The following is a 54897-nucleotide window of genomic DNA, read 5'->3' on the forward strand; positions in this document are numbered from 1 at the left end:
ATCGCCACCCGCTACGACAAGACCCCTGAGAGCTACATCGCCGGCCTCCACCTTCGTGGCGCGATGATTTGGATCAAAGACCTCACACGACCCACCCCTTGATCACAACCCAATACACGCCCTAGGCCGGACCGTGCCGTCCCTGTCCCGGATCGCGACCAGGATCGAGCGTGGGCCCCGAGCCCGTGGGACGCCTGCTCATGGATCTCGCCATCACCTTCTCCGAGTGGGGCGGCGACCGGCCGATCCTCCCGCCGCCCGGCGACAGGGTCGAGGGCTGAGGTCCGGCAGTTCACCCGTACGGCCCGCCGAGGAAAAACCTCCTCGCGAGCGGGCGGCGGCCCCGGCTAGATTCAAACATGTGCCAGACCCCCTCGACATCGCGTGCGACGAGTCCGGCGCGGAGGGCGAGAAGCTCGTCGGCGGCAACAGCGACGTCTTCGCGCACGCCAGCGTGCTGATGGACGCCGGAGCCGCCGCCGCCTGCGTCGGGGAGCTGCGGCTGCGGGCGCCCACGCCCGCCACGGAGTACCGCGCGGGGCACGTGCTGCGCGACAAGCACCGCGCGGCGCTGCTGTGGCTGCTCGGCCCCGAGGGCCCCGTGCTCGGCAACGTGCGCGTGTTCCTCACCGACAAGATCTTCTATGTGGCCGGCAAGGTCGCCGGCCTGCTCCAGGAGGACCACGCGCCGCGCCTCGGCCTCGACCCGCGGGCCTGGGCCACGGCCGCCGCGCTGTACCGGGAGGGGCGGCGGGCGTTCGGGGCGGAGCGGTGGACGGCCCTGCTCGACTCGTTCAACTACCTGCTGCGCGCCAAGAACGGCCAGGGCGTCACCACCTCGGTCGAGGAGACGTTCGATCTGGTGGACGCGTTGCGCGGAGCGGGCGGGCCGGCGGGCGAGATCATGGAGGAGCTGTGGCGGGCCAGGCCGCGCGTGGCGGCCTTCCGCGAGCGGCTGCTGGACGACCCGTACGTCTTCCCCGCCCTCGACCCGCTCATCCCCGCCATCGTCCGGGCCGTCATGTTCTGGGGCGCGGGCGGGCCGGTGACCGTGGTGCACGACAGGCAGACCACGCTGACCGACGAGCGGATCGCGCAGATGCGGGAGATCCTCGGCGGCCGGATGGCCGGGCTGTGGCTGGTCGACTCCGAGCTGGACGAGCGGGTGCAGGTCGCCGACGTGATGGCGGGCGTGGCCCGCAGGATCGCGCTGGACGAGCTCGCCGGGAGGGGCGATCCCGCGCTGACCGCGCTGATCCGGCCGTACGTCGACCCCGCGTCGCTCTGGGGCGACGAACGCAGCCGCGACCTGCTGATTCCCGGCGAAGTCATTTCCCGGTAAATACCCCAGCCCCGCACACTATCGCCACAAAGCGTGACGTTAGAGTGACGTACTGTGAACGATACTAAGCATGTGGAAATCACCTGGCCCGGCATCGGCATCACCGTGGCCGCCGAACTCGACCAGCGCAACCCCTCCCTGGCCCAGGCCCTGTGGGACGGGCTGCCCTACCAGAGCCTCCAGGGACACGCCCTCGTGGCCGGATACCACCTGTACCACGTCGCTCCGGTGCACTCGTTGCTGCACACCCCGGCCGAGTACAAGGTGGACCGGCGCACGGTGCCCGACGGCACCCTGTTCTGCTCCCGGCTGCAGCACCTGGGCATCAAGTACGGCGAGCTGACCGAGCCCATGCAGGCCACCCCGATCGGCAAGGTCGTCGACTCCGACCTCGACGCCCTCGTCCAGGCCGGCCGCGAGGTGTGGCGCTCGGTCTACGAGACCAAGCAGCCCGTCATCGCCGAGGTGCGGCGAGCCGGCGAGCGGGGCGGCCACGTGCTGCCCCGCCTGCCCATCGGCGACCCGGAGCTCAACCGGCTCGCCACCGAGGTGCACGCCGAGACCGAGCGCATCTGGCTGGACCCGCCGCAGGAGCTGCTCGACCTGCACCAGGGCCGCATCCCGTCGGGCGCGGGCAGCTACGAGACGGTCCTGACCACGCTGTTGTTCGTCAACGGCGAGACCCGCCCGCTCGGCTACAGCTGCTACGGCGGCCTCGTGCGCGCCGCCCTGGACGGCATGCCGATGCCGTGGCTGCGCCAGATGACCAGGCAACTCGCCCACACGCCCGCCGAGTTCCTCGGCTACTGCGGCCTCGACCGCCTGTGGGACTTCACGCAGCGGCTGCTGTCGGGGCTGGAGCGGCTCGACGACCACGAGGACTTCGTCGCGATCATGGCCCACATGGCGCTCTACTGCAACTGCCTCGGCGGCTGGAACCTGCACCTGTTCCCGTGGCAGGCGGGCGCCCACCTGCGCAGAACGGTGGCGGCCACATGAGCGCGGGCTCGCGGGTGGTGGTGATCGGCGGCGGCGTCATCGGGCTGTCGATCGCCTTCCACCTGGCCGAGGCGGGGGTCGACGTGACGCTCCTGGAGCGTGGCACGCTCGGCTCCGGCGCCTCCCGCGCCACCGCCGACGTGGTCCGCTCGTACTTCGCCGGCAACCCGGTCAGCTCGTCGCTGGCCGTCCGCAGCCTGGAGGCGTACCGGGCCTTTCCCACCAGGCCGGGCACCGAGCTGCCGCTGCGGCAGGTCGGCTACCTGGTGCTGTTCACCGAGCCCGACCAGCTCGCCGCGTTCAACGCCGACCTGGCGGCCCAGCGCGCCGCCGGCGTGGACGTCGAGCTGATCAGCGCCGAGGAGGCCAGGGAGCGCAACCCGCTCATCGGCGACCTGCCGCTGCTGGGCGCCGCGTACTCGCCCGACGCCTACATCTCCGACACCGCCGCCATCGTCACCGCCTACGCGCGGGCCGCCGAGCAGGCGGGGGCGGCGCTGCGTACCGGCTGCCCCGTCACCGCCATCGACCCGGAGGCCGGGCGCGTGCAGACCGCCGACGGGGAGCTGTCCGCCGACGCGATCGTGTGCGCGGCCGGCGCCTGGTCGGCCTCGCTGGTGCGGTGCGCGGGCGTGGACATGCCGCTCACCGAGCCGATCGAGCAGGAACTGCTCACCACCGACCCGCTGCCGCCCGGCACGCCGGAGGTCCCGGTCACGCTGCACGCCGCCAGCGGCCTGCTGATCCGCAATCGCGGCGACCGGCTGCTCATCGGCATGGGCTATCCGGGCCCCGACCGGGAGTCGTGGCGCCGGGACGTGGCCGCGCGGCTCGCCGAGACGTACCCGAGCCTGGCCGGGCTCGGCCTGCACACCGCCGTCACCGGCCTTCGCGACGCCAGCCCCGACAAGACCGCGTTCATCGGCCACCAGCCGGGACCGCCGGCGTTCCTGTACGCCACCGGCTTCTCCGGCCACGGCCTGTGCAACGCGCCGGCCGCCGGCGAGCTGGTCCGCGACCTCTACCTCGACCGGGACCCGGGCATGGACGTGACCGCGCTGGCGGTCGGCCCCACGCGGACGGGGCTGACGCGATGACCGACCAACGCGCAGACCAGCGCTCAGACCAGCCGCGCCACCCGGACGGCGCCATCGGCGCCACCGGCCCCGACGGCGCCGGCCACGTCGAGCAGGGGGATCGTTTCGTGCTCGACCCGGCCACCGCCGACATGCACGCCGACAACGACCGGCTGCGGCAGGCGGGCCCGCTCGTGCCCGTCACCGCCGAGGGCGTGCCCGCCTGGGCCGCCACCCAGTACGCCACGCTGCTGACCGTCCTGACCCACCCGGACCTGTCCAGGGAGCTGCACCACTGGACCGCGCGGCACGCCATGCCGCCCGGCACGGCCATCGACCGCATCGTCACCGACACCTCCCTGCTCAACGCCGAAGGAGAGCGCCACCGCCGGCTGCGCATGCCGCTGACCACCGCGTTCTCCCAGCGTCGGCTGAACGGGCTGCGCCCGCGCATCGAGGAGCTCACCGCCCGCCTGATCGACCGGCTCGCCACCATGCCGCCCGACCAGCCGGTGGACCTGCGGCTGGAGTTCGCCTACCCGCTGCCGCGCGAGGTCATCTCCGAGCTGATCGGCATCCCGGCCGCGCACCAGGACGAGCTGCACCGGCTCACCGACGCCGTCGCCCAGGTCGGCGGCCTGGAGGACTCGCCGGGGCTGCGCAAGGAGCTGCGCGAGCTGCTCGACCAGATCATCGACGAGCGCCGCGACACGCCCGGCGAGGACCTCATCAGCGACCTGTTCGCGCTGCACGAGAAGGACGGCGGGCGGCTGTCGGAGGACGAGCTGTTCGCCACCATCGAGCTGCTGTTCATCGCCGGCCACGTCACCACCGTCAACCTGATCACCAACGCCATCGGCGCGCTGCTCACCGAGCGGGGGCAGCTCGACCTGCTGCGCTCCGGGCAGTGCCCCTACAGCGCCGCGGTGGAGGAGACGCTGCGCTGGGACTCGCCGATCGCCTACTTCCCGATGCGGTACGCCGTGCGCGACACCGAGATCGACGGGGTGCGCCTGCGCACCGGCGAGCCCGTGCTGGCCTGCTTCGCCTCCGCCGGGCGGGACCCGCAGCAGTACGGCGACGACGCCCACGTCTTCGACATCACCCGGCCGCAGTTCACGCACCTGGCCTTCGGGCACGGGCCGCACTTCTGCCTGGGCGCGCCGCTGGCCAGGCTGGAGGGCGAGATCGCGATCAAGGCGCTGTTCGAGGCGTTCCCCGACATGGCGCTGGCCCGGCCGGTGGAGGAGCTGCCGCCGCTGGACACGCTGCTGGGCAACAGCACGCGGACGATGCCGGTCGTGCTCGGCCCGCGCGCCCGCTGAGCCATCGGTCCCGGCCCGTGCGCGCGCCCGCTGAGCCGCCGGTCTCAGCCCGCCCGCGCGGCGGTCCTGTCGTAGTGACGCAGGAACAGCTCCTCCAGCGTCGGCGGCCGGCTCACGAGGCCGCGCACGCCCGCGGCCGTGAGCCGGCGCAGCACCGGGTCCAGCTCCGCCGTGTCCACGGTGAACCGGACCCGGCTGCCCGCGGTGCTCAGGTCGTGCACGCCCGGCAGGCCCGCCAGCCCGTCGGCCGGCCCCGCCAGGTCGGCCTCGATCGAGGTGCGGGTCAGGTGGCGCAGCCCGGCCAGCGTGCCGGTCTCCACCGTGCGGCCGTCGCGGACGATCGTCACCCGGTCGCACAGCGCCTCGACCTCGGCCAGGATGTGGCTCGACAGCAGCACCGTACGGTCGCCGCGGCGCTGCTCCTGCCTGACGCAGTCCCGGAACACCTCCTCCATCAGCGGGTCGAGACCGGAGGTGGGCTCGTCCAGGATCAGCAGCTCCGCGTCGCAGGCCAGCGCCGCCACCAGCGCCACCTTCTGCCGGTTGCCCTTGGAGTAGGTGCGCGCCTTCTTGCGCGGGTCGAGGTCGAAGCGCTCCAGCAGCTCGGCCCTGCGCCGCCGGTCCAGCCCGCCGCGCAGCCGGCCGAGCAGGTCGATGGTCTCGCCGCCGGTCAGGCCCGGCCACAGCGTCACGTCGCCGGGCACGTACGCCAGGCGCCGGTGCAGCTCGGCCGCCTCCCTCCACGGGTCGCCGCCGAGCAGCCTGGCGGTGCCGCCGTCGGCGCGCATCATGCCGAGCAGGATCCGGATCGTGGTGCTCTTGCCCGCGCCATTCGGCCCCAGGAAGCCGTGCACCTCGCCCGCCCGCACGGTGAGGTCGAGCCCGTCGAGCGCGCTGGTGCGCCCGAACCGCTTGCGCAGCCCGGAGACGGTGATGGCGTCGGTCATGAGGTGCTCCGTTCGCGTCGATCGAGGGCGGCGCGGGCCTCCGCGGCCTCTTCGGGGGTGAGCAGCGGGTGGGAGTAGACGTACAGCAGGGCCCGCAGCAGCTCGTGCTGTCCTTGTGTGCTCTCCAGCGACACGCCCAGGCCGCGCTCGACGTGCTTCGTCAGCACGCTGAACGACAGCGCCATCGCGGCGATCACCGTCGCGCGCGCCCGCGGGCCGACGCCGGGCGGATCCGGCAGGCGCCGGTCGGCCTCTTCGAGCCACTGCACGCCGATGCGCACCATCTCGTCGAAGAACGGCGCCGCCGACCCCTCGGTCAGCGCCCGCGCCAGGTAGTCGCGGTAGGGGCCCATGGCCGCGACGGGATTGAGCCCGCCCAGCGGCCGGCTCGCGGCCTCCTCGTGCAGCCGGTGCATGATCTTCATCAGGTGCTCGTCGCACGCCTCGCGCAGCGCCTGCTTGGAGCCGAAGTGGTGGCGCACCAGGCCCAGGGACACGCCCGCGGTCTCGGCGATGCCGCGGATCGTGGCCCGCTCGAAGCCGTGCTCGCCGAAGTGGCGCAGCGCCGCGTCCCTGATGCGGGCGCGGGCCGTGAGGTCCTCGGGATCCGGCGCGGTCGTCGTCACCCCGCCCCTCCTGTTCGCTCGTACAGTGAACTGTTCTGACGAAAAGCAAACTATACCCACGTATAGTCGCCCGTCCAGCACCCGGCCACACGCACGTCACCGCCACGCTCTACGCTCCACACGACGACGATTGGAGCCACCGCCGTGCCACACGCCACGCCCATGCGCCTGGCCACCACCATCCGCCCCTACGACTGGGGGTCGGTCACCGCCCTGCCCGAACTGTTCGGCACCGAGCCGACCGGCGAGCCGCAGGCCGAGCTCTGGATGGGTGCCCATCCCGGAGCCCCCTCCACCGCCGGCGGCGTCCCGCTGAACGAGCTCATCGCCCGCGACCCCGCCGCCACCCTCGGCGAGCGCTGCGCCGAGCGGTTCGGCCCCGTCCTGCCCTACCTGCTGAAGGTGCTGGCCATCGAGCGGCCGCTCTCCCTCCAGGTCCACCCCACGACCGCGCAGGCCGAGGCCGGGTACGCCGACGAGAACGCCCGCGGGATCCCGCTGGACGACTTCGCCCGCACCTACAAGGACGCCTCGCACAAGCCGGAGATGGTCTGCGCGCTCACCCCGTTCCACGGGTTGTGCGGCTTCCGCTCCCCCGAGGCCGCCGCCGGCCTGCTCGACCGGCTCGGCGTGCCCGGCCTCGACCCCTGGAGCGAGACCCTGCGCGCCGGGGAGCCGGCCCAGGCGCTGCGCGCCGTGTTCGCCGCGATGCTGAACGACGCCGCGCGACCGCTGCGCGCCGAGGCCGAGGCGGCCCTGCTGGAGTCGCCGGACCCCGGCCTGGCCGCCTACGCCGGCATCGCCCGCGCCTACCCCGGCGACCCCGGCATCGTGGCCGCGCTCCTCCTGCACCACGTCACGCTGCGGCCCGGCGAGGCGCTCTACCTGGGCGCCGGCGTGCCGCACGCCTACCTCGGCGGCATCGGGGTGGAGATCATGGCCAACTCCGACAACGTGCTGCGCTGCGGGCTCACCTCCAAGCACGTGGACGTGCCGGAGCTCATGCGCGTCGTGGACTTCACCCCGTCCGACCCGCACCGCGTCGAGCCGGTGGCCGACGGCTCGGGCGCCTACGGCTACCGTCCGCCCGCCCCCGAGTTCGCCCTCACCCGGTACGAGCTGACCGGGGCCGGCGCCCACATCCTGCCCGGCGGCGTGCCGGGGATCGTGCTCTGCGTCGAAGGCGAGGCCAGGCTCGGCGACGACCTGACGCTACGGCCGGGACAGTCCGCCTTCGTCCCGGCCGCCGCCCCTTCGACGCGGGTTTCCGGGAAGGGCACGGCCTATCTCGCCCAGCCCGGCGCCTTTACAAAGTAGATCACCGAGGGGCGGGAACGTTTCGACCGCCGGTTGAACGTCCCGTCCCTAGGCTGCGGCCGTGACTGACCCCGCGATCGACCACGTGACCATCGAGCCCAGCGTCCTGTACTTCGGCACCCCTGTCGCGCTGCTCTCGACCGAGAACCCGGACGGCTCCTTCAACCTCGCCCCCATGTCGTCGGCCTGGGCCCTGGACAAGGTGATCGTGCTCGGGCTGGGCGAGGAGGGGCAGAGCGCCCGCAACCTCGCCGAACGGCCCGAGCTGGTGATCAACCTGCCCGCCCCGCACCAGTGGGAGGCGGTGGAGCGCCTGGCTCCGCTGACCGGCCGCCACCCCGTACCGGCCACGAAGCACGCGGGGTGCCGCTTCGAGCCCGACAAGTTCGGCGCCGCCGGCCTGCGTCCCGAACCGTCCGACGGGGTGCGGCCGCCGCGGGTGGCCGAGTGCCCCCTGCAGTTCGAGGCGCGGGCGCAGCGCGTGCGCCAGGACGTCTCGGCCTCGTTCGTCATCGTCGAGGCCGTCGTCACCCGGGTGCACGCCGACCCCCGCCTCGTCGTGCCGGGGACCCAGCACGTGGACCCGGCCGCGTGGAGCCCGCTCATCTACAACTTCCGCCACTACTTCGGCCTCGGCCCCCAGCTCGGCCACTCCTACCGCAGCCAGACCCCTGCGCCGGCACCTGACACGGCACTCGGCACAGCGCTCAACGCCGCCGGATCATGAGCACGTTGTCCGTGCGGGTCGTCGGCCGGCCGTCGGGGCCGTTCTGGGTGCGCTCGAACTCCTCGCTGCGCAGCACCTCCCACTCCCCCTCCGCCGGCTCCAGGGAGTCGAACACCTCCTGCGGCGTGGGGAAGTGCACGTCCGGGTGGTCGTGCTGCTGCCAGGCCGGCCAGCCGGCGTGCCCGGCGACCAGCAGCACCCCGCCGGGCGCGACCGCGGCGGCGGCCCTGCGCAGGATCTGCTCGCGCGGCATGTCCTTGCTGGAGTGCAGGTAGCAGGCGGTGACGAGGTCGTAGGCGCCTTCGGGGAACGACTGCGCGAGGTCGTGCCGCTGCCAGTCGATCTGCTTGGCCACGCCCGCCTCCTCGGCGTGGCGGGCGGCACGGCGCAGGGCGACGCCGGAGATGTCGGCGGCGGTGACCCGCCAGCCCTTGCGGGCCAGCCAGATGGCGTCACCGCCCTCGCCGCTGCCCAGGTCGAGCGCGGTGCCCGGCGGCAGGTCGGAGACCTCGCGGACGAGCGCGGCGTTGGGCTCGCCGCTCCAGATCTTCTCGCTCTGGCGGTAGCGGCCGTCCCAGAACTCCTCGTCCGTCACCTCGCCGGGGATGTGCCCCGGCGGGGCCGCCGCGATCGCGGCGCGGCGGGCGGCCACGGCGGCGCGGGCCTCCTCGGCGACCAGGTCGGCGTTGATGGCCGCGCCGGCCCGCACGCCCGCCGCCGAGGCGCTGACGACCTGGTCGACCACGTTGTTCACGTTGCCCGCCACGTACACGCCCGGCACGCCGGTCTTGCCCATGGGGTCGGCCGGGATGTAGGTGCCGATGACGAACCCGTTCATCTCCTGGTCGGCCGTCTCCAGCCCGAGCCCTTCGAGCCCGTCCAGCCGGGCGTTCAGGCGGGTGCCGACGGCCAGCGCCTGCCGCGGCACCTCCCTGCCGCCGGCCAGCCGCACGCCCGCCAGGCGGTCACCGGTCACCACGACCCCGGTCACCTCGCCCTCGACCACGGTGACGCCCCTGGCGGCGAGCTGCTCGCGGGCCTCCTCCCCCGGCTCGGGGGCCGTGTGCAGGAAGAGGATCACGTCGTCGCTCCACTGCCGCCACAGCAGGGCCTGGTGCGTGGCCAGCGGGCTGGTGGCCACGACGCCGATGGCCTGGTCGCGGGCCTCCCAGCCGTGGCAGTACGGGCAGTGCAGCACCTCGCGGCCCCACCGCTCGGCCAGCCCCGGCACCGGCGGCAGCTCGTCCACCAGGCCGGTGGCCACCAGCAGCCGGTCCGCCTCGACCGTGGAGCCGTCCGCCAGGGACACGCGGAAGCGCCCGTCGCCGAGCCGCTCCGCGGCGGTGACGGTGCCCGTCACGATCTGCCCGCCGTACCCGGTCACCTCCGCGCGGCCGGTGGCCAGCAGCTCGCGGGGCGGCACGCCCTCGTGGCCCAGGAGCACGTGCACGCCCTGCGCCGGGGCGTTCCTGGGCTGTCCCGAGTCGATCACCAGCACCTTGCGGCGCGCCCGGGACAGCGCGAGGGCCCCGCTCAGCCCGGCGGCCCCGCCGCCGATCACCACCACGTCGTATGTCGCGTCCATGCGCGGCTCCTCTCGCTCGTTCACTGCAGCGCCACTGTGCGCCAGCCACGCCCCGGTTGACAAACTTCCTTGCTGAAATGGCAAAGTAGGGCGGGTGGAACTCGAGGTGGTGCTGCAGGCGGTCGGCCCGCGGCTGCGGGCGATGCGCCAGGAGCGGGGCACGACGCTGGCGGAGCTGTCGAAGAGCACCGGCATCTCGGTCAGCACCCTGTCGCGGCTGGAGTCCGGCGGGCGCAAGCCCACGCTGGAGCTGATGCTGCTGCTGGCCGACGCCTTCCAGGTGCAGCTCGACGAGCTGATCGACGCCCCGGTGACGGGTGACCCGCGGGTGCACATGCGGCCGCTCAAGCGGCACGGCATGACGTACGTCCCGCTGAGCCGGCGGCCCGGCGGGCTGCAGGCGTTCAAGCAGATCTACCCGCCGGGGTGGCCGGGCTACGAGCCGGAGCAGCAGGTCCACGAGGGTTACGAGTGGCTGTACGTGCTCTCAGGGCGGTTGCGCCTGCTGCTCGGCAAGCATCACGTGGTGCTGGGGGCGGGCGAGGTGGCCGAGTTCGACACCCGCACGCCGCACGCGTTCGTCAACGAGGCCGACGAGCCCACCGAGGTGCTGGCGCTGTTCGGCCCGCAGGGCGAGCGCATGCACGTGCGGGCCCGCCCCGCCGCCAAGTGACGCCCCGGCTCAGTCGCCGAGCACCGCCAGGTCGAGCTCGGCCAGCCGCTCCGGGTCGGCGAGGATGTCGATCTCGACGATGCGGCCGTCCGTGATCGTGAAGCTCATGACCGCCGACGGCCTGCCGTCCACGGTGTTGACCACCCCGGCCAGGCCGTTGACCAGCGCAGAGTGCGCGGTGGACGGCGAGTAGCGGCGGAACGTCAGCGCCTGGCCGGCCACGTTCGCCGCGCCGCGGACCTCCGCCAGGCCGCCGGTCAGCGCGCCGGCGTCGGCGCGCAGCACCACGTCGGGGTCGAGCACGGCCACCAGCGCCGCGAAGTCGCCGCGGTGCGCGGCCGCGATGAACGCCTCGACGATCTCCCGCTGCCTGGACAGGTCGGGGTCGGGCACCGGCGCGGCGCCGCGTACCCGACGCCTGCCCCTGCTGGCGAGCTGCCTGGCCGTGGCCGGGGAGCGCCCGACGAGCGGCGCGATCTCCTCGAACGGCACCGCGAACATGTCGTGCAGCACGAACGCCAGCCGCTCGGCCGGGGTGAGCGACTCCAGCACCACCAGCAGCGCCAGCCCGACGGAGTCGGCCAGCAGCGCCGCCTGCTCGGGGTCGGGCCCGGAGGCGGGGCTCACCACGGGGTCGGGCATGCGCGCCTCCAGCGACTCCTCGCGGCGCGAGGTGCGGGCGCGCAGCATGTCGAGGCACACCCGGCCGACGACCGTGGTCAGCCAGCCGCCCAGGTTCTCCACATCGCCGGGGCCGGTGCGGCTCAGCCGCAGCCACGCCTCCTGAACGGCGTCCTCGGCCTCGCTGAGCGAGCCCAGCATCCGGTACGCCACCGCCTTCAGGTGCCCCCGGTGCGCCTCGAACCGGCCTGCCAGGAATTCACGATCGTTCATCGGGCCTCGTCTCGCTGTCGTGCGTCCGTCACCACACTGACGTTCGCGGGCGGCCCGATGTGACGCGCTCACTCCAGCGCGGAGTGCCGCTTGCTGTAGGCGAAGTAGACGATCAGCCCGAGCAGGAACCAGGCGGCGAAGCGCAGCCACGTCACCGGCGCGAGGAAGGTGATCAGCCAGATCGAGAACAGCACCCCCACGGCCGGCACCACGGGCATCCACGGCGTGCGGAACGAGCGCGGCAGCTCCGGCTGCCGGTAGCGCAGCACGATCACCGCCACGCACACCACCACGAACGCCAGCAGGATGCCGATGTTCGTCAGCTCGGCCGCCTCCTGGATGGGCAGGAACCCGGCGATCAGCGCCGAGGCGACGCCCACGATCCAGGTGACCCGCGTGGGCACCCTGCGCACGGGGTGCAGCCTGGCGAACCAGGCCGGCAGCAGCCCGTCCCTGCTCATCGAGAACCAGACCCGGGTGACGCCGAGCATGAACGTGAACATGACGGTGAGGATGCCGACGATGGCGCCCACCGCGATGACCGTCGCCAGGCCCGACAGCCCGGCGGCGGCGAAGGCCGAGGAGAAGCCGCTCTCCGGGTCGATCTCCCGGTAGTTCTGCATGCCGGTCAGGACGAGGCAGGCCAGCACGTACAGGACCATGGAGATGAGCAGCGAGTAGATGATCGCCTTGGGCATGTGCCGCGTCGCGTCGCGCGACTCCTCGGCCGCGGTGCTCATCGCGTCGTAGCCGAACACCGCGAAGAACACGGTGGCGGCGCCGGTGATGGCGCCGCCGACCCCGAACGGGAAGAACGGCGTGTAGTTGGCGGTGTCGATGTAGAAGAAGCCGACCACGATGACCAGCAGCACGACCGCGACCTTGATCGCCACCACGAACGTCTCGAACCTGGCCGCCGCGCGGATCCCGAGGTTCAGCAGCGCCGCGATGAGCAGGCACAGCACCACCGCGAACAGGTCCACCACGTGCCCTGGCCCGGTGCCGGGCGCGCCGAGCGACCAGGCGGGCAGCGTGATGCCGAGGTGCTGGAGCAGGAAGCCGAAGTAGCCGGAGATGCCGATGGCCACGACCGCGACGATCGCGGTGTACTCCAGCAGCAGGTCCCAGCCGATGAACCAGCCGACGATCTCCCCCAGCACCGCGTACCCGTAGGTGTAGGCCGAGCCGGCCTTCGGGATCAGGCCGGCGAACTCGGCGTAGGAGAGCGCGGCGGCGGCGCTGGCGATGCCCGCGATGAGGAACGACACGAGCACGGCCGGGCCCGCGCTCTCGTGGGCGACCGCGCCGGCCAGGGCGAAGATGCCCGCGCCGATGATGCCGCCCACGCCGATGGCGGTGAGCTGCCACAGCCCGAGCGACCTGGACAGCTCCCCCTCGTGCTCCGTGGCGATCTGCGCCACCGGCTTGCGCCGGAAGACGCTGCGCGAAGTGACCATGACGCCCCCACTGCCGATGTCCGCTCCGTGGGTGCGACCTTCCCTTCTGGACGGCGGTTAACCTGCGGCGCGCTGCCCGAGGACGTTCTTTGGATCTTGCCGGTGAAGGTCTTGGGCAGCGCTCCGGAAGACGACCGCCTCAGCCGGAGTGGCGGGCGGTCGAGCGGGCGCGGAAGGCCGCCGCCTTCATCCGGCTCTGGCAGGAGCGGGAGCAGAACTGGCGCACCCCGTTGCGGGAGGCGTCCACGTACACGCGGTCGCACTGCCTGGCCTCGCAGACCCCGAGCCGCCCCCCGAGGTCGCTGCCGATGGCCAGCGTCAGCGCGGAGGCGATGCCCGCGCTCCACCCCACGGCGAGGCTGTCGTCGGCGCCGTGGAAGTGGACCTGCCACGGCTCGCCGGGAGCGCGGTCGAGCTGGGGCCGCGCGCCGGTGCTGATGACGAGCGCGTTGACGACGGCGGCGGCGTCGTCCTCCCGCCGGGCGTCCATGGCCTCGAACACGCGCCGGACCTTGAGCGTGGTCCCGGCCAGGTAGAGGGCCTCCTCCATGGACACCGTCACGTTGCCCGGCAGCACGGCGCGGATCATGTCCGGCAGCGAGTCGCCCTGGGGCGCGACGTAGGGCCTGCCGCGGTCGCCGCCGTCGGTCAGCACGTTCACGAGCGATACCGCGGTGTCGAGCAGGATCGCCACGTGACTATCGAACAACACTTGACTGGTCACTCCTTCCGCCCTAGTGTCCGTGACTGACGTTATCAGGTTCGTCGGTCACATGGGAGGTGAACGTGCCGATCACCAGGGGTGCGGGGCGCTTGCCGCGTACGGTGTGGTGGCTCGTCCTGGCACGGGCGATCAACCGGCTGGGAGCCTTCTCCATCGGGTTCCTCACCGTGCTGATCACCAGCGACTTCGGGGTGGGCGTGGTCGCCGCCGGGGCGGTCTCCGCCGCCTTCGGCCTGGCCACGATCCCCTCGCGGCTGCTGGGCGGCGTGCTGGCCGACCGGTTCGGCCGCCGCCGCACGATCGTCGCCGGGCTGGTGGGGTGCGCGCTGGCGCAGGCGGGCATCGCGGTCTCCGGCTCCGTGGCGATGGTCGCGGTGTTCGCCGTCCTGCTCGGGCTGGTCTTCGAGATCTACGAGCCGCCGTCGCAGGCGATGATCGCCGACGCCGTACGGCCCGCCCAGCAGGCACAGGCGTTCAGCCTGTTCAACACGGCTCTGGCGGTGGGCGGCATGGGCGCCGGCCTGATCGCCGCGGGCCTGGGCCGGTGGGACCTGCGCTGGCTGTTCGTCGCGGACGCCGTGAGCTGCCTGATCTGCGCGGCCGTGATCCGCCTCGTGCTGCCCGCCGATCCGCCTCCTGCCGCCCGCCCGGCCGGGGGGCAGGCGGCCGGCAGCGGGTCGGCCTGGCGCGACCGCAGGCTCCTCGTGCTCCTGCTCTCCGGCACGCTCTTCGCGGTGATCTTCATGCAGGTCGGGATGGCGATGCCACTGGCCCTGGTACGGCGCGGGCTGGAGGCGGCCGACGCCGGGCTGCTGTCGGCCGTCTCGGCCGTCGTGATGGTGCTCTGCCAGCCGCTGCTGCGGTGGACGGCCGGGCTGTCCCACCATGCGGCGATGACGTCCGGCTACCTGCTGCTCACCGCGGGGCTGGCCGGCTACGCCGCCGCGGACGGGCTGCCGGGCCACCTCGCCGCCACGGTGGTGTGGAGCGCCGGTGACGTGCTGATGTTCGGGCGCAGCTACGCCCTCGTCGTCGACATCGCGCCCCGGGACGCGCGGGGGCGTTACCTGTCGGTCTTCGGCACCTGCTGGGGTTTCGCCACCGTCCTGGCGCCTCTGTGCGGCACGCAACTACTGGAGCGCGCCGGACCGGAAGGCCTGTGGGGCGGGCTGGCTCTCGCGTGCCTGCTGCTGGCCGCGGCGCAGCTCACCGTGATCAGACCCTTGCTGCGCAGGCAGGGCAGCGCGCAGGACTCCTGCGCTATAGTGGGCGCAGGCCCACAATAGTGGGCACTCGCCCGTTCGTCAAGGCGGGCGGCGTCGTCCAGGGGCGGAAGAGGATCGACCATGCCGACAGGGGTGCACCTGCGCGACCCGCGGGACCAGCTCTTCGCCGCGGCCGAGCAGGTCCTGCGGCAGGGCGGCCCGGACGCGCTGACCAGCCGGGCGGTGACCGCGCAGGCCGGCTGCGCCAAGGGGGTCCTGCACCGGCACTTCGAGTCCTTCGACGCCTTCCTCGCCGAGTTCGTGCTCAACCGCATCGGCCTGATGCAGGCCCAGGGCGCCGTCCTGCGGGATTCCGCCGGGACGGGCACCGTGGTCGACAACCTCTCCGACGCCTTGATCAAGCTCTTCGACCCGGTCGCCGTGTCGATCGTCGCCCTGGTCACCTTCCACAACCAGGTGCGCGTCCGGCTGCGCGAGGCCAGACCGGTCGGGGGCGTCCCGGTCCTGACGGAGATGGGGATCATCCTGTCCGACTACCTCACCGCCGAGCAGGACCTCGGCCGCATCGCGGCCGGCGCCGAGGTCGACCGGCTCGCTCCCACGCTGGTGGGGGCCGCGCACCTGCTGTTCGCCGGCCTGGACGGCCTGCCGCTCTGGCCCGAGGACGTCCGCTCGGTCGTCGCCTCGGTGCTCGACGGTGCCGTGACGGCGCGCTGAGCGTCACGTGGCGGAGCGCCCGGCGCGGCGCTCCGTGTGGGCGGAGCGGGGAGCCGGTCGCTCCCGCGGCGGTGGCGGCTCCTGGGCCAGGCCGTTCAGCACGGCCCGGACGACCCGGTCCGCCTCCTGGTCCACGGCCTGAGGGCCGTCGAGGTGCACGAGCCCGTCGATGAGCAGGACGGCGAGCCCGTGCAGCGCCGCCCAGACAACGAACTCCGCGCCGGCGCGCGACGGGGCGGGCAGGGCGCCCGCCTCGACGAGCCGGTCCAGCTCCGCGTCGAGGACGTCGTGCGGGTGAGGCGTGATCGCGGGTGCGGGGCCGGTCGCGCCGGCCCCGAAGGCGAGGCGGGCGACCGCCGGATCCTCCACGGCCCAGCGCACGTAGCCGCACCCCAGGGCGACCAGGCGCCGCAGCGGATCGGAACCACGCCCGGCGGCGGCCGTGGCGGCGGCCATCCGCTCCCCCAGCCGGGTGAGGACGCGCTCCGACAGGGCGTGGACGAGCGCGTCGCGCGAGGAGAAGTGGTGGTAGGCGGCGCTCGGGCTGACGCCGACCCGCGCCGAGGCCTCCCGCAGCGACCAGCCGTCGGCTCCGCGCTCGCGTACCAGCGCCTCGGCGGCGTCCAGCAGCGCGCCGCGCAGCTCTCCGTGGTGGTACCGCCGCTTGCCCATGCCCGGATCTTAACAGTGCTCAGATCGATGTTAGGCTCGCGATGCAATCTGAACGCTGATCAGATCGGAGCCTGGGATGTGCCCCACCGAACACCCACCCGGCACGCCGAACACCGCGCCGGGCGCGCCCGGCCTGACCGGCGCGCCGCCACCGGTCGTGGCGGGCGAGCCGGTGCAGGTCGCCGACGGCGTCTTCGTGATCCCCGACCGGCGCGTGGAGCTGGTGCCGAACGTCGGCATCGTCGTCGGGGACGAGGCCGCGCTGGTCATCGACACCGGGCTGGGCCCGCGCAACGGCGCGTACGTCCTGGAGCAGGCCCGCCGCCTGGCCGGCGACCGCCGCCTGTACCTGACCGTCACCCACTTCCACCCCGAGCACGGCTTCGGCGCGCAGGCCTTCAAGGGCGCCGCGACCATCGTCTACAACCGGGGCCAGCGCGACGAGCTGCGCCGCAAGGGCCGCGCCTACCTGGACATGTTCCGGGGGCTGGGCGCGAGCGTGGCTGCCGAGCTCGAAGGCGTGGAACTCACCGGCCCCGACCTCGTCCACGACGGCGAGGCCGAGCTCGACCTCGGCGGCCGGCTGGCGCGGCTGCGTCCCGTCGGCCCGGCGCACACCGCCTCCGACCAGGTGGTGCTCGTCGATGACCGCGTCCTGTTCGGGGGCGACCTGTTCGAGACCCGGATCTTCCCGATCACCCCGTACTTCCCGCCGCACGACGCCGACGTGGACGGCGCCCGGTGGATCGGCGTGCTCGACCGGCTCTCCGGGCTCGGCCCCGAGATCGTCGTCCCGGGGCACGGGGAGGTGACCGGCGCCTCGCTGATCACGGAGGTCCGCGACTACCTGGCCTACGTACGCGACGAGGCCGGGCGCCTGCGCGCCGCCGGTCTCTCCGCCGGCGAGGCGGCGGCGCAGATCGACCGGGAGGCCCGTGACCGCTGGGACACTTGGGAGCGGCCCGAGTGGATCGCGCTCACCGCCAGGAGCTTCTACGAGGCCGCCGCCACGGCCTGAGCGCACCGCCCTACCGGGAGCCCCGGCGGACACGGGCTCCGTACTCACCCTTTGGAGACCAGATGACCAGCCCTGACGCGGTGATCACCGCACTTCGTACCGGACACGACTCCCTGGCCGCGACCGTGTCCTCGTTCGCCGACGACGACCTGGCCCGGCGCTCGGGTTCGGCCGAATGGGACGTCTCGGAGGTGCTCAGCCACCTCGGGAGCGGCGCCGAGATCACGCGTGCCACCCTCCGCGCCGCCCTCGACGGCGAGCCGGGTCCCGGCCGCGACTTCATGCAGCCGGTCTGGGACCGGTGGAACGCCATGACGCGCCGGCAGCGCGCCGACGGCTTCCTCCGGTCGAGCCAGGCCCTGACCGAGCTGTACGAGTCGCTCGACCAGGACACGCGGGCGAGCCTGCGCATCGACCTGGGCTTCCTGCCGGAGCCGGTCGACGTGGCCACGGCCGGGCGGATGCGGCTCAGCGAGCTGACCCTGCACGCGTGGGACGTGCAGGTCGCCTTCGACGAGCACGCCACCCTGGCGCCGGACGCCACCCGCGAGCTCCTGCACGGGGCGCCCGACCTCCTCGGCTGGGCCGCCAAGCCGGAACGGCTCGAAGGCCGGCGCGCGGTCGTGCACGTCACCACGACGGACCCGGCGTCGGACTTCGCGCTGCGGCTGGGCGAGCGCGTCAGCGTGGACTTCGACGTTCCCGGCACGGCCGACGGCACGCTGCTGCTGCCTGCGGAGTCGTGGCTGCGGCTCGTGGCGGGCCGCCTCGCGCCGCGCCACACGCCCGAGGGCGTCGCCACGACCGGCGCCGCCGACCTCGACCTGCTGCGCCGCGTCTTCCCCGGCTACTAGCCGAGCCGCGACCGCCCCGCCGGTCGCCGGGCCGCAGGCGTGACGCGGCGACGGCCCAGCCGATCCCGTCGCGACCGTCCAGCATGGCGGGCAACGTACCGGCCGGTCGCACTCGCTACTATCCGTCCTCGATCGACACGAAAGGCACGGAACATGAGCGAGCACCCCCTGTGGCCCACGACCGGCGAGGTCACCATCACCGCCTTCCCGGCGCCCGGCGGCGGCCCTGCGCCCGCGGTCGTGGTGTTGCCCGGCGGCGGCCCTGCGCCCGCGGTCGTGGTGTTGCCCGGCGGCGCCTACCACCACCTGGCCGACCACGAGGGCGCCCCGGTCGCGCGGTGGCTGAACTCGCTCGGTGTGGCGGCGTTCGTGCTGCGTTACCGGATCGCGCCGCACCGCCACCCGCTCCCCCTCCTCGACGCCGCCAGGGCGGTGCGCTGGGTGCGGCACCACGCGGAGGGCGCCGGCGTGGATCCGGCCAGGGTGGGGGTGCTGGGGTTCTCGGCGGGCGGCCACCTGGCCGGGCTGCTCGCCACCGGGACCGGCCCGATGCTGGCGGAGGGCCCGCACGACGCCGTGGACGAGGCCGATCCCCGGCCCGGGCTGGCGGTGCTGTGCTACCCCGTCACCACGCTGACCGGCCCGGCCGCGCACCGGGGGTCGGCCGAGAACCTGCTCGGCGCGGGCGCCCCCGAGTCCGTACGCGAGGAGCTCTCGCTGGCGAACCGGGTGACCGGGGACACGCCGCCCGTGTTCCTGTGGCACACCGCCGACGACGAGTCCGTGCCCGTCGAGAACACCCTGTCGCTCTCCCAGGCGCTGGCCCGGCACGGCGTCGCGCAGGAGGTGCACGTGTACCCCAGCGGCAGGCACGGCCTCGGGCTGGCGGAGGAGGACCCGGTCGTGGGCGACTGGACCGCGCGGTGCGCCGCCTTCCTGCGCGGCCGGGGCTGGTGAGCCAGGTTTCCTCTGCAGGCGGCCGGCAGATCCCGCCTGGATCGTGCCGGCCGCCTGGATCGTGCCGGCCGCCGGTACCGTGCCGGCCGCCGGATCATGTCGGCTGCCGGGCCCGTGCGGCTGTCAGGCCTGGGAGGCGGCGGCCCGCATGCGCTCGAAGTTGGCCACGTACTGCCGGTAGACGCTCCTGTCGTTGAGCCGCAGCAGCGTCTCGTCGTTGCGGCGCAGCGAGGTCTCGTTGTAGTTGTGGCTGCCGGTCAGGACCCAGCGCGCGTCGCGGTCGCCGTCGTAGGAGCCCTCGATGAGCAGGTACTTGGAGTGGATGCGGCCGGGCAGCGCGCTGCCGGAGCCGAGGGTGCTCAGCTCGATGCGCGGCTGCGCGGCCAGGACGGCCTTGACCTCGTCGGCGGCGATCCCGTACACGACCTGCACGCGGCACCCGTCGCCGGCCAGGTCGCGCAGCCGCTCGGCGATGGCGACGCGGTAGGCGTCCCACTCGGACATGCCGACCCTGATCGTGGTGCCGCGCCGGCAGGAGACCTTGCCGAGGTGGTCCACGATCGGGTCGCCGTCCGCCTTGGGGAAGAAGTGCGCGCGGGCGCTGCGCGTCTGCACGACGCGGTAGTAGTCGAGGTTCTTCCGCTCGGCGGCCAGGTCGGCGAAGTAGGCGTCGTACGCGGCGTACAGGCGCCTGTCGCCGGTGAGGACGAGGGCGTTGTTCCAGTACGTGGTGGAGTTCAGGTCGGTCAGGTTGGCCGAGGACTGCACCACCACGTCGGAGGCCCCGCCGGCCCGCGAGAACAGGTAGAACTTGTTGTGCTGCCCCTTGTCGCCGATGCAGGCGGCGGTGCCGCCCGACATCGGGCCGGTGCACACGTGCAGCCACGAGTCGCCCGTGAGGTCGGTGCCGAGCCCGGCCGCGAGCTGGGCGGCCACGGCCGCGCCCCGCTGGTCGCCGTCGAGCACGACGCGGACCTCGACGCCGCGCCGGTGGGCTTCGAGCAGCTCTGCGGCGAACTCGGCGCCGGCCGTGCCGGACATGACGAAGTGGGCGATCTGGATGCTCGCCCCCGCGGGCGTCTGCTTGACCAGGCCGCAGAGGGTCCGCACGATCGCGACCGGGTCCCCGCCGACAGGTTCGCTGAACACCGCGCCGGTCGTCACCGGTCCGGTGGGAGCGCCGGCGCAGGTGGACGACCCGGACGACTCGGCGGTGGCCGGCCCCGCTCCGGCGAGCGCGGCGGCGGCCACGGCGACTCCGGCGGCCAGGACGGACAGGGACGTGCTCGGCATGCGGGGCTCCTCCAGCGTTACGGCCAGCCTTGATCGGTGCTTTGGGACTGGTCCGAAACGAGGGTGGAACGCCCGGTTGCGATCACGGTGACGGGCCGCGGTCAGCGTGCCGAACGGTCGATGAACATCATCTACCCGGCGAGCCCCGCCGGGCCGTCCCAGGACCAGCGCGGCACCGGCAGCCCTGAGGGCACCCTCGTCCCGGGCGGCGTCGATCGCCGCGAGGAAGCACACCAGGAAACGCTCGCCCAGGTCCGGCTCTTGTCCATGCGGGCAGGCTAGAGCTTGCGCCACTCGCCGGAACCCAGGGCCGAGGCGCCCTGCGGGCCCATCAGCGTCATGCCGCCGTCCACGAACACCGTCGCGCCCGTGACGTACGAGGCGGCCGGCCCGGCCAGGAAGGCCACGACGGCCGCGACCTCGCGGGCGTCGCCCGGCCTGGGGATCGGGTTGCCCGGCCGGCTGCCCTCCTGCGGCGGCAGGTCCTCCTGCCCCGTCATGGGGGTGGCGATCTCGCCCGGCGCCACCGTGTTGACGGTGATGCCGTGGTCGGCCAGCTCCAGCGCCAGCACCCGGCTGAGCATGCGCAGCCCGCCCTTGGCCGCGCAGTACGGGCCCGAGCCCATCTTCGGGTACTCCTCGTGCACGCTGGTGACGTTGACGATCCGGCCGCCCCGCCCGGTGGCCACCATGCGCCTGGCCGCCCGCTGGGCGCACAGGAACGCGCCGTCGAGGTCCACGGCCAGGACCTCCCGCCAGCGCTCGTACGCCATCTCCAGCAGCGGCTCGTGGCTGCCGGTGCCCGCGTTGTTCACCAGCACGCCGAGCCCGCCCAGCTCGCCGGCCAGCTCGTCCACGACCGCGGCGGCCCGTACGGGGTCGGTCAGGTCGTGCTGCCGGATCGCGGGCGCCCGCCCGTGGTCGCGGACGAGGCGGGCGGTCTCCTCGGCACCGTCGCGGTCGGAGCGGTAGGTGATGCCGACGTCGAAGCCCTGCTCGGCCAGCGCCACCGCGGTGGCCTTGCCGATGCCGGAGTCGGCTCCCGTGACGATGGCCACGGTGTCGTACGCGTCGTTCATGTTCCCTCCGGTTGTCGCAGGTACTCACCTGCAAGCCATATCGGGCTCACCTGCCCGACAGCATTCCTATCGATCAAGAGACTCTACGCTGCGTGGCCATATAACTACTTTTAGTAGCGACTGCCTGCCCGACCCCCCGGAGGAAGAATGCCCACGGACCCGACGGAAACCCGGCTCAGCCTGGACACCCGGGCCGCGCGCAACCTGGCCACGACCACCAAGACCCGTCCGCAGATGCAGGCCGTCAGCTCCCGCTGGCTGCTGCGCATGCTGCCCTGGGTCGACGTGCGCGGCGGGACGTACCGGGTCAACCGGCGGCTGACGCACCGGCCGGGGCGCGGGCGCGTCGGCGTGGTGCCGGGCGGGGCCGGCGACGTGCGGATCGTGCCGGGGACGCTGACGGAGATCCCCGCGCTGCGCGGCTTCGGCGACGACGGCGTGCTGACGGCCATCGCCGGCGAGTTCGCGGTGCGCGAGCTGCGGCCCGGAGACGTCGTCGCCGAGGAGGGCGATCCCGTCACCGGCGCCTGGGTGATCGCGCACGGCCGGGTCGAGCGCCTGTCCACCGGCCGGTACGGCGCCACGCAGTTCCTCGGCGTCATCGCCGACGGCGACCAGTTCGGCGACGAGGTCCTCGTCGAGGACGAGGCCCGCTGGCCGTGCACGTTCAGGGCCGCCACGCCGTGCACCGTCCTGTTCGCCCCGCGCGACGGCCTGCGGCGCGTGGCGGATCGCTCGGCCGCGCTGCGCGAGCACCTCGCGGGATACCTCGACACGCTGCGCAGGCCGGTCAACCGCCGCGGCGAGGCGGCCGTGCGCCTGTCGGCCGGTCACACCGGCGAGCCGGTCATCGACGGCACGTTCGTGGACTACGACCTGCACCCCCGCGAGTACGAGCTGAGCGTCGCCCAGACCATCCTGCGGGTCCATACCCGGGTCGCCGACCTGTTCAACGACCCGATGAACCAGATCGAGCAGCAGCTCCGCCTGACCATCCACGAGCTGCGCGAGCGCCAGGAGTCGGAGCTGCTCAACAACCGCGAGTTCGGGCTGCTCCACAACACCGACTACGACCAGCGCATCTACACCTGGTCGGGCCCGCCCACCCCCGACGACCTCGACGAGCTGATCAGCATGCGGCGCAAGACCCGGCTGCTGCTGGCCCATCCCAAGGCGATCGCCGCGTTCTTCCGCGAGTGCAACAAGCGCGGGCTGGTCGTGGGCAGCACCGAGGTGAACGGGCACGAGGTGCCGGCGTGGCGGGGCATCCCGATCTTCCCCTGCGGCAAGATCCCGATCTCGCCGCATCGCACCACGTCGATCCTGGCCCTGCGGACGGGCGAGGACGACCAGGGCGTGGTCGGGCTCTACCAGACGGGCATCCCCGAGGAGTTCGAGCCGGGGCTGAACGTGCGCTTCATGGGCATCAACGCGCAGGCCGTGATGTCGTACCTGGTCAGCGCCTACTACTCGGTGGCGATCCTGGTGCCCGACGCGATCGGGATCCTCGAGGACGTCGACGTCGCCGCCCCGCGCTCGTGACCCGCCCGCCCCAGGAAGAGGCGCGTTATGTCTGACATCCCAGCCGGGCCGACGGGCCTGGGCTCGTACACGCTCAGCCTGCGCTCGGCGCTGCGGCCGTACCGGCACACGTTCGAGGAGGGGGACGGGCACCAGCCGCCCTCCTGCGGCGGCTCCGGCAGGCTCGGCGGCCACAGCCTGTCGCCGCTGCCCTACCGGGAGCGCGACTGGGGGGACGGCACGTACCCGCCGCTCTACTGTCCCGAGGCCGACCGCGTGGACGACGTGCTGGGCGCGGAGGTGGACCGGCGGCTGGTGGCGTGGGCGGAGCGGATCGGGCTGCACGAGGGGCGGATGGCGGAGTTCGCCTCGACGGGGTTCGGGCGGCTGGCCATGCTCACCCACACCGACACCGACGACCCGGACATGCTGCTGATCGCGGCGCAGATGAACAGCGCCTGGTGGGCGGCCGACGACTACTACGCCGACGAGACCGATCTGGGCGCCACGCCCACCGAGCTGCCGCCGAGGCTGGCGCTGGTCATGTCGGCCATGGACCCGCCGCCGGACGCCGGCGGCTACACCGAGCAGCTCGAGGAGGCCATCAGGAGCGACCCCGTGCTGGTCGCGCTGCGCTCGGCCACCAGCCACGCCGCCCGCCACGCCACGTCGGCGCAGATCATGCGGCTGTGCAACATCACCAGCCAGATGTACGTGAGCTGGGCGGCCTACGCCGCCTGGCGCTTCCTGGAGACGCCGCCGCCGGTGTGGCGTTACCTGGCGGCCCGCCAGCACGACAGCTTCTACACCTCCATGGTGCTCATCGACATCGTCGGCGGCTACGAGCTGTCGCCGCACCTGTTCGCGGAGCGGCGCTTCCACACCGCCCTCATGCAGGCGGGCACCGCCGCCGTGCTGGTCAACGACCTGCACTCGGCGGCCAAGGAGGCGGCCGACGAGCTGCCCGACTCCAACGTGGTGCTGCTCATGGCCGCCGAGGAGGGCTGCTCGACCCGCGAGGCCGTCGAGCGCACGGTCCACCTGCACAACGAGTTCGTCCGCGGGTTCGAGCAGAGCCAGCGGGAGCTGTCCGCCCTGCCCTCCCCCGAGCTGAAGCGTTTCCTGCGCGGCGCGCAGGCGTGGATGGCCGGGGGCATCGAGTGGCACGGCAGTACGAGCCGCTACCAGTCCTGACCCGACGACCCCGTTGATCACAACCAGGAAGGAGCCCGAGGTGACCGTCACCCCGAACGCTGTCCCCGTTCTGAGCAGCCTCTACCAGCAGTCCGTCGCCGACTACTGGAATGCCGAGGAGAATCCGGTCAACCTGCGCCTGGGGGAGGTGGACGGCCTGTACCACCACCACTACGGCATCGGTGAGGTGGACTGGTCGGTGCTCGACGGCCCCGCCGAGACCCGGGAGAGACGCGTCGTCAACGAGCTGCACCGGCTGGAGAGCGCGCAGGCGGAGACGCTCATCGCGCATCTCGGCCCGCTCCGCCCCGAGCACCGCGTCATGGACGCCGGGTCGGGCCGCGGCGGCTCCAGCTTCCTGGCCAACCTGCGCACCGGCTGCCAGGTGGACGGCGTGTCGATCTCCGAGTCCCAGGTCGCCTTCGCCAACCAGCAGGCCAAGGAGCGCGGCGTGGACGACAAGGTGCGCTTCCACTTTCGCAACATGCTCGACACCGGCTTCCCCACCGGCGACTTCCAGGCCATCTGGAACAACGAGAGCACGATGTACGTCGAGCTGTCGCTGCTGTTCGCCGAGCACTCCAGGCTGCTGCGCCGCGGCGGCCGCTACGTCTGCATCACCGGCTGCTACAACGACGCCTACGGCCTGCCCTCGCGCGCCATCAGCCAGATCAACGCCCACTACATCTGCGACATCCATTCGCGCAGCACCTACTTCAAGGAGCTGGCCGCACACCGCCTCGTGCCGGTGAGCGTGGTGGACCTCACGGCGGCGACCATCCCGTACTGGGAGCTGCGGGCCAGGACGCATCTGGCCACCGGGATCGAGGACGCCTTCCTGGAGGCGTACAAGAGCGGCAGCTTCCAGTACCTGCTGATCGCGGCCGACCGGGTCTGACGCCCGGCCTGCTCCCCTCCCCTGCCCTCCCCTTTCGCCCGGCAGCCCTCCACGCGGCGACGCGCCCCTGCCGGGCCATCGGCGACCGCACGACGGCTCGTAGTCTCCGGATGGAGGCCATGAGAGCGGCTTGCGGCGGGAGATCTTTCACCTCGGTGTCATGATCCGGCGGCGAGCGGTCTCCAGGCGAAGGCGTCCGCCCGGCGCTCGATCCGGCCCAGGCCGGGGAAGGGCAGGTGGTAGGCGTGCACCAGCAGGCTCTCGTCGGCGGCCCAGGCCAGCAGCCGGCGGCGGCTGCCGACCGAGCGGGCGGCGTCGTGGTCCCAGGGCGTGCGCCACGCGGGGTGGGCGAGCTGGAGCGGGTCGTAGAAGGTGTCGCCGAGGCAGAGCAGCCGTTCCCCGCGCGAGCGCAGCAGGACTGCCGTGTGTCCCGGGGTGTGGCCGGCGGCGTCGACGGTGTGCACGCCGGGCAGGAGCTCGATGCCGTACTCGACGGGGCGCAGCCGCTCGCCGAAGAGCCTGATCACCTCCTGCGCGGGCCGGCGCTGACGCACAGGCAGTTGTACCCGCAGGTCAGTGTGGTCCTGCCGAGCCCTTCCTCCGCTGTGGCGGCCCGCAGCTCGTGCTCCGGCACCCCCGTGGCGGGGGTGTAGAACTCGGCCAGCGGCGGCTCCCAGGGCGGCTCGGGCTGGCCGTCGCTGATGACGGCGCACGACAGGTCGCCGACCGTGAAGCGGTGGATCATCGTGTCTCCTGAAATCCGGTTGCCAAGGGGGCGCCCCGCCTTCCAGGATCATGCCGTGTGACGACTGCACATGAGAGCGACGTCCCCCGCCCGCTGGCGCTGGTGACCGGTGTCGGCCGCACGGTCGGCATCGGCGCGGGCATCGCCGAACGGCTCGCGGCGGACGGCTGGAACGTCGCCTTCACCTTCTGGACCCCGTACGACGAGCGCATGACCTGGGGCGTCGAGCCCGGCGCGACCGGCGCCATCACCGAAGCCCTGGCCACCCACGGCGCGGCCACCGCCGCCGTCGAGGCGGACCTGTCGGACCCGGACGCCCCGGCGTCCGTCTTCGACGAGGTCGAACGCCGCCTCGGCACGGTCACGGCCCTGGTGATGTGCCACTGCGAGTCGGTCGACTCCGGCCTGCTCGACACCACCGTGGAGAGCTTCGACCGGCACTTCGCGGTCAACGCGCGGGCCACGTGGCTGCTGATCCGCGAGTTCGGCCGCCGCTTCAGCGGCGCGCACGGCACCGGCCGGATCGTCGCGCTCACCAGCGACCACACGGTCGGCAACCTGCCCTACGGCGCCAGCAAGGGCGCCCTGGACCGCATCACGCTGGCCGCCGCGCACGAGCTCGCCCACCTGGGCGTCACCGCCAACGCCGTCAACCCGGGGCCGGTGGACACCGGCTGGATGTCGCAGGAGATCCGCGAGCAGATGCTGCGCCTCACCCCGCTCGGCCGCCTCGGCACGCCGCACGACACGGCGAACCTCGTGTCGTTCCTGTGCTCGCCGCAAGGCCAGTGGATCAACGGGCAGCTCCTGATGAGCAACGGCGGCCTCGGCTAACGGGGGCAGGGCCCGGGGCGGGGACCACGACGTCCGGTCCAGTGGCGGTCTGCACGGGCCCGGTCCCCGGCAGGCGGATCAGCGGGTCGCCGTCGCCTTCGCCGGAGGGGTGGTGGGCCAGGCGGGCAATCGGGTATCTGAGCTGTGCGAACCTTTGCCATGCCGTGGTCCGGGCCGAGGGTCGTTCGGCGGGCGTACGGGAAGGTTCGAGGTCGGATCGGCTCAAACCTCACCGGACCGGAGATGATCGTGCCCGCCAAACCCAGAAGCAGCACCAGAGCGACGACGAAGAAGCAGTCGAGCAGCCAGCCGTGGCTGCACGTGGACGGCACCGAGATCCAGGAGTTCGGCACCGTCAGGACGTGGCCGCTGGGCCTGTCGGACGAGGCCCGCGAGTACTCCTGCGAGCGGCTGAACCAGATCCTGGCCGACACGCAGATCCTCTACGCGCTCTACAAGAAGCACCACTGGCTGATGCGCGGCCCCACCTTCTACCAGCTCCACCTGCTGCTGGACAAGCACGCCGAGGAGCAGCTCAAGCTGGTCGACCTGATCGCCGAGCGGGTACAGACGCTGGGCGGCATCGCGGTGGGCGACCCGCGGCACGTCGCGGAGATCACCGTGGTGCCGCGCCCGCCGAACGGCGCCGAGGAGGTGCCGGCGATGTTGTCGCGGCTGATCGAGGCGCACGAGACGATCCTCATCGCCTCGCACGACGCCGCCACCCGTGCCCAGGAGCTGGGCGACGACGGCACCAACGACCTGCTGGTCTCCGACGTGATCAGGACCGGGGAACTGCAGACCTGGTTCCTGGTCGAGCACCTGGTGGACACGCCGCTCGTGGAGACGCCGCACAACGGGCATGGCCGCGCGCCGCGCCGCGCCGCCCGCTCCTCCAAGTAGCCTCAGCCCTCGCGGCGGCCTCCAGCCGGATGACGACCGCCTCGCCGCCCCGGGGGTGCGAAGACGCGCTCGCTGACCGGGTTCGGCAGGCGGAGGCCGCCGGGCTCGGGCACGCGGGTCAGCTCTCCACGCCGAACCCGTCGAGCGACTCGCGTTCCTCCTGCGTACGCAGCTCCTGGAAGACCGTGATGTGCAGCCCCGCAGGCGCGTCGAGCCGGGCGTTCAGCGACTCCCACGGCGTGACCGTGGGCGGCGCCACCTCGGTCGCGCCCGCCGAGACCAGCCGCCGCGTGGTGCCCCTGGCGTCGTCCACCTCGAACGCGACCCGGATCTTGGGCGCCACCTGCCGCCCCACCTCGACCTCGTCGATCATGACCTTCTGCGCCGGGTTGGCGATCTCCAGCGTGGCGCGGCCCGCGTCGAGGATCGTCACGCGGGCGCCGTCCCCGCCGGAGAACGCGGCCTGCTCGGGCAGGCCCAGCACGTCGCGGTAGAAGGCCAGCGCGGCCTCGTAGTCCTCCGCCTCGACGACCAGCCTGAGCTGGCGGACCGGGCCGTCCGGGGTGGTGGGGTGCGTGGTCATGGGCGGGCTCTCCTTCACGGGGTTGCGCTTTCTCCCGTAACAACCGGGCGGCCCTGTCACTTCATCCCCACGGCTATGATCTTGGAATTTCTTTCCGCGCCCTGGAGGACGAGGTGCTCACGAACCTGACCGCCGCGCTGGCCCTGACCGCCGTGCTCGGCGCCCCGCCCGCCGGCACGGAGCTGCCGGGCACCGCCGCGAAGATCGTGGCCGATCTCGCGGGCCGCCCCGTCCAGCTCAGCTACTACGCCGGCGCCAAGAGCCGACCCCCGGCGTTCGAGACCTGCGTCCCCGGGCGCCCGGGGACGTGGCCGGTCAGTACTGCACCCACAGGTTGTACAGGCCGGGCGCGGTCCAGTTGGTCGGGATGACGGTCTCGCAGTAGTACGAGCTCCAGGTGTGGTCGGCCTGGCCCTGCCGGCCGAACCACTGACACTGGTCGGGCCAGCCGTAGCTGCCGTGCTTGACGTAGGCGGCGGAGGTGGAGGCCGCCAGGGCAGGGGAAGCGAGAGCGGGTGCGGCGACGAGGGCGGCCAGCGCGAGCGCGGCAAGTAAGCGGGACTTCATACAGGAAAGTTAACTAACAATTTGGGCACCGGCAATGCCCGTTCCGCCCTGCCTTCGGCGCCCGAGGGGCGGCCGGGTCGCTCAGGGCTGGGTGCCTGGCGGCGCCGCGGTCGTGTTCCTGCTGGGCGGCGAGCCGATCCGGTCTCACCTACGATCTCGGGGTGATCACCTTGCATGACATCCTCGCCGGCGCGGAGAGCGGGCGTACGCCCGAGCCGGGCACCGGTCCCACGATCGTCCCGCAGCCCTCCCCTCGCGACGCGGGAGTGATCGCCTTCACCGGCCACAACGTGATCTACGCCGACGTCGGCGAGGAGTGGATCAGGTCCCGGATCCCCGAGGGCGACCTGTCGGCGCCGCTCAACCCGCCCTTCCTCAGGGATCTGGAGGAACGCATGGGGCGCCGGGTCGACACCATCGACATGCTCGCCGTGGGTGGCCCCTGCGCCGGTGACCCGCCGATCGACCTGGCCGAGGTCACGGACGCGGCGCACCCGCGTGTCCTGCGCGCCCACCGCCGCCGCGCCGGCGTACGCGTCTGGACCTGCCCGGGAGGGCTGCTGGTCGTGGGGCGGGGAGTCGCGGGGCGATGGGAGGTCGCGATCGAGGTCGAGCCGCCCGGCCGGGGGCGCGGGCTGGGCCGGGCGCTGGCCCGGGCCGCCCGGCATCTCGTCGAGCGGCCGCTGTGGGCCCAGATCGCGCCGGGCAACGCGGCGAGCGTCCGGACGTTCCTCGCCGCCGGCTACGTCCCCATCGCCGCCGAAGCGCTGCTCGTCCCGGCCCCTACGACCGTCCGGGACGCCCACGGGCCGCGGTGACGGCCCGCTTTCCCGGGCCGCTTTGAGGGCCGCTTTGAGGGGCCACTTTGACGGGCCGCCGTAATGGGCCGCCGTAACGGGCCGCCGTAACGGGCCGCCGTAACGGGCCGCCGTAACGGGCCGCCGTAACGGGCCGCCGTAACGGGCCGCCGTAACGGGCCGCCGTAATGGGCCGCCGTGCCGGAGCCGGCGGGCGCCCCGCCGGTCCGGCCCGATGACGGCTCAGAGGTACCGCGGGAACAGGTCCGTCGTCGGCCAGGTCGTCACCTTGCCGATCTCGGCGTTCATGCGCGGGCTGAGCACGTCGAAGTCCGGCGACCCGCTCTCCTCGTTCCGGTTGAACAGGGCGGCGTAGGTGAAGCCGTTCTGGAGCCGGGCGGTGTAGGTGTAGGTGCCCGGCAGCCCGCCGCTGTGCCAGGTGTTGAGGTGCCCCGTGACCTGCCGGACCCACAGGCCGGCGCCGTACCAGGAGCCGCTTTCGGTGACGCCGATCTCCGGCTTGGCCACCATCCTGCCGATGGAGGTGGCGTTCAGCACCGTGCCGGGGGCGTCGAGGATGCGGGCGAAGCGCACCAGGTCCACCGCCGAGGCCAGCCAGCCGCCGCCCGGCCCGCGGTTCTCCATGCTGAAGGCGCCGTACGGGGCCGGCACCGTCGCGCCGGACGCGTCGGTGACGGTCCTGCTCGTCTGCGCCGACTCGTAGACGACCTCGCCGGGCGCGGCCTGCGCCTTGAGGGTACGGCCGAGCCGCATGCGGGTGATGCCGGCGGGCGCCAGGATCTTCTGCTTCACGTACGTCTCGTACGCCATGCCCGACGCCTTCTCGACGATCATGCCGAGCAGCAGGTAGCCGTAGTTGCTGTAGGCGTACCTGCTGCCGGGCGCGAAGTCGAGGGGGCGGCCGCCGGCGTACCGGACGATGTGGTCGCGCGTGATCGGCAGCGTGACGCCCAGCGACCGGGAGATGGTGTGGTCCAGGTAGAGGTAGTCGCCGGAGATGTCGCGGTCCCACCCGCCCGTGTGCTGCAGCAGCCGCCACACCGTCACGTTCGCCAGCCGGGGGTCGGCCGTGGTCGGCAGCCCGAGCAGGGCGACGACGGACGCGCCGAGGCTCAGCCTGCCGTCCTGCGCCAGCCTCATGATCGCCACGGCGGTGATGTGCTTGCTCAGGCTGGCGATGCGGAACAGCGAGGTGGGGGTGAACGTCGGCACGGCCGGGTCGTCACTGTAGCGGTAGGCCCTGGCCAGCACGAGCTTGCCGTTCTTGGTGATGGCGAGCTGCGCGCAGGAGATGGCGCGCTCCACGACGTAGGTCTTCATCACGTTGTCGAAACCGGCGAGCGCGGCCGGCGCCACGCCGGCGGTCTGGACCGTCGCGGCGAACGCCGGGCGGGAGGCGGTCCCCATCGCCAGGGCGGGCAAAGTGACGGCGCCCGCCGCCAGGAAACGCCGCCTGCTCAGGCCGTTCGACACGGACGGGTGCGGCTGGTTGATCGTCATGGTCAGATGTCTAGTGGATCATCGGCCGTAATGGGATGGTTTCGACCTTTTTGCCGCCACAGGTAGCGCCTGCAGATGTCCGTGACCTCCGGCCTGGCCGTTGAGCGCCGGGCGCCCGATTGCGAAAGTCCTCCAAGTTGCGGCAAATCACCCGCCAATCTAGACCCGATTTATGCCTATTTATCCATTTATGTCGTGATTTGCGTTGTTGGCGGGGGAAGCACCTGTGAGGCGGCCCGAGCGAGGCCGGACCGGATGCCGCGACATCCGGCAGGCGGGGAGAACCGGCCACGGCACCGCTGAGCCGTCGTCCGCAGCGGACGAAGCCAGAACTCCGGAGGGAGCGTTCCGATGACCTTTCACACCCACCACACACGGCAGATGACCGGCTGGGTGGGCTGGATCTGGTTCGGCGGCATGATGATGGTCCTCGCCGGGCTGTTCAACGTCATCACCGGCCTGACCGCCGCCTTCGCCAACCGCATCTACGTGCAGACACCCAACCGGCTCCTGCTCTTCGACCTCACCACCTGGGGCTGGCTGCACTTCGCCCTCGGCTTGCTCCTCCTGGCCACGGGCATCGCCATCACCGTCGGCCAGGCCTGGGCCCGGATGGTCGGCGTCGTCCTGGTGATGCTGAACGCCCTGACACAGCTCACCTGGATCGCGGTGAACCCGTGGTGGTCGCTCGCCGTCATCGCGGTCGACGTGCTCGTGCTGTACGCCCTCATCGTCCACGGCCGCGAGGCCGAACTCGACTGACGCCGGCCGGCGCCGCCTGGTAGGCGGCGCCCACCGGTGGCCCCGTACGCGAGGGGCCGGGGACGGGTCTGTTCGGCGTGCCGCTCACTGGTTACCGTCCGAGTCATGGCCGATTTCGAGCAATACCCGTTCGGGCCGGGCCCACGAGGGGCTCTGGCCGACGCGTACGCCGTGCGCCGGGACAAGGACCCGCTGGGGAAGGTGCGGCTGCCCAGCGGCTGCACGGCCTACCTCACCACGACGTACCAGGACACGCTCGCCGCGCTGAGCGACCCGCGTTTCGGCAGCGACCTCAGCCGTCCCGGCTCGCCCCGCATGTTCAGCGGGTTCTCCCTGTTCAACACGCCGGGGATGCTCTCCAGCATGGACCCGCCCGAGCACACCAGGCTGCGCAGGCTGCTGTCCGGGGTGTTCACGCCGCGCCAGGTCAACGGGTGGCGGCCCCGGCTGCGGGCGCTCACCGCCGAGCTGGTCGACGCCCTGCCCGGCGAGTTCGACTTCGTGCGCGACTTCGCCTTCCCGCTGCCCGTCCAGGTCATCTGCGACGTCATGGGCGTGCCCGGCATCGACACCGAGCGGGTACGGGCCTGGTCGGACGCCATGCTCTCCACCTCCAGCCTGTCGCCGGAGGAGCAGATGGGCGCCGCCATGGAGTTCGCCGCGTACATCTCCGAGGTGATCGCCGCGCACCGGGACGAGCCGGGCGACGGCCTGCTCGCCACGATGATCCACGCCCGCGACGGCGAGGACCGGCTGAGCGAGGAGGAACTGGTGACCAACACGCTGGTCCTGTTCCTGGCCGGGCACGAGACGACCGGGACCGCGCTGTCCAGGTCGATGTTGCGGCTGCTGAATCCGCGCGAGGGTTACGCGCGGCTGGCCGGTGACCCCGGGCTGATCCCGGGCACGGTGGAGGAGCTGCTCAGGCTGGAGATCGTCGGCGACAGCCCGTTCCTGCGGGTGGCCAGGGAGGAGGTGGAGCTGCCCTCCGGCACCGTACGCGAGGGCGAGGCCGTGATCCCCTCCGTCTCCTCGGCCAACGTCGACCCGTCGGTCTTCCCCGACCCGGACGTGTTGCGGCCCGAGCGGCAGGCCACGCACCTGACCTTCGGGCGCGGAGCGCACTTCTGCCTGGGCGCGAACCTGGCGCGGATGGAGCTGCAGGAGATCCTGGGCGTGCTGGTGACGCGGCAGCCGGACCTCAGGCTGGCCGGGCAGGCCGAGGACGTGCCGTGGACCGAGGGCGTCCTCACCGTACGGCCGGCGGAGCTGATCGTCCGCAAGGAATGACCTCCGGGCCGCCACCGCTCCCACGGGGTCACTCATGGCCGATCATGACCCCTGGGTTCCCGGCTGCGGCGAGGTTAAGATCGGCTGGTGACGCTTCATGACCGAAGGGCCTTCATCATCGGCGGCACGGGGCAGATCGGCCGGGCCACGGCCGCCCGGCTCGTCGCGGCCGGATACGCGGTGACCCTCGGGCACCGCCGGCCCCGTCCGGGCGCCGTGGAGCCGGACGGGGTGGTGTCGGTCCAGGTCGACCGGGCCGACACCGAGGCGCTGCTGAAGGCTCTCGACGGCCACGACGTGGTGGTGGACACGGTCGCGTTCACCCCGCACCACGGCGAGCAGCTCGCCCGGCTGGCCGGCCGCGTCGGCTCGCTGGTGGTCATCTCGACGGGAGCGGTCTACCAGGCTCCCGGCCTGCCGGTGCCGATCCCGGAGACGTGGCCGACTGTCGAGCGTGAGGCCCACGACTATCCGGCGGGGAAGGCGGCGCTGGAGCGCCGCCTGCTGGCGACGCCCGGCCTGCCGGTCAGCATCCTGCGGACGGGCGTGCTGCACGGCCCGCACGGCAAGTCGCTGGATCACTGGTCGTTCATCAAGCGGGCGCTGGACAAGCGGCCGCACGTGGTGCTCGCCCAGGACGGGCGCAGCCGCTTCCCCACCTCGGCGGTGGCGAACGTCGCCGAGCTGATCCTGCTGTGCGCGCGGCGCCCGGCGGCCCGGGTGCTCAACATCGCCGACGACCCGCTGACCGTCGCCGAGATCGGCGCCAGGATCTTCGCCGTCATGGGCCACGAGGCGCAGATCGTCACCTTCGCGGGCCCGTCGCGCCCGGACGGCCTGGGCTTCCATCCGTGGAACGTGCCGGAGCCGATCGTGTTCAGCATGGACAGGGCCCGGGCCGAGCTCGGCTACCGCCCCGCCGTCTCCTACGACGACGCGCTGCGCCAGGACATCGAGTGGGCCGTCGCCGCCGTGTCCGAGGCGGAGGCGGGCGGCGGCGGCTGGCAGGACGTCTTCCCTGATCTGGTCGCCCGCCACGGCTCCGGCGCCTGGTTCCCCTACGCGGCCGAGGACGCCTACGTCGCCGGCGCGTAGGCGGCGCTACCAGGCGACGGGCATCGCGTGCAGCCCGAAGAACGGGGCGTCGTAGGCGAAGGACAGCTCCTCGAAGCCGACCGCCAGGCGCAGCGAAGGCATCCTGGCCAGCAGCGTGCCGACGGCGATCTGCAGCTCGGCGCGGGCGAGGTTGCGGCCGATGCACTGGTGCACCCCGTGGCCGAAGGCCAGGTGGTGGTTGGCGGGCCGGTGGATGTCGAAGTCGTCGGGGTTCTGGAACGCCCGCGCGTCGCGGTTGGCGGACGCGGCCAGCACCGTCAGGCGATCGCCGGCGCGGATCCGCGCGGAGCCGATCTCCATGTCGCCGGTCGCGACCCGGTCGAAGCTGACCCAGTCCTGCACGGAGTGGAAGCGCAGCAGCTCCTCGATCGCGCCCGGCAGCAGGCCGGGGTCGGCGCGCAGCGCGGCGAGCTGCGCCGGGTGCCGCAGCAGCGTGAGCACGCCCATGGAGATCGTGTTCGCCGGCGAGTCGTAGCCGGCGAGCAGCAGGAGGAACCCGATGTTGATCAGCTCGTCCGTGGTCAGCTCGCCGGTGGGCAGGTGCCGGGCGGCCAGCCGACGGATCATGCCCCGGTGCGGTTCGCGCCGCGCGCCGCTGATGAGTTCGCGCAGGTAGCCGCGGACGTCGCTGGACGCCTGGGCCGCCACGCTCGGGTCCATGCTCGTCACCGACAACATGCGCAGCCGCGACTCGAAGAAGTCGTGGTCGCCGGCCGGGACGCCGAACAGCTCGCACAGGACTCGCGACGGGACCCGGCGGGCGTACGAGGCGACGAGGTCGGCGGGCGGCCCGGCTTCCAGCAACTCGTCGATCGCCGTGTCGGCGATGCGCTGGAGGGCCGGCCGCATGGCCTCCATCGGGCGGGCGCCGAGCTCCGGGATCAGCAGGCGGCGGAACCGGGTGTGCTCAGGTGGATCCAGGTCGACGAAGAAGCCGTCGTCGGGGCGGTCGTCGTCGGGGCCGCGCGGCCGTTCGGGGCGTCCGGTGCTGGAGCTGATCCTCGGGTCGCTGAGGATCTGCCGCGCCTCGGCGTAGCGGGTGACCGCCCAGACCGGCGCGCCGTTGGGCAGGGCCGCCCGGACGACCGGCGCGGTGGCGCGCATCCGCCGGTACTCGTCCGGCGGTGCGAGCGGGCAGGTCCGCGCCATCGGGAAGGCCGGGGTCGGGTCGTGCTCCGATGTGCTCATCGTGCTTCCCCGTTCGAGCCGGACACCACTCCGGCGAGGTAGTCGGAGACGGCGGCGATGGTCGGCTGCGCCCAGAGCAGCGTCGCCGGTAGCGAGCACCGGAATCGTTGCTCCAGCCGCCGCCTGACGACCACGGTGAGCACCGAGTCCAGCCCCTGCTCGATCAGCGGCCGGTGTGGTGACAGGTCGGCGGGGGCGAGCCGCATCTCCTTGGCGATCTGCGCGCCGACCTCCTCGATCAGGAAGGCGCGCAGTTTCTCCGGCTCCAGATCGGCGAACGATTCGGTGAGCCGCTCGCGGCCGGCCCCGTTCTCCCCGGGAGCCGGCGTGTCGATCACGGGGTACCGCAGGCCCGACAGCCAGCCGAGCACGTCGCCGGCCTGGCCGGTCACCAGGACGTGCACGGTGTCGGCCCGCTCGGGGTCGAGCCACACCTCGATGGTCACCAGGTCCGGCGGTGCTGCGACCGTGACCAGCCGGTCGACGTTCGTCACCATGCGCAGCAGCGGGTCGCCGGGGAACGCGCTCGGCGCCACCGACATCGCGGCGTCCAGAACGGGCGCCCAGGTGGCGGCCGGCCCGCAGCGTACCCGGGCGCGCAGCGCGCCGTGCCCGCGCCGCAGTTCCTCGACGCTCCAGTCGAAACCGGTGTGCGGCACGCCGACGGCGGCCAGCCGGCGGGCGACCAGGCCGGGTTCCGCCGAGGGGAGCGGCTGCCGCGGAGATGCCGGTGGCTGTCCCGGCTCGCCGGGGATCCGGGCGGTGGCGATCGGCTGCCATGCGGCCTCGGGCTGGCCGGCGAGGCGGGCGGCCAGCCGCACCTCGGCGCCCTGCCGGACGATCTGGACCTCGCGGCGGTCGGCGGTCAGCAGCGGCGCCGACATCGTCACCTCGCCGAGCGCCCGGCGGCCGGCGGCGGCGAAGAATGTCGCGGCGAGAACCGCGGCCGGTACGATCTCCACGCCCTCGATCGCGTGGCTGCCGGGATAGGGCCGGGTCTGGTCGTCCAGGACGGTCCGCCACAACCGGACGTCCGTCCCGGCGACGTCGACATGATCGCCCAGCAGCGTGTGCGTGTCCGGGTCGTGGCCGCGTCCGCCGGTGTCGGGGGGCGATGGCGGGCGCCAGTGCCTGCGGCGCTGCCAGGGGTAGGCCGGGAGCACGACCGGCCCGCCGGCGGGTTGCAGCCGGCGCCAGTCCACGTCGAGGCCGGCGCAGTGCGCCGCGGCCACGGCGTTGAGCAGGGCCGCCTGGGCCGGCCGGTTGCGGCGCAGCGACGCGCCCACGAAGACGTCCTCGTGCCCGCCTTCGTTCAGCGTCTCCAGCACCGAGTGCGTGACGACCGGGTGCGCGGAGATCTCGATGAACGCGCGGTACCCGTCGGCGGCGGCCGCGGTGACGGCATCGGCCAGGCGCACCGGCCGGCGCAGGTTGGCCGCCCAGTACGCGCCGTCGAAGCCCGGCGCCGTCCGCGGGTCGTCCAGCGTCGTGGAGTAGACGGCGATGCCGGGGAGGCCGGGCGTCAGGCCGGCCGCGGCCGCGGTCAGGTCCGCCAGGAGCGGGTCCATCTGCGGGCCGTGGAACGCCACGTCCGAGGCCACCCGGCGGGCCGGGATCCCCTCCTCGAGCCAGCCCGCCAGCACCTCTGCCACGGCGTCCGGCTCGCCCGAGACGACCGTGGAGCCGGGTGACGACGCGATCGCGGCGACCACGCCGGGATGGTCCGCCAGCCGCCGCGCCGTCTCGTCGAACGGCAGCCGCACCATGGCCATCGCGCCCCGGCCGGCGACCCGGCGGAGCAGGCGGGATCGCCGGCAGATCAGCCGGGCGCCGTCCAGGCGGCTCAGCGCTCCGGCCGTCACCGCGGCGGCGATCTCGCCGACCGAGTGGCCGATCACGGCGTGCGGGCGCACCCCGTGCTGCCGCCACAGCTCGGCCAGGCCGAGCTGCATCGCGAAGATCATGGTCTGGACGTGGTCGACCTCGGTGAGCTCTCCCCCTTCGAGCATCCGCCGCGGCGAGAACCCGATCTCGTCGGCGAACACCGGTTCCAGCTCGTCGATGACGGCGGCGAACGCCGGCTCGGCGGCCAGCAGTTCCCGGCCCATGCCGGCCCACTGCGAGCCGTGGCCGGAGAACACGAACACCGGCCCGGGGCCGGGATCGCCGAGTGGCCGCCCCGTGGTCACCGCGTCGTCCGGCGCGCCGGCCGCCAGGTTGCGCAGCCCGCGGGTCAGCTCGGCCTCGTCGCGGGCGGCCACCACCGCCCTGTGCTTGAGGTGGGTCCGGCGCAGGGCGAGCGTGTGCCCGAGGCCCGGCAGCGGCACCCGGCCGACGACGCCGGCGAGGTCGCCCGCGGCCTGCCGCAACGCCTGCCGCGACGCGGCGGACACCGGGAACAGGCGCCCGGCGGGCCCCTCGGCGGGCGCCGGCGCCGGAGGCCCCTGTTCGAGGATCACGTGGGCGACGGTCCCGCCGTAGCCGAAGGCGGAGACCGCGGCGCGGCGCGGACCCGCGGAGGCGGGCCACGGCGCCGGCGCGCCGACCACGCGCAGCCCGGCGCCCGCCCAGTCCACGGCCGGGGTGGGCTCCGTGAGCCGGCTCGGCGGGAGCTCGCCATGCTCGACCGCCAGGACGGCCTTGACCAGGCCGGCGATGCCGGCGGCGCCTTCGAGGTGACCGATGTTGGACTTCGCGGAACCGATCAGGCACGGCTGGTCCGCTGGCCTGCCCGCCCCGTACACGGCGGCCAGCGCGCCGGCTTCGAGCGGGTCGCCGACCGCGGTGCCGGTTCCGTGCGCCTCGACGTAGCCGACGGTGCGGGGATCGACGCCGGCCTGCCGCAGGGCGCGGCGCATGACGTGCTCCTGCGCCTGGCCGCACGGCGCCATGATGCCGACGGTGCGGCCGTCCTGGTTGACGGCGCTGCCGAGGACGGTCGCGAGCACCGGGTCGCCGTCCCGCACGGCGTCGCGCAGCCGCTTGAGCACCACGACCGCCGCGCCCTCGCCGCGCCCGTACCCGTCGGCGGCGGCGTCGAACGACTTGCTGCGCCCGTCCGGCGCGAGGGTGCCGGCGGCGTCCAGGGTCAGCGTCTCCCCGGGGGACAGGATGAGGTTGACCCCGCCCGCCAGTGCCACGTCGGTCTCCCCCGCCCGCAGGGCCTGCACGGCCAGGTGGACGGCGACCAGGGACGCCGAGCAGGCCGTGTCCACGGCCAGGCTCGGGCCGCGCAGGTCCAGCGCGTGCGACACCCGGTTGGCCACCGCGCAGGTGGCGGCGCCGATCCCGGTGAACGCCTCGACGTCGGGCAGGTCCTCGAGCAGCCGGTGCCCGTAGTCGCCGGTGCAGACGCCCACGTACACGCCCGCGTCGGTGCCGGCCAGCGCGCCGGCGGGGATCCCGGCGTGCTCCAGGGCCTCCCACGCGGTCTCCATCACCAGGCGCTGCTGCGGGTCCATCAGCTCGGCCTCGCGCGGCGAGAGCCCGAAGAACTCCGCGTCGAAGTCCGCCACCTCGCTCAGGAAGTGGCCGCGCGGCACCGTGCGGCGCACCGCCGCCGCGTAGGACGGGCCGCGCCCGGCGTAGTCCTGCCAGCGCCCGGCGGGCGCCGGCCCGCTGGTGTCCCGTCCCTGGCACAGCAGGTTCCAGTACGCGTCGGCCGAGTCGGCGCCGCCGGGCAGCCGGCAGCCGATGCCGATCACCGCGATCGCTTCGGACGGCCGGTCCATCACGCGTCCCCTTCCCGCCTCGGCGACCACGCGGGCGTCTCGAGAATCTCCACGACGGCGGCGGAGATGGTCACGCCGGGGCCGTAGGCGAACATCAGGAGATGGTCGCCGGGCCCCAGGCCGCCGCCGCGCACCAGGTGTTCCAGGGCGAGCACCTGGTCGCTGGCCCCGCAGTGGCCGATGGTCCGGCCGAACTCCCAGGTCGAGCGGGACGCGGGGATGCCCAGCCGGTGCTCGCAGATCTGCTCGGCGATCTCCCGGGAGGTGTTCATGCAGGTCACCCGGGTCACGTCCGCCGCCTTGACGCCGGCCTCCGACAGGGCGCGGTCGATCACCTCGACCATGCGTTCGTCCAGCGTCACCAGCACCATGGTCCCTTCGCCGCCGGCGACCGCGCGGCGCCGGAACGTGTCGTTGTGCGCGGCGAAGTCCACCGTCCTGCCCTCGGTGACGCCCGGCGGGAACAGCGGCTCGGCGCACCGGTGCATCTCCTCGGCCTGCGACACCGACATCGTGCTCACCGAGGCCAGCCGGGCGAATCCCGGCTCGGTGTCGAGCACGACGGCGCTGGCCGCGTCGCCGGCGATGGCCCCGGGCAGCATCCGCCAGCGGTCGGCCAGCGGGGTGCCGTAGTTGTCGGCGGCGACCAGCAGCGCCGCCTGCCGCCCGGGGTCGGCTCGCAGGTAGCTCGCGGCCAGTTCCAGGGCCGCGAACATGCCGTTGCAGCCCTGCTTGAGCTGGGTCGACAGGACGCCGTCGCCGACCAGATGGCGCTGCACGTAGGCCTGCGGTGGCCAGCCTTCCGGGCCCTGGTGCCAGGTGGAGGTGTAGAGGAGGAGGTCCAGCTCGGCAGGGGGGCGGCCGCTGCGGGCCAGCGCGGTGCGTGCCGCCCGTAACGCCATCTCCGGCGCCGGGAGGTCACCGGCCACCGCGACGGAGGCGATCCCGTGCAACTCGGCCTCCTCTGCCGGGTACCAGCCCGCCGCCACCGCGTGATCCACCGCCACGGTGTCGGGCAGGTACGAACCGACGCCGCTGATGTACATGTCCGCCGTCTCCATATCGCCTCCCGGCTCGCTCGAACAGGTCAGTCCGGCCTTCCGGAGGCGTACTCCGGCGGGATGTCCAGGATCCGCAGGACGGCGCAGGCCAGGGTGGTGCCGGCGCCGAACCCGACGAGCAGCAGGTGGTCGCCGGGGGCCAGCGCTCCGGTGGCGAGCAGGTGGTCCAGGGCGACGAACTGGTCGCTGACCCCGAGGTGCCCGACGCGGGCGCCGTACTCCCAGGTGGTGTCCGCCAGGGTCAGACCGAGCCAGTTGACGCCGCGGTGCTCCACGTCGTCCCGGCGTACGTGGGGGAAGGCCGCCCGCGCCACGTCGTCGAGCGTGATCTCCGCCTCCTTGAGGGTGCGGTCGACCAGCTCCATCATCGTCGCCTGGATCGCCAGCATCACCCGGGCGCCGTCACCGTCCAGCAGGCGCCTGCGGAACTCCCGGTTGCGCGCGGCGAAGTCCAGTGGCCGGCCCACGGTCGCGTCCGGCGGGAACATCGGCACGCCGCCGTCGTTGACGGCCTCGGCCTCCGGCAGCACGGTCACGTTGACCGACCGCAGCTCGGCGAAGCCGGTGTCCGTGGTGACGAGCAGCGCGCAGCCGGCGTCGCCCATCACGGTGCCCTCGATCATCCGCCACCGGTCGACCAGCGGGGTGCCGTGGTTGTCGGCGCCGACCAGCAGCGCGCTGCCGCCGGGGCGCAGGTATCCGGCGGCGAGCTGCAGCGCGTTGAACAGGCCGCAGCAGCCCTGCCGCAGCTCGATCGCCGGGACGTCCCCGCCGACGAGTTGCTGCTGCAGGTAGTACTGCGGCGCCCAGCCCTCCGGGCCCTGGTGCCAGACGTCGCAGTACAGCATGAGGTCGAGGCCGCGCGGCGACAGCCCGCCGGAGCGCTCGAACGCCTGCCGCGCGGCGCGCAGGCCCAGCTCCGGGGCCGGTACGTCGCCGGCCACCGCCGCGCCGGCCAGGCCGAAGCGCTCCGCCTCATCGGCCGGGTACCGGCCCTCGGCGACGGCCGTCTCGATGGTGACCACCGGGGGCAGATGGACGCCGATGCTGCGCAGGTACGTGCCGGGAGTGCGCATCTGACCTTTCCTCGGTGCCGGACGGGCTCACTGGGTGCGCGGTGCCGCGACGGGATCGCCCGGCCCGTCGCGGAGCAGCAGCATCGGGTCGGCCAGCTCGTACAGGCCGCACATCGGCGGGCACGCCTCGTAGCCGAGGAGCCGCTGGATGTCCTCGGGGTAGCCGCGGACCACGTCCAGGGGGATGGACAGGTACTGGTTCTCCTCCTGGCGGAGGTTGCCGAGGTCGTAGGCGTACGACAGGCCGGTGCGGGGCGCGTCCGAGGCGTTGGCTCCGGCCCCGTGGTAGGTGCTGCCGAGCCACAGCAGCGCGGAGCCGGCCCGCATCTCGGCGGGCACCGCCTCGTCCTCGCGTGGCCCGCGCTCGTCGTCCCAGCGGTGGCTGCCCGGGATCACCCGGGTGGCGCCGTTGCGCGCGGTGAACTCGCTCGCGGCGACCATGACCTGGACCCGGCTCTCCGGGCCCGGGTGGGTGCGGAGGTGGGCGGTGTCGTCGCGGTGCAGGCCCTGGGGGGCCACGCCGGGCTGGATCTGGATCGCCCGCGAGATGCCGAGCTGGATCGTCGGGACGAACTCGATGCGCTGCTCGCCGAGCCAGGCGCGCACCGGCCGCTGCAGGAAGTGCCGCGCGAGGCCGAGGAAGTGCGGCTGCCGCATGACGGTCACCGACCGGGCGCTGCGGCGGACCAGGCCCGGCAGGATCCGGGTCTTCTCGCCGACCAGCCGGCCGTCGCCGTCCTCCTGGCGGGCCAGGGCCGGGCCCAGGTCCTCCCACAGGCCGTCGAGCGTGCCGGGGTCGAGGAAATCCTCGATGATCACTGCTCCGGCCGCTTCGACCGCGTCGATCGCTTCGTCGATCGGCGCCGAGGCGGGCAGGGTGGTCAGGGTGGTCGGGGTGGTGAGGGTCGTCGGCGTGGAATCGGTCATCCCGGCCTCCGGGAGGGCTGTGTCTGGTGGTGTGGTCAGGCGGCTCGGGCGGGGGGCCCGAACCACCGCGCGAGAGCACCGGTCAGCGACGCCTCGTCGGCGGGGGTGCTCCAGGCGACGAAGCCGTCCGGACGGATGAGCAGGGCGTCCGCCGGAGCGTCGGCGCATGCGGCGGTGACCACGTCGACCCGGTCGGACCAGGGCCCGGCGAGCGCGCGCAGTCCGGGATCGGCGCCGAGGTCGAGCAGCAGCGGCCGCCCGGTGCGCTGCAGCTCGGCCAGCCGTACGGTGCCTTGGGCGCCTTTCAGCCGCAGGTCGGGGCAGTAGCGCCCGACGAGCGGGCCGGTCAGCGACGGGTCGCCCATGTCGTAGCTGATGTGCAGGTCGTCGACCAGGGCGGTCAGCTGCCGGTTCGTGTCGTCGTGGAGCAGCAGGCGGGTGAGCAGGCGGCGCAGCGCGTCGACGTGCGGGCCGGGGCGCATCAGCGCGATGGAGGCACGCTGGACCTCCAGCGTCTGCGCGCCGACCGGATGCCGTTCCGAGGTGTAGGTGTCGAGCAGGTCCTCGGGGCACTGGCCTCGCGCGACCGCGGCGAGCTTCCAGCCGGCGTTGACGGCGTCGCCCAGCCCGAGCCGCAGGCCCGGGCCGCTCCACTGCGACTGCACGTGGGCGGCGTCGCCGACGAGCAGGACCCGCCCCTGGCGGTAGGTGGCGGCCTGCCGCTCGTTGTCGGTGAACCGGTTGATCTTGTGGACCTTGGTGACCGTCACCTCGGTGCCGCTGAGCCGGCGCAGCGCCTCCTGGAACTCCTCGCGCGTGATCGGCGCGTCCCGGTTCGCCGGCGGGCCGATGAACTCGAGGGTGATGAAGCGGGGCGGTCCCTCCTCGTACACCAGGAGACCGTTGTCCTTGCGGAACCAGCCGGGCAGGTGGAAGCCGGGGTCGTCGATCTCGGCGAAGGCGCGGTACCCGGTCGTGATGCCGTCCGTTCCTGGGAAGGGGATGCCGGCCAGTTTCCTGATCGTGCTGCGGCCGCCGTCGCATCCGGCGAGCCAGCCGGCCCGCATCCGGTACGGCCCGTCCGGGCCGTCGACGTCGATCCGCACGCCGTCGCCGTCCTGGGTGAACCCGGTGACCGTGTGGCCGCGCCGTACCTCGACGCCGAGGTCGGCGGCCCGCCGGGCCAGGTCCTGCTCCAGCAGTTGCTGCGGCACCAGCAGGTCGGGAGATTCGGGACGGAGCACGAACATGGTGGCGAAGTGCCGCGCGCCGGGGAAGGCCTTGGGGTGCAGGCTGTCCGGCCGCCGCTCGCCCTCGGCGATGCGGGCCCGCTGCTCGGCCGTCGGCTGCGCGGGGGTGCCGTCCACCCCGATCATGAGGCCGCGCCGGTCCAGGATGTCGATGGCCCGGCCGGTGATGCCCTCCGCCTTCGGGTGTGTCTCGATCCCCGGCAGTCGCTCGAGCACCACCACCGGTACGTCGTGCAGTGCCACCTCGCACGCGAGCATGAGCCCGATCGGGCCACCACCGACTACCACGACCTGTGCCATACATACCTCTGCTGGGGGGCGTGAACCTGCTGGAGGAAACGCTGGACAGCCGGCCACGGAACGGCGGCAGTGCCGGGCGTGGGCCGTGCTTCTCATGTGTTGGCAGATGTGTCTGTTCAGGTAGTGCCGATGCTAAATCGGGTGGTTCAAAAATTACTAGTGGTGGCATTTACCTGATTTGTCATGCATAATCCCCTTCGGTGTTGATCAACGGAGGTCGCCCATGCGCGACGGCCAGCCGGCCCAGCCCTTGGAAACCGATCGGCTCACCCCCTTCGACCCGCCCATCGGGCTGCGCCGCCGAGCCCCGCTGAGCAGACTGGCCTACCCCGACGGGCACCTCGGCTGGGTGGCCACCGGATACTCCGTCACCCGGGCCATCCTGGCGGATCCGCGGTTCAGCACCCGGCGCGAGCTGCTGCACCAGCCGGTCGGCCGCGAGCGCGCGACCGAGCGGCCCACACCCGCGGAGCCGGGCATCTTCCCGCACATGGACCCGCCTGAGCACACGCGGTACCGCCGCCTGCTCAGCCACCACTTCGGGGCCCGGCGCGTCGCCGAGCTGACGCCCGCGATCCAGCGGCACACCGCGCAAGCCCTGCGCGACATGGCGGACGGCGGGGCGCCCGCCGACCTCGTCGCCGCGTTCGCCATGCCGATCCCGGCGCTGGTGATCTGCGAGCTGCTGGGCGTGCGGGCGGAGGACCGGCAACGCATCCAGGCGGCCACCGCGGTGATGAACAACCTGGACTCGCGTCCGGAGCAGGTGGCCGACGCCGTGGGGTCGATCACCGCGACGGTGCGCGGCGTCCTGGCCGGCGGCCCGCCGGGCGGCGGGCTGCTGGCGCACGCCGCGGCCACCGGCGACCTGAGCCACGACGAGCTCACCAACCTCGGGATGGTGCTCCTGGCCACGGGCCACCTTCCCACGGCGAGCATGCTCGCGCTCGGGGCGTTCGTCCTGCTGACCGACCCGGCCCAGCGGGCCCGCCTGGCAGCGGATCCGGAGCGGGCGGTCGAGGAGCTGCTGCGCTACCTGTCGATCCTCCAGTTCGACGTGCGCCGCACCGCGCTGGTCCAGGTCGAGATCGGCGGCCAGGTCATCGCGGCCGGCGAGACCGTGGTGCTGGCGCTGCCGGTGGCCAACCGCGATCCCGGGCACTTCCCCGACCCGGACGCGCTCGACCTGACCCGCTCCGCGGCCGGGCACCTGGCGTTCGGGCATGGCGTCCACCAGTGTCTCGGGCAGCATCTCGCGCGCGCCGAGCTCAGGGTGGCGCTCACCGCGCTCTTCGAGCACTTCCCCGACCTGCGCCTGGCGGTTGCGCCGGCCGAGGTGCCGACCCGCGACCGCATGGCGGTGTACGGAGTGGACCGGCTGCCGGTCACCTGGGGCGTCGTCCCGGCGGACCGACCGAGAAAGGTTCGAGATCATGCGCTACAGGACCCTGGGTGACTCCGGCCTCCGGACGTCGGTGGTCGGGCTGGGCTGCAACAGCATCGGTAAGGGTCTCGACGTGACCCGTACCAGGGCGCTGGTGGACGCGGCGATCGAGGAGGGGGTCACGCTCTTCGACACCGCCGAGTCGTACGGCGAGCCCGCCGGCGCCGGCGAGGAACTGCTCGGCGCGGCGCTGGCGGGGCGCCGGGACAAGGTGGTGCTGGCCACCAAGTTCGGCAGCCCCGGCCACCGCCCCGACGACGGGCGGGGCGAGGCACGCGGAGCGCCCGGCGGCCGGTCGTCCATCCGGCGGGCGGTGGAGGGCTCGCTGCGCCGCCTGCGCACCGACTACCTCGACCTGTACCAGTACCACGTGCCGGACGGCGTCACCCCGATCGAGGAGACCCTGTCCGCCCTGACCGAGCTGGTGCGCGAGGGCAAGGTGCGCTACCTCGGCAGCTCGAACGTCCCCGGCTGGCGGATCGCGGAGGCCGCGCACCTGGCCCGCGCGGGTGGCCACGCGCCGTTCGTGTCGACGCAGACCCACTGGTCGTTGCTGGACCGCGGCGCCGAGCGCGAGGTGGTGCCGGCGGCCGTGCACTACGGGGTCGGCGTCCTGCCCTACTTCCCGCTGGCCCACGGGCTGCTGACGGGGAAGGTGCGGCGCGGGCAGGAGCCGCCGGCCGGATCCCGGCTCGCCAGGCTGCCCCACCTCGTCACGCCGGAGAAGCTGGATCGGGTGGAGGCGCTGGCGGCCTGGGCCGGCGAGCACGGCCGGTCCGTCCTGGAGGTGGCCATCGGCGCCCTGGCCGCGCTGCCCGGCTGCGGTTCGGTGATCGCCGGCGCGACGAGCCCGGAGCAGGTCCGGGCCAACGCGGCCGCCGGCGACTGGGAGCCGACCGCCGGGGAACTGGCCGAGATCACCGCCCTGGTGCCCCTGGGCTGACCCGCGTCACCTGCCGGAGCGCCAGGCGTTCAGGAACGGCCACTTGACGTCGAGATTCACCAGCTCGATGACCCGGCGGTCGTCGAAGACGACGCGCTCGTTGCCCTTGTAGTAGCTGAACTTCGGAGCGTTCTTCTCGAACTCCACCGAGAAGTCGTCGAGCTCGCTGCGGAAACGTTCGGGCAGGAGGGCTTCGCCGTAGAGCGGCAGACCGGGGATCTCGAAGGCCTTGGTGAACGGGACCGTGGCGGACCCGCCCCGCACCGCCAGGTGCTGGATCCGGGCGGCGCCCGCGTCGCCGGCGTTGACGTCGCTCAGGCCGTCGTAGGGCAGGGGGATCCTGAACGGGCCGGTGACGATGCCGCCGTCCTCGAAGACGATCGCCTGGGTGCCCTTGGTCCAGGTGTGCCGCCAGCGGAACTTGGGGCCGCTGAAGGCGATCGCGGCGGCGTCGATGTCGCGGGTGAACTCCTTGGGCAGGAACGGCCACTTCTTCTTGATCGGCGCCGGTCCCTCGATGAGCCCGCGGTCGGTGTAGATGGCGTACTGGCTGCCGATCAACGCCATGTGCTTCCAGGCCTTCCGCTCGTTCACGGTGGTGACCGCGTCGAAGGCACGCAGCGCCGAAGCGGGCGGGCGGGCCTGGCCCGGCGGCGAGGTGGGTGCCGCCGCGGTCGCGGAGATGGGTGCTGCCGCCGCGCCCAGCGCGATCACGGCGACCAGCAGCGCCGGCAGCCGCCACAGCCGCGGCAGGACAGGTGTCTGCTTCTCGCGCACGTTCCGCTCCATTCACTGGGTCATGTCGCTCACAGGTCAGGAACGGTTCGTGCGGGAGGCGGCGGCGGATGAGGGGCGGATCGGGATCCCGCGTCAGGGTTCCGCGTTCCGGTCGAGGCCGAGGGTGGCGATGAGGTCTTCGTGGAGCTCGAACCAGACCCGGTGGCAGGAGTCGACGTCGGTGCGGTCGACCCAGGCGTCCTCCCCCGACCGGGCACGCGCGAGGGCGGCGGCGAACCGGCTGTCATAGCCGCGGAACCGGGTCAGGATGCTCCCGAGCCGGCCCGCGAGCGGCCGGAGCCCGTCGCCGATCTCTTCGAGCTCGCGCAGGACCCTGGCGTCCCAGGCGCGATCGGAGTGGTCGTTGATGGCCAGCCGGTCCCCGGCGGTGGGCCGGAGTTGCCAGTCGGTGCAGGCTCGCAGCAGGAGCGCGTTCAGCGGCAGGAACGCGCGGTAGACGTCACGAACCTCGCCGGCGCCGCCGACGCCGGCGAGCTCGGCCGCGAGCCGGCGCTCGTTCTCGGCCCGGCCCCGCTCCGTCAGCGACCAGCCTCCGGTGCCGGCGAAGGAGGTGTGCTCGACCCAGCCATGCGCCTCGGCGTCGAGCAGCAGCTCCTTCGTCCCGGCCGGGTCGAGGCCGTACCGGTGTGCGACCACCTGGGTGTCCGCGAGCCCGGTGATGCGCACGGCGTGCAGGACCAGGAGGTCAGGCGCGGAGTCCGGCGGCGTCACGGGCCGATGTCCTGTCGTGCTGTCAGGCGGGTGTAGTGCTGCTGGCACGCCTGCGGCGAGTTGAACCCCATCGCGTGCGCCATCTGCGCCCAGGTCAGCCCGGCGCTCCTGGCCATGAACAGCAGGGCGGACTCGAGCCCGTCGACCTCGGCGCGGGCGGCGGGCAGGAGGGTGAGCGCGCTCAGCACGGCTTCCGGGGTCAGGCCGGTGTTGCGCCAGACGGCGAACTGCACGAGGTCGACCGCCGAGGGCGGGGCGGGCGCCGGGCGCCACGGGCGGGCGTCGAGCGCGTGCGCGCCCAGGCTCAGCAGACGCTCGCGCGCGTCCTGCTCGCGCTGCGCCTGGATGTGGTCGGAATGCGCGCTGTGGGAGAGGTTGGGCTTGCGTGCCATGCGACTCACCCTGCATAATCAACGAAATTTTGTCAACAAAATGTTGAAAGCAGGGCGGATGATCGTACCCCTCATGGAGGCTGTCGCCGATACCTGCGGGGGGAAGGCCGGCCCGCTCGGCGCATTGCTGCGCGCGGGCCTGCCGGTCCCTGACGGCTTCGTCGTCCCGTTCACCGCCTACCGGGCCGCCATCAGTGACCTGGAGCTCGGGCGGCCGGACGACCTGGCCGCGGCACGGCAGGCGATCGCGGCCCGTCCCCTGCACGCCACCGTGATCGACGCGCTGGGACGCGGGCTCGGCCGGCTCGGGAATCCACCGGTGGCGGTGAGATCATCGGCGGCGGGCGAGGACACCGGGCAGGCGTCGGCGGCCGGTCAGCACGAGAGCTTTCTCGCCGTGCACGGGGCCGGCGAGGTCGCCGGGGCCGTACGTGCCTGCTGGGCCTCGCTGCTGTCCCCGCGTGCCATCGCCTACCGGGGCGACGAGCGGGCGTCCGCCGACCCCGTGATGGCCGTCATCGTGCAGCGGCAGGTGGATGCCGAGGTGTCCGGGGTCATGTTCACGCCCTCGGGCCCGGACGGCGCGACCGAGATCGAGGCGTCCTGGGGCCTGGGGCCCAGCGTCGTCGGCGGCACGGTAACCCCTGACGCCTACCGCGTCGTCCGGGACGGGACGGTGACCCGCACCATCGCGGACAAGCGGACCCGGCTCGACCGGCGTGGCACGCGGCTCGCGGTGCGCGACGTGCCCGCCCGCGACCGGGGCCGGCCGGTGCTCGACGACGCGACGGCCACGCGGCTCGCCTCGCTCGGCGAGGAGATCGCCACCGTGCTCGGCGGTCCGCAGGACATCGAGTGGGCGATCGCCGGCGGCCGCACCTGGATCCTTCAGGCACGGCCGATCACCGCCGCACCCCCACGGCGCCCCTCGCCTCCGGACGTCCCCGCCGGCGCTGGCGCCGGGGGTGCCGGCGCTGGCACCGGCACCCCCGGCATCCCCGCCGGCGCTCACACCGGCACCCCGGGCAGTCGCGGGACCGCGACCGGCCCTGCCAGGATCGTCCGCGGTCCCGGCGACTTCGCGCGCGTGCAGCCGGGCGACATCCTCGTCTGCCCCTTCACCGACCCTGCTTGGACGCCCCTGCTGCGCATCGCCGGCGGCGTCGTCACCGAGACCGGAGGCGTGCTCTCCCACGCCGCGATCGTCGCCCGCGAGCAGGCCATCCCGGCCGTCCTCGGCATCCCGGGCGTCACCCGCGCGCTCCACGACGGCACCCTCATCACCATCGACGGCACCACCGGCACCGTCACGACGATCGACCAGACCAGCGCCTGACCCGAAAGGAGAAGGGGAAAGCGCGCCCCGAGGGCGCCGCGCCCCGACCGCTGATGACGACGCGACACCTCTACCTGGCCCGCCACGGTGCGGCCGACGCGTTCGGCGAGCTCACCGACATCGGGCGCCGGCAGGCGGCCCTGCTGGGCGAACGGCTCGCCGGCGTACCGGTCGACGCCGTGTGGCACTCCCCGCTGCCCCGCGCCGTGGCGAGCGCGCACGAGCTCGCCCGGCACCTGCCGGACGTGCCCGTGGCCGAGGCCGCCGAACTCGCCGACCACGTCCCCTACGTCCCCACCGCGGCCGAGACTCCCCCGTCCTGGAAGGGCTTCTTCGACGGCTACGACGACGCCGAGGCGGCGGCGGGCCAGAGGCTCGCCGAGGCCCTGGTCGCCCGGTTCGCGCAGGTGCCCGGCCCGGCCGCGGAGGGGGCCCGGCCCGACACTCACGAGGTCCTGGTGACGCATGCCTACCAGATCGCGTGGCTGGTGCGGCACGCGCTGGACGCGCCGCCGTCCCGGTGGCTCGGGCTGAACAGCGCCAACACCGCGCTGACGGTCATCGCGTACCGCGCCGGCCTGCCGCCCACGATCGTGATGTTCAACGACATGAGCCACCTCCCGGCCGATCTGCGCTGGACGGGGTTCCCCGCCGGAGGCGTGCGGCTGTGACGTGGCTCCTCCCCCGCGTGACACCCGCCTGCCGCCCCGCGGCCGCGCCGGCTTCGTGACATTCGTCAGGGGCCGGCGAGAAGGCGGCTGGATAGGGTGGAACGCATGAAGGGCCGGCTGCGGACCTCCGTCTATCTCGTCGCCCTGGTGTGGCCGATGCCCGGGTTCCTGGCGTCCGCGCCGTCCGCTGTCACGGTCGTGCTGGTGGCCGCCGGAGTGGCGGGCTTCGTCGCCCTCTACCTGCGGGTCGTGTGGACCGCGCTGGTGCGGCCGAACCGCAACGCCACCCCGTACGCCCTGATCCTGCTCTTCGTGGTCACGGCCGCGGTGGCGCCGGTCCTGGGCGAGATGTGGGTGTTCACGACGTCGTACTTCCTCATCGCCGCGCTCGCCACGTCGCTGCCCGAGCGGGCCTTGCCGGCGGCAGCCGGGGCGACCATCGCGGCCGTCACGCTGGCCCTGCCGCTGCTCGGCAGGCCGCTGGCCGAGTACTGGTGGATGCCGCTCCAGGCGGTCGTGTTCACCGCCGCCATCCGCGCCTACCTCCGGCTGGAGTCCGCGAACAGGGCGCTGAGCGAGGCCAACGTCGAGGTCGAGCGGCTGGCCGTGGACAACGAGCGGCTGCGCTTCGCCCGGGACATGCACGACCTCCTCGGTCACAGCCTGGCCGTGATCCGGCGTCAGGACGACCGCGAGCGCCACACCCGCTTCGCCGCCGACCTCGCCGCCCTGGCGGTGTGGAGCCCGGGCGGCGTCGTCACCGCGACGCCGGAACAGCTCGCCGGCCGGTTGCTGGCCACGTCGCAGGACATCCGAGAGACCATCCGCTACGGCGTCGAACGCGGGCTGCTCGGCATCCCCGAGGGCGCCACCTTCACCGCTGTGCCGCGCCCGATCGAGGCCGGCTGACGATCGCCGTGGCGCGCCCGATCGAGGCCGGCTGACGATCGGCGTGCCGTGCCCGATCAAGGCCGGCTAACGATCGGCGGGCCGCGGGTCGGCCGCCGCGGGGTGCTGGAGCCGGTGGATCTCGGCGGCGGTGCTGCGGGCGGCGGTTCTCATGAAGCGGACGATGGTCCGCAGCTCCGCGTCGTCGAACTCGCCGAGATCGTCCCGCGTCCGGGCGATCAGCCCCGAGTAAGCGGCGCTGACCCGGTCGAGCCCTTCCCGGGTGGGCTCGATGAGCACCCGCCTGCGGTCGTGCGGGTCGGCCACCCGCCGGACGCAGCCCGCCGCGACGAGCCGGTCGATCATGCGTGAGGCCGATCCGGTAGTGAGGTTCACGTGCTTGGCCAGGACGCCCGGTGTCGTCGGGCCGTGACGGCCCAGCACGTGCAGGCATTGCACGTCGGTGTCGGTGACGCCCAGCCGCTCGGCGACCAGGCTGTTGAGCTGGACGACCAGGATCGCCCAGCTGGGCACCACGTCCGTGGTGACCTCGACAAGTAGCGCTTCCCTGCCCGCGCCCGGCTCCGTCATCGTGGCACCCTTCCCGGCCAATTCACTGCGTCACGCAGTGAATCTCGTGGTACGTTTTGCTGCGCGGCGCAGCTACTGCGTTGCGCAGGCATATTATCCCACCACCCCCCACCGACCCGGGAGTTCGACCCAGCATGAGCACACCCACTCGCAGCCACAGCGGCAGAGCGGCACCCGCGGCCCTCCTGACCGGCCGCACGGCGGCCGTCGTCCTGGCCGCGATCCTCACCGCGTCCTTCATGGAGCTCCTCGACGCCACGATCGTCAGCGTGGCGGCCCCCGCGATCGCCCAGGACCTCGGCGCCGGCCAGGCCGCGCTCCAGTGGATGCTGGCCGGCTACACCCTGGCCGTCGGGGCGGGCCTGATCACCGGCGGCCGCATCGGCGACCTGTACGGACGCCGCCGCGTGTTCCTCCTGGGGCTGGCCGCGTTCATGCTGGCCTCCGCCGGGTGCGGGCTGGCGCCGAGCCCCGGGGCGCTGGTCGGCATGCGCGTCGTGCAGGGCCTGGCAGGTGGCCTGATGATCCCGCAGGTGTTCGGCATCATCCGCGCCTCGTTCGAGCCGGGCGCACGCGCGCGGGCCCTGGGCGCCTACGGGGCCGTGCTGGGCCTGGCCTCAGTGGCCGGGCCGTTGCTCGGCGGGCTGCTGGTCGAAGCCGACCTTTTCGGCCTCGGGTGGCGGGCGATCTTCTGGGTCAACGTGCCGGTCGCGATCGTCGCGCTGGTCGTGGGCGCTCGGTTCGTGCCCGAGTCCCGCTCGGCGGGCCCTACGCGGCTGGACCTGGCGGGAGCGGCGCTGGCCGCCCTGGCCGCGACCCTCCTGCTCCTGCCCCTGATCCAGGGACGCGAGTGGGGCTGGCCCTGGTGGGGCTTCGCCGTCCTCGCGCTGTCGGTTCCCGCGGCGGCCCTGTTCCTCCTCAGGCAGCGGCGCCTGGTCAGCCGGGGAGCGCAGCCGATCCTCGATCCCGCGCTGCTGCGCGTGCGCGCCTTCGCCGGCGGCCTGTCGGTCTGCGTGCTGTTCTTCGGGGCGCTCGGCTCCTTCTTCCTGCTGCTCTCCCTCTACCTGCAGCTCGGCGCCGCACGAACCGCCCTCGAGACCGGGCTGGTGATCCCGCCGTACGCCGTGGGTTCGATCATCACCTCCGGCATCGGCGTCCGGCTCGCCCCCCGTGCCGGTCGTGCCCTCCTCGTCGGCGGCGCGCTGCTCCTGGCCGCCTCGCAGGTCGTGCTGCTCCTCCTCATCGGCGACGGCGCCGAGCCCTCCTCCTGGGAGCTGGCCGTGCCCCTGCTCGTGGGAGGTCTGGGGCTGGGCCTCACCACCCCGTCCCTGATCAACGTCGTGCTCGCCGGCGTGCCCGCCCAGGACGCGGGGGCCGCGGGCGGTGTCCTGACCACCATCACGCAGATCGGCAACGCGCTGGGCGTCGCCGTCCTCGGCGCCGTGTTCTTCGCCCGGCTGGACGGCTCCCTGCGCGACGGCGCCTCCGGATTCCTCGCCTACGGCGACGCCCTCGTCACGATCCTGCCCTGGCAGGTCGCCTGCTACGCCGGCGCGGCCGCGCTCATGTTCCTCCTGCCCAAGAACGCCCACACGTGACTTCCGGCCCGGACCCGCGAGGAGACTCCATGACCGACGCGCCCCGCGTCAGCGCCGACCCGTTCGCCGTCACCGTCCGAGGCATCGGCGAACCCCATCCCGCCCGCGCCGCCCTGCGCTCCGCCGGTCCCATCGTCCGGGCCGACGCCCCGGCCGGCGGCCCGGCATGGATCATCACGGACGACGCCCTCGCCCGGGAGGCCCTCGTCCATCCCCACATCGTCAAGGACCCCGCCTACGCGCCGGCGCACTGGGACCCGCGAACCGCGGGCCTGGAGCCGACCGCCGCCGCGCAGCCGTCGCTGACCACCTACGACGGGCCGGCGCACGCGCGGCTGCGCAGGGCGCACGCTCCGCTCTTCACCGCCAGGCGGATGCAGGACTACGCCGATCGGATCACGGGCTTCGCCCGCGATCAGCTCACGGCGCTCGCCGCGACCGGTGAGACGGTCGATCTGATGGCCGACTTCACCACCCGGTTCCCCCTCACCGTGGTCTGCGACGTGCTGGGCGTCCCGCTCGACCGCATCGACCAGGCCATCGCGGCCTGCCGGGGCATGCACAGCGCCGACCCCGCCGAGGTGGGCGCGGCCATGGCCGCCTTCGGGCGGCTGGCCGCCGCGGCACTCGAGGAGGGCCGGCACGGCCTGGCCGCCGAGCTGCGGGAACGCGTCCCGGACGAGCTCACCGAGACACAGCTGCACTATCTGCTCTTCACCCTGATCTACGCCGGGCAGCTCACCACCGACCCGTCACTGGGCTTCCTGCTCGCGCACGTCCTCGACGCCGCCGGCGCCCGCGCGGACGGGGCGACGGTCGAGGAGCTCGTCCGGGAGACGCTGCGCCGGCACGCGCCGGCGCCCTTCAGTCTCTGGCGGTTCACCTCCGCCGACATCGAGCTCGGCGGCGTGCGGCTGCCCGCCCGCTCCCCGGTGCTCGTCGACATCCAGGGCATCAACACGCAGCCCGGCCGGGCGATGGGACCGGACCTGACCTTCGGCGCCGGCCCCCACTACTGCACCGGCGCCCAGCTCGCGCAGCTCGAACTGCGCGCGGTCGTGGCGGTCGTGCGGGCCGACTTCCCCGACGCACGCCTCGCGGTCCCGCTCTCCGCGCTCCGGCAGACCGACCTCGGCGGCATCCAGGGCAGCCGGTTGACCGCCCTCCCGGTGAAACTGCGGCGCTGACACCCTCCCGGCCAGGCGCCCGGCGGCTCGGGCCCCGCAGGTGGCGGCGCCGTGCGGCGGTGGCCGGGGTGCCTGGCCCGGCGGACGGCGGAGCCGCCTGGCGGGACGCCGGAAAGAGGCCCGCCTGCGCCGTCAGCGGGCGGAGCTCCGGTCCAGGAGGCGAGCCGGGGAGGGCGCGGGCAGGCCGTCGTCCGACGGCCGCAGGCTCGACAGCAGCAGGGCCAGGTAGCGGCGCGGATCGTGATGGGCCGGATCGCCCGGGTGGGCGGTGGCCAGGGCCATGACGACGATCGCGGCGAGGTCCCGGACGATCAGGTCGTCGCGTACCTGCCCGGCTTGCTGCGCGCGGACCAGGACGGTGCCGAGCGGCCCCATGAAGCGTGCCGCGATGTCGACGGTGGAGGCGCCCGACTGCCGGGCGGCCTTCAGCAGCCCGTGGTGGGCGGCCAGCGTGTCGACCGCCGCCGTCAGCGCCCGGGCCAGCGCGCCCCCCGGGTCGGCGGCGTCGCGGGCGGCCAGCACCAGCGGCTCGACCTCCTCGGCGAAGTACGTCTCGAAAGCGGCCC

The 54897-nt window shown here is 73.4% G+C and carries 54 protein-coding genes (1 of these 54 only partly in view); 29 read left to right on the forward strand and 25 right to left on the reverse strand.

What is annotated here, in order from left to right:
- The first annotated feature begins 361 nt into the window (after window positions 1–361).
- The 4 genes from ACBJ32_RS57145 to ACBJ32_RS57160 all read left to right on the forward strand — a co-directional run bounded on the left by ACBJ32_RS57145 (window position 362) and on the right by ACBJ32_RS57160 (window position 4742).
- The gene (locus tag ACBJ32_RS57145) at window positions 362–1342 is read left to right on the forward strand and encodes a hypothetical protein (RefSeq protein ID WP_375134008.1); all 981 of its coding nucleotides are present in this window, start codon (window positions 362–364) and stop codon (window positions 1340–1342) included.
- A 72-nt stretch (window positions 1343–1414) separates the two neighbouring features.
- Complete coding sequence (locus tag ACBJ32_RS57150; protein ID WP_357885815.1) at window positions 1415–2341, forward strand: hypothetical protein; 927 nt, start codon at window positions 1415–1417, stop codon at window positions 2339–2341.
- The gene (locus ACBJ32_RS57155; RefSeq protein ID WP_357885813.1) at window positions 2338–3438 is read left to right on the forward strand and encodes an FAD-dependent oxidoreductase; all 1101 of its coding nucleotides are present in this window, start codon (window positions 2338–2340) and stop codon (window positions 3436–3438) included. Before ACBJ32_RS57150 ends, ACBJ32_RS57155 begins: the two co-directional genes overlap by 4 nt.
- A complete protein-coding gene (locus ACBJ32_RS57160; RefSeq protein ID WP_375134009.1) occupies window positions 3435–4742 on the forward strand; it encodes a cytochrome P450 in 1308 nt (435 codons plus the stop codon). The genes ACBJ32_RS57155 and ACBJ32_RS57160 overlap by 4 nt, the downstream gene beginning before the upstream one ends.
- A 44-nt stretch (window positions 4743–4786) precedes the next feature.
- Here the strand turns inward: ACBJ32_RS57160 and ACBJ32_RS57165 are convergent, their stop codons facing one another.
- Entirely contained in the window at window positions 4787–5689 is a 903-nt protein-coding gene (locus tag ACBJ32_RS57165) for an ABC transporter ATP-binding protein (RefSeq protein ID WP_357885809.1), read from the reverse strand.
- Entirely contained in the window at window positions 5686–6315 is a 630-nt protein-coding gene (locus tag ACBJ32_RS57170; RefSeq protein WP_375134010.1) for a TetR/AcrR family transcriptional regulator, read from the reverse strand. Before ACBJ32_RS57170 ends, ACBJ32_RS57165 begins: the two co-directional genes overlap by 4 nt.
- A gap of 144 nt (window positions 6316–6459) precedes the next feature.
- Between ACBJ32_RS57170 and manA the strand changes: the two genes are divergently transcribed.
- Both manA and ACBJ32_RS57180 read left to right on the forward strand, forming a co-directional pair.
- Window positions 6460–7632: a mannose-6-phosphate isomerase, class I gene (gene manA / locus ACBJ32_RS57175; protein WP_375134011.1), complete on the forward strand. Its 1173-nt coding sequence runs from the start codon at window positions 6460–6462 to the stop codon at window positions 7630–7632.
- A gap of 61 nt (window positions 7633–7693) precedes the next feature.
- Window positions 7694–8359 (forward strand): flavin reductase family protein, encoded by a 666-nt coding sequence (locus ACBJ32_RS57180; RefSeq protein ID WP_375134012.1) that lies wholly within the window; start codon window positions 7694–7696, stop codon window positions 8357–8359.
- On the opposite strand, the gene ACBJ32_RS57185 is transcribed toward ACBJ32_RS57180, so the two are convergent.
- The gene (locus tag ACBJ32_RS57185) at window positions 8340–9944 is read right to left on the reverse strand and encodes an FAD-dependent oxidoreductase (RefSeq protein ID WP_375134013.1); all 1605 of its coding nucleotides are present in this window, start codon (window positions 9942–9944) and stop codon (window positions 8340–8342) included. The genes ACBJ32_RS57180 and ACBJ32_RS57185 overlap by 20 nt on opposite strands.
- Before the next feature lie 94 nt (window positions 9945–10038).
- Here ACBJ32_RS57185 and ACBJ32_RS57190 point away from each other — a divergent pair, with 94 nt between their 5' ends.
- On the forward strand, window positions 10039–10617 hold the full coding sequence (locus ACBJ32_RS57190; RefSeq protein WP_357885799.1) for an XRE family transcriptional regulator: 579 nt from the start codon (window positions 10039–10041) through the stop codon (window positions 10615–10617).
- A gap of 9 nt (window positions 10618–10626) precedes the next feature.
- Here ACBJ32_RS57190 and ACBJ32_RS57195 read toward each other — a convergent pair whose 3' ends face one another.
- From ACBJ32_RS57195 to ACBJ32_RS57205, 3 genes are all read right to left on the reverse strand, one after another.
- Window positions 10627–11511 carry a sigma-70 family RNA polymerase sigma factor gene (locus ACBJ32_RS57195; protein ID WP_375134014.1) on the reverse strand — a complete coding sequence of 295 codons (885 nt, stop codon included), beginning with the start codon at window positions 11509–11511 and terminating at the stop codon, window positions 10627–10629.
- Window positions 11512–11579: 68 nt separating this feature from the next.
- The gene (locus tag ACBJ32_RS57200) at window positions 11580–12968 is read right to left on the reverse strand and encodes an amino acid permease (protein ID WP_375134015.1); all 1389 of its coding nucleotides are present in this window, start codon (window positions 12966–12968) and stop codon (window positions 11580–11582) included.
- Between the two features lie 139 nt (window positions 12969–13107).
- Window positions 13108–13680, reverse strand: a complete 573-nt coding sequence (locus ACBJ32_RS57205; protein ID WP_375134016.1) for a CGNR zinc finger domain-containing protein — start codon at window positions 13678–13680, stop codon at window positions 13108–13110.
- A 74-nt stretch (window positions 13681–13754) separates the two neighbouring features.
- Between ACBJ32_RS57205 and ACBJ32_RS57210 the strand changes: the two genes are divergently transcribed.
- Both ACBJ32_RS57210 and ACBJ32_RS57215 read left to right on the forward strand, forming a co-directional pair.
- The gene (locus ACBJ32_RS57210) at window positions 13755–14978 is read left to right on the forward strand and encodes an MFS transporter (RefSeq protein ID WP_375134017.1); all 1224 of its coding nucleotides are present in this window, start codon (window positions 13755–13757) and stop codon (window positions 14976–14978) included.
- Window positions 14979–15038: 60 nt separating this feature from the next.
- Window positions 15039–15635: a TetR/AcrR family transcriptional regulator gene (locus tag ACBJ32_RS57215; RefSeq protein WP_375134018.1), complete on the forward strand. Its 597-nt coding sequence runs from the start codon at window positions 15039–15041 to the stop codon at window positions 15633–15635.
- A 3-nt stretch (window positions 15636–15638) separates the two neighbouring features.
- Here ACBJ32_RS57215 and ACBJ32_RS57220 read toward each other — a convergent pair whose 3' ends face one another.
- Window positions 15639–16307: a TetR/AcrR family transcriptional regulator gene (locus ACBJ32_RS57220; protein WP_375134019.1), complete on the reverse strand. Its 669-nt coding sequence runs from the start codon at window positions 16305–16307 to the stop codon at window positions 15639–15641.
- Window positions 16308–16383: 76 nt separating this feature from the next.
- On the opposite strand from ACBJ32_RS57220, the gene ACBJ32_RS57225 reads away from it, so the two are divergent.
- From ACBJ32_RS57225 to ACBJ32_RS57235, 3 genes are all read left to right on the forward strand, one after another.
- Window positions 16384–17325: an MBL fold metallo-hydrolase gene (locus tag ACBJ32_RS57225; protein WP_375134020.1), complete on the forward strand. Its 942-nt coding sequence runs from the start codon at window positions 16384–16386 to the stop codon at window positions 17323–17325.
- Between the two features lie 62 nt (window positions 17326–17387).
- Window positions 17388–18179 carry a maleylpyruvate isomerase family mycothiol-dependent enzyme gene (locus tag ACBJ32_RS57230; RefSeq protein WP_375134021.1) on the forward strand — a complete coding sequence of 264 codons (792 nt, stop codon included), beginning with the start codon at window positions 17388–17390 and terminating at the stop codon, window positions 18177–18179.
- 153 nt (window positions 18180–18332) lie between these two features.
- The gene (locus ACBJ32_RS57235; protein WP_375134022.1) at window positions 18333–19136 is read left to right on the forward strand and encodes an alpha/beta hydrolase; all 804 of its coding nucleotides are present in this window, start codon (window positions 18333–18335) and stop codon (window positions 19134–19136) included.
- Between the two features lie 123 nt (window positions 19137–19259).
- Here the strand turns inward: ACBJ32_RS57235 and ACBJ32_RS57240 are convergent, their stop codons facing one another.
- Window positions 19260–20429 carry a phosphatidylserine/phosphatidylglycerophosphate/cardiolipin synthase family protein gene (locus ACBJ32_RS57240; protein WP_375134023.1) on the reverse strand — a complete coding sequence of 390 codons (1170 nt, stop codon included), beginning with the start codon at window positions 20427–20429 and terminating at the stop codon, window positions 19260–19262.
- A gap of 120 nt (window positions 20430–20549) precedes the next feature.
- On the opposite strand from ACBJ32_RS57240, the gene ACBJ32_RS57245 reads away from it, so the two are divergent.
- Complete coding sequence (locus ACBJ32_RS57245; protein ID WP_375134024.1) at window positions 20550–20711, forward strand: hypothetical protein; 162 nt, start codon at window positions 20550–20552, stop codon at window positions 20709–20711.
- Here the strand turns inward: ACBJ32_RS57245 and ACBJ32_RS57250 are convergent.
- Complete coding sequence (locus ACBJ32_RS57250; RefSeq protein ID WP_375134025.1) at window positions 20708–21508, reverse strand: SDR family oxidoreductase; 801 nt, start codon at window positions 21506–21508, stop codon at window positions 20708–20710. The two genes, ACBJ32_RS57245 and ACBJ32_RS57250, sit on opposite strands and share 4 nt — an antisense overlap.
- Window positions 21509–21655: 147 nt before the next feature.
- Here ACBJ32_RS57250 and ACBJ32_RS57255 point away from each other — a divergent pair, with 147 nt between their 5' ends.
- From ACBJ32_RS57255 to ACBJ32_RS57265, 3 genes are read left to right on the forward strand one after another with little or no spacing between them, the layout of a single operon-like run.
- Window positions 21656–23050 carry a family 2B encapsulin nanocompartment shell protein gene (locus ACBJ32_RS57255; protein WP_357885774.1) on the forward strand — a complete coding sequence of 465 codons (1395 nt, stop codon included), beginning with the start codon at window positions 21656–21658 and terminating at the stop codon, window positions 23048–23050.
- Window positions 23051–23077: 27 nt separating this feature from the next.
- The gene (locus ACBJ32_RS57260) at window positions 23078–24223 is read left to right on the forward strand and encodes a family 2 encapsulin nanocompartment cargo protein terpene cyclase (RefSeq protein ID WP_375134026.1); all 1146 of its coding nucleotides are present in this window, start codon (window positions 23078–23080) and stop codon (window positions 24221–24223) included.
- Window positions 24224–24263: 40 nt separating this feature from the next.
- Entirely contained in the window at window positions 24264–25121 is an 858-nt protein-coding gene (locus ACBJ32_RS57265; RefSeq protein ID WP_357885770.1) for a geranyl diphosphate 2-C-methyltransferase, read from the forward strand.
- Window positions 25122–25279: 158 nt separating this feature from the next.
- Here the strand turns inward: ACBJ32_RS57265 and ACBJ32_RS57270 are convergent, their stop codons facing one another.
- Together ACBJ32_RS57270 and ACBJ32_RS57275 are read right to left on the reverse strand one after the other, a co-directional pair.
- On the reverse strand, window positions 25280–25648 hold the full coding sequence (locus ACBJ32_RS57270; protein ID WP_375134027.1) for a hypothetical protein: 369 nt from the start codon (window positions 25646–25648) through the stop codon (window positions 25280–25282).
- Window positions 25645–25866: a hypothetical protein gene (locus tag ACBJ32_RS57275; RefSeq protein WP_375134028.1), complete on the reverse strand. Its 222-nt coding sequence runs from the start codon at window positions 25864–25866 to the stop codon at window positions 25645–25647. The genes ACBJ32_RS57270 and ACBJ32_RS57275 overlap by 4 nt, the downstream gene beginning before the upstream one ends.
- A 57-nt stretch (window positions 25867–25923) precedes the next feature.
- Between ACBJ32_RS57275 and ACBJ32_RS57280 the strand changes: the two genes are divergently transcribed.
- Both ACBJ32_RS57280 and ACBJ32_RS57285 read left to right on the forward strand, forming a co-directional pair.
- On the forward strand, window positions 25924–26700 hold the full coding sequence (locus ACBJ32_RS57280) for an SDR family oxidoreductase (RefSeq protein ID WP_375134029.1): 777 nt from the start codon (window positions 25924–25926) through the stop codon (window positions 26698–26700).
- Between the two features lie 249 nt (window positions 26701–26949).
- Window positions 26950–27603, forward strand: a complete 654-nt coding sequence (locus ACBJ32_RS57285; RefSeq protein WP_357885764.1) for a DNA starvation/stationary phase protection protein — start codon at window positions 26950–26952, stop codon at window positions 27601–27603.
- A 118-nt stretch (window positions 27604–27721) separates the two neighbouring features.
- On the opposite strand, the gene ACBJ32_RS57290 is transcribed toward ACBJ32_RS57285, so the two are convergent.
- Window positions 27722–28186: a VOC family protein gene (locus tag ACBJ32_RS57290; protein WP_375134030.1), complete on the reverse strand. Its 465-nt coding sequence runs from the start codon at window positions 28184–28186 to the stop codon at window positions 27722–27724.
- 315 nt (window positions 28187–28501) lie between these two features.
- Window positions 28502–28753 carry a hypothetical protein gene (locus tag ACBJ32_RS57295; protein ID WP_357885758.1) on the reverse strand — a complete coding sequence of 84 codons (252 nt, stop codon included), beginning with the start codon at window positions 28751–28753 and terminating at the stop codon, window positions 28502–28504.
- Window positions 28754–28914: 161 nt separating this feature from the next.
- Here ACBJ32_RS57295 and ACBJ32_RS57300 point away from each other — a divergent pair, with 161 nt between their 5' ends.
- Entirely contained in the window at window positions 28915–29571 is a 657-nt protein-coding gene (locus tag ACBJ32_RS57300; RefSeq protein WP_375134031.1) for a GNAT family N-acetyltransferase, read from the forward strand.
- 222 nt (window positions 29572–29793) lie between these two features.
- Here ACBJ32_RS57300 and ACBJ32_RS57305 read toward each other — a convergent pair whose 3' ends face one another.
- Window positions 29794–31071 (reverse strand): serine hydrolase domain-containing protein, encoded by a 1278-nt coding sequence (locus ACBJ32_RS57305; RefSeq protein ID WP_375134032.1) that lies wholly within the window; start codon window positions 31069–31071, stop codon window positions 29794–29796.
- A gap of 351 nt (window positions 31072–31422) precedes the next feature.
- Here ACBJ32_RS57305 and ACBJ32_RS57310 point away from each other — a divergent pair, with 351 nt between their 5' ends.
- The 3 genes from ACBJ32_RS57310 (at window position 31423) to ACBJ32_RS57320 (ending at window position 34218) form a co-directional block, all read left to right on the forward strand.
- The gene (locus ACBJ32_RS57310; RefSeq protein ID WP_375134033.1) at window positions 31423–31833 is read left to right on the forward strand and encodes a hypothetical protein; all 411 of its coding nucleotides are present in this window, start codon (window positions 31423–31425) and stop codon (window positions 31831–31833) included.
- A 105-nt stretch (window positions 31834–31938) separates the two neighbouring features.
- Window positions 31939–33123 (forward strand): cytochrome P450, encoded by a 1185-nt coding sequence (locus ACBJ32_RS57315; RefSeq protein WP_375134034.1) that lies wholly within the window; start codon window positions 31939–31941, stop codon window positions 33121–33123.
- Window positions 33124–33210: 87 nt separating this feature from the next.
- A complete protein-coding gene (locus tag ACBJ32_RS57320; protein ID WP_375134035.1) occupies window positions 33211–34218 on the forward strand; it encodes an NAD-dependent epimerase/dehydratase family protein in 1008 nt (335 codons plus the stop codon).
- Window positions 34219–34224: 6 nt separating this feature from the next.
- On the opposite strand, the gene ACBJ32_RS57325 is transcribed toward ACBJ32_RS57320, so the two are convergent.
- From ACBJ32_RS57325 to ACBJ32_RS57350, 6 genes are read right to left on the reverse strand one after another with little or no spacing between them, the layout of a single operon-like run.
- Window positions 34225–35427, reverse strand: coding sequence for a cytochrome P450 (locus tag ACBJ32_RS57325; protein ID WP_375134036.1), 1203 nt, complete (start codon window positions 35425–35427; stop codon window positions 34225–34227).
- Window positions 35424–39158: a type I polyketide synthase gene (locus ACBJ32_RS57330; protein ID WP_375134037.1), complete on the reverse strand. Its 3735-nt coding sequence runs from the start codon at window positions 39156–39158 to the stop codon at window positions 35424–35426. The genes ACBJ32_RS57325 and ACBJ32_RS57330 overlap by 4 nt, the downstream gene beginning before the upstream one ends.
- Window positions 39158–40219: a ketoacyl-ACP synthase III family protein gene (locus ACBJ32_RS57335; protein ID WP_375134038.1), complete on the reverse strand. Its 1062-nt coding sequence runs from the start codon at window positions 40217–40219 to the stop codon at window positions 39158–39160. Before ACBJ32_RS57335 ends, ACBJ32_RS57330 begins: the two co-directional genes overlap by 1 nt.
- A gap of 26 nt (window positions 40220–40245) precedes the next feature.
- Window positions 40246–41295, reverse strand: coding sequence for a ketoacyl-ACP synthase III family protein (locus ACBJ32_RS57340; protein ID WP_375134039.1), 1050 nt, complete (start codon window positions 41293–41295; stop codon window positions 40246–40248).
- A 27-nt stretch (window positions 41296–41322) separates the two neighbouring features.
- Window positions 41323–42222, reverse strand: coding sequence for a phytanoyl-CoA dioxygenase family protein (locus tag ACBJ32_RS57345; protein ID WP_375134040.1), 900 nt, complete (start codon window positions 42220–42222; stop codon window positions 41323–41325).
- Between the two features lie 35 nt (window positions 42223–42257).
- Window positions 42258–43772 carry an FAD-dependent monooxygenase gene (locus ACBJ32_RS57350; RefSeq protein WP_375134041.1) on the reverse strand — a complete coding sequence of 505 codons (1515 nt, stop codon included), beginning with the start codon at window positions 43770–43772 and terminating at the stop codon, window positions 42258–42260.
- Window positions 43773–43995: 223 nt separating this feature from the next.
- Here ACBJ32_RS57350 and ACBJ32_RS57355 point away from each other — a divergent pair, with 223 nt between their 5' ends.
- Together ACBJ32_RS57355 and ACBJ32_RS57360 are read left to right on the forward strand one after the other, a co-directional pair.
- Window positions 43996–45228 carry a cytochrome P450 gene (locus tag ACBJ32_RS57355; RefSeq protein WP_375134042.1) on the forward strand — a complete coding sequence of 411 codons (1233 nt, stop codon included), beginning with the start codon at window positions 43996–43998 and terminating at the stop codon, window positions 45226–45228.
- The gene (locus ACBJ32_RS57360) at window positions 45206–46159 is read left to right on the forward strand and encodes an aldo/keto reductase (RefSeq protein WP_375134043.1); all 954 of its coding nucleotides are present in this window, start codon (window positions 45206–45208) and stop codon (window positions 46157–46159) included. Before ACBJ32_RS57355 ends, ACBJ32_RS57360 begins: the two co-directional genes overlap by 23 nt.
- 6 nt (window positions 46160–46165) lie before the next feature.
- Here ACBJ32_RS57360 and ACBJ32_RS57365 read toward each other — a convergent pair whose 3' ends face one another.
- The 3 genes from ACBJ32_RS57365 to ACBJ32_RS57375 all read right to left on the reverse strand — a co-directional run bounded on the left by ACBJ32_RS57365 (window position 46166) and on the right by ACBJ32_RS57375 (window position 48060).
- Window positions 46166–46936 (reverse strand): hypothetical protein, encoded by a 771-nt coding sequence (locus ACBJ32_RS57365; protein ID WP_375134044.1) that lies wholly within the window; start codon window positions 46934–46936, stop codon window positions 46166–46168.
- 93 nt (window positions 46937–47029) lie between these two features.
- Complete coding sequence (locus ACBJ32_RS57370; RefSeq protein ID WP_375134045.1) at window positions 47030–47668, reverse strand: transcriptional regulator; 639 nt, start codon at window positions 47666–47668, stop codon at window positions 47030–47032.
- Window positions 47665–48060 carry a DNA-binding protein gene (locus ACBJ32_RS57375; RefSeq protein WP_375134046.1) on the reverse strand — a complete coding sequence of 132 codons (396 nt, stop codon included), beginning with the start codon at window positions 48058–48060 and terminating at the stop codon, window positions 47665–47667. Before ACBJ32_RS57375 ends, ACBJ32_RS57370 begins: the two co-directional genes overlap by 4 nt.
- Window positions 48061–48118: 58 nt before the next feature.
- On the opposite strand from ACBJ32_RS57375, the gene ACBJ32_RS57380 reads away from it, so the two are divergent.
- The 3 genes from ACBJ32_RS57380 to ACBJ32_RS57390 all read left to right on the forward strand — a co-directional run bounded on the left by ACBJ32_RS57380 (window position 48119) and on the right by ACBJ32_RS57390 (window position 50976).
- Complete coding sequence (locus ACBJ32_RS57380) at window positions 48119–49396, forward strand: PEP/pyruvate-binding domain-containing protein (protein ID WP_375134047.1); 1278 nt, start codon at window positions 48119–48121, stop codon at window positions 49394–49396.
- Window positions 49397–49449: 53 nt separating this feature from the next.
- On the forward strand, window positions 49450–50067 hold the full coding sequence (locus ACBJ32_RS57385) for a histidine phosphatase family protein (protein ID WP_375134048.1): 618 nt from the start codon (window positions 49450–49452) through the stop codon (window positions 50065–50067).
- A 105-nt stretch (window positions 50068–50172) separates the two neighbouring features.
- Entirely contained in the window at window positions 50173–50976 is an 804-nt protein-coding gene (locus ACBJ32_RS57390) for a hypothetical protein (protein WP_375134049.1), read from the forward strand.
- Window positions 50977–51042: 66 nt separating this feature from the next.
- On the opposite strand, the gene ACBJ32_RS57395 is transcribed toward ACBJ32_RS57390, so the two are convergent.
- A complete protein-coding gene (locus tag ACBJ32_RS57395) occupies window positions 51043–51546 on the reverse strand; it encodes a MarR family winged helix-turn-helix transcriptional regulator (protein ID WP_375134050.1) in 504 nt (167 codons plus the stop codon).
- A 134-nt stretch (window positions 51547–51680) separates the two neighbouring features.
- On the opposite strand from ACBJ32_RS57395, the gene ACBJ32_RS57400 reads away from it, so the two are divergent.
- Window positions 51681–53144 (forward strand): MFS transporter, encoded by a 1464-nt coding sequence (locus ACBJ32_RS57400; protein WP_375134051.1) that lies wholly within the window; start codon window positions 51681–51683, stop codon window positions 53142–53144.
- 29 nt (window positions 53145–53173) lie between these two features.
- Window positions 53174–54331 carry a cytochrome P450 gene (locus tag ACBJ32_RS57405; protein WP_375134052.1) on the forward strand — a complete coding sequence of 386 codons (1158 nt, stop codon included), beginning with the start codon at window positions 53174–53176 and terminating at the stop codon, window positions 54329–54331.
- A 132-nt stretch (window positions 54332–54463) separates the two neighbouring features.
- On the opposite strand, the gene ACBJ32_RS57410 is transcribed toward ACBJ32_RS57405, so the two are convergent.
- On the reverse strand, window positions 54464–54897 hold the 3' portion of the coding sequence (locus tag ACBJ32_RS57410) for a TetR/AcrR family transcriptional regulator (protein WP_375134053.1). It continues 178 nt past the right edge of the window; 434 of the gene's 612 nt are visible here — the last part of the coding sequence; its start codon lies off the right edge, out of view — the gene reads right to left on this strand; the stop codon is at window positions 54464–54466.

This window comes from Nonomuraea sp. GTA35 (assembly GCF_041950525.1).
Taxonomy (GTDB): Bacteria; Actinomycetota; Actinomycetes; order Streptosporangiales; family Streptosporangiaceae; genus Nonomuraea.

What these genes read in the sequence shown, in the direction of transcription:
- ACBJ32_RS57155 (WP_357885813.1), top strand. Translation starts at nt 2,338, where the DNA reads ATGAGCGCGGGCTCGCGGGTGGTGGTGATCGGCGGCGGCGTCATCGGG.
- ACBJ32_RS57160 (WP_375134009.1), top strand. Translation starts at nt 3,435, where the DNA reads ATGACCGACCAACGCGCAGACCAGCGCTCAGACCAGCCGCGCCACCCG.
- ACBJ32_RS57165 (WP_357885809.1), bottom strand. Translation starts at nt 5,689, where the DNA reads ATGACCGACGCCATCACCGTCTCCGGGCTGCGCAAGCGGTTCGGGCGC.
- ACBJ32_RS57185 (WP_375134013.1), bottom strand. Translation starts at nt 9,944, where the DNA reads ATGGACGCGACATACGACGTGGTGGTGATCGGCGGCGGGGCCGCCGGG.
- ACBJ32_RS57195 (WP_375134014.1), bottom strand. Translation starts at nt 11,511, where the DNA reads ATGAACGATCGTGAATTCCTGGCAGGCCGGTTCGAGGCGCACCGGGGG.
- ACBJ32_RS57200 (WP_375134015.1), bottom strand. Translation starts at nt 12,968, where the DNA reads ATGGTCACTTCGCGCAGCGTCTTCCGGCGCAAGCCGGTGGCGCAGATC.
- ACBJ32_RS57215 (WP_375134018.1), top strand. Translation starts at nt 15,039, where the DNA reads ATGCCGACAGGGGTGCACCTGCGCGACCCGCGGGACCAGCTCTTCGCC.
- ACBJ32_RS57220 (WP_375134019.1), bottom strand. Translation starts at nt 16,307, where the DNA reads ATGGGCAAGCGGCGGTACCACCACGGAGAGCTGCGCGGCGCGCTGCTG.
- ACBJ32_RS57225 (WP_375134020.1), top strand. Translation starts at nt 16,384, where the DNA reads ATGTGCCCCACCGAACACCCACCCGGCACGCCGAACACCGCGCCGGGC.
- ACBJ32_RS57230 (WP_375134021.1), top strand. Translation starts at nt 17,388, where the DNA reads ATGACCAGCCCTGACGCGGTGATCACCGCACTTCGTACCGGACACGAC.
- ACBJ32_RS57235 (WP_375134022.1), top strand. Translation starts at nt 18,333, where the DNA reads ATGAGCGAGCACCCCCTGTGGCCCACGACCGGCGAGGTCACCATCACC.
- ACBJ32_RS57240 (WP_375134023.1), bottom strand. Translation starts at nt 20,429, where the DNA reads ATGCCGAGCACGTCCCTGTCCGTCCTGGCCGCCGGAGTCGCCGTGGCC.
- ACBJ32_RS57245 (WP_375134024.1), top strand. Translation starts at nt 20,550, where the DNA reads ATGAACATCATCTACCCGGCGAGCCCCGCCGGGCCGTCCCAGGACCAG.
- ACBJ32_RS57250 (WP_375134025.1), bottom strand. Translation starts at nt 21,508, where the DNA reads ATGAACGACGCGTACGACACCGTGGCCATCGTCACGGGAGCCGACTCC.
- ACBJ32_RS57255 (WP_357885774.1), top strand. Translation starts at nt 21,656, where the DNA reads ATGCCCACGGACCCGACGGAAACCCGGCTCAGCCTGGACACCCGGGCC.
- ACBJ32_RS57260 (WP_375134026.1), top strand. Translation starts at nt 23,078, where the DNA reads ATGTCTGACATCCCAGCCGGGCCGACGGGCCTGGGCTCGTACACGCTC.
- ACBJ32_RS57275 (WP_375134028.1), bottom strand. Translation starts at nt 25,866, where the DNA reads ATGATCCACCGCTTCACGGTCGGCGACCTGTCGTGCGCCGTCATCAGC.
- ACBJ32_RS57290 (WP_375134030.1), bottom strand. Translation starts at nt 28,186, where the DNA reads ATGACCACGCACCCCACCACCCCGGACGGCCCGGTCCGCCAGCTCAGG.
- ACBJ32_RS57295 (WP_357885758.1), bottom strand. Translation starts at nt 28,753, where the DNA reads ATGAAGTCCCGCTTACTTGCCGCGCTCGCGCTGGCCGCCCTCGTCGCC.
- ACBJ32_RS57305 (WP_375134032.1), bottom strand. Translation starts at nt 31,071, where the DNA reads ATGACGATCAACCAGCCGCACCCGTCCGTGTCGAACGGCCTGAGCAGG.
- ACBJ32_RS57310 (WP_375134033.1), top strand. Translation starts at nt 31,423, where the DNA reads ATGACCTTTCACACCCACCACACACGGCAGATGACCGGCTGGGTGGGC.
- ACBJ32_RS57315 (WP_375134034.1), top strand. Translation starts at nt 31,939, where the DNA reads ATGGCCGATTTCGAGCAATACCCGTTCGGGCCGGGCCCACGAGGGGCT.
- ACBJ32_RS57325 (WP_375134036.1), bottom strand. Translation starts at nt 35,427, where the DNA reads ATGAGCACATCGGAGCACGACCCGACCCCGGCCTTCCCGATGGCGCGG.
- ACBJ32_RS57330 (WP_375134037.1), bottom strand. Translation starts at nt 39,158, where the DNA reads ATGGACCGGCCGTCCGAAGCGATCGCGGTGATCGGCATCGGCTGCCGG.
- ACBJ32_RS57335 (WP_375134038.1), bottom strand. Translation starts at nt 40,219, where the DNA reads ATGGAGACGGCGGACATGTACATCAGCGGCGTCGGTTCGTACCTGCCC.
- ACBJ32_RS57340 (WP_375134039.1), bottom strand. Translation starts at nt 41,295, where the DNA reads ATGCGCACTCCCGGCACGTACCTGCGCAGCATCGGCGTCCATCTGCCC.
- ACBJ32_RS57345 (WP_375134040.1), bottom strand. Translation starts at nt 42,222, where the DNA reads ATGACCGATTCCACGCCGACGACCCTCACCACCCCGACCACCCTGACC.
- ACBJ32_RS57350 (WP_375134041.1), bottom strand. Translation starts at nt 43,772, where the DNA reads ATGGCACAGGTCGTGGTAGTCGGTGGTGGCCCGATCGGGCTCATGCTC.
- ACBJ32_RS57355 (WP_375134042.1), top strand. Translation starts at nt 43,996, where the DNA reads ATGCGCGACGGCCAGCCGGCCCAGCCCTTGGAAACCGATCGGCTCACC.
- ACBJ32_RS57360 (WP_375134043.1), top strand. Translation starts at nt 45,206, where the DNA reads ATGCGCTACAGGACCCTGGGTGACTCCGGCCTCCGGACGTCGGTGGTC.
- ACBJ32_RS57375 (WP_375134046.1), bottom strand. Translation starts at nt 48,060, where the DNA reads ATGGCACGCAAGCCCAACCTCTCCCACAGCGCGCATTCCGACCACATC.
- ACBJ32_RS57380 (WP_375134047.1), top strand. Translation starts at nt 48,119, where the DNA reads ATGATCGTACCCCTCATGGAGGCTGTCGCCGATACCTGCGGGGGGAAG.
- ACBJ32_RS57385 (WP_375134048.1), top strand. Translation starts at nt 49,450, where the DNA reads ATGACGACGCGACACCTCTACCTGGCCCGCCACGGTGCGGCCGACGCG.
- ACBJ32_RS57390 (WP_375134049.1), top strand. Translation starts at nt 50,173, where the DNA reads ATGAAGGGCCGGCTGCGGACCTCCGTCTATCTCGTCGCCCTGGTGTGG.
- ACBJ32_RS57395 (WP_375134050.1), bottom strand. Translation starts at nt 51,546, where the DNA reads ATGACGGAGCCGGGCGCGGGCAGGGAAGCGCTACTTGTCGAGGTCACC.
- ACBJ32_RS57400 (WP_375134051.1), top strand. Translation starts at nt 51,681, where the DNA reads ATGAGCACACCCACTCGCAGCCACAGCGGCAGAGCGGCACCCGCGGCC.
- ACBJ32_RS57405 (WP_375134052.1), top strand. Translation starts at nt 53,174, where the DNA reads ATGACCGACGCGCCCCGCGTCAGCGCCGACCCGTTCGCCGTCACCGTC.